Origin of the sequence: Aeromonas sp. JL9, assembly GCF_024436075.1 — a bacterium.
Lineage (GTDB): Bacteria > Pseudomonadota > Gammaproteobacteria > Enterobacterales > Aeromonadaceae > Aeromonas > Aeromonas veronii.
Genome location: NZ_JANFNV010000006.1, coordinates 57,672 through 112,026 on the forward strand (window position 1 = coordinate 57,672; position 54,355 = coordinate 112,026).

General features: G+C 59.3%; 65 protein-coding genes and 1 other RNA gene (2 of these 66 only partly in view). 33 read left to right on the plus strand and 33 right to left on the minus strand.

Annotated features, from left to right (window positions below; all coding sequences use genetic code 11):
* The 6 genes from NOM06_RS06650 to rsmI form a co-directional block, all read right to left on the minus strand.
* Positions 1-761, minus strand: the beginning of a protein-coding gene (locus tag NOM06_RS06650; RefSeq protein WP_005336163.1) for a peptidoglycan glycosyltransferase FtsI. 994 nt of this gene lie to the left of the window's left edge; 761 of the gene's 1,755 nt are visible here — the first part of the coding sequence; its start codon is at positions 759-761; its stop codon lies off the left edge, out of view.
* Positions 758-1,072: a cell division protein FtsL gene (gene ftsL / locus NOM06_RS06655; RefSeq protein ID WP_005336166.1), complete on the minus strand. Its 315-nt coding sequence runs from the start codon at positions 1,070-1,072 to the stop codon at positions 758-760. Before ftsL ends, NOM06_RS06650 begins: the two co-directional genes overlap by 4 nt.
* A 3-nt stretch (positions 1,073-1,075) precedes the next feature.
* On the minus strand, positions 1,076-2,014 hold the full coding sequence (gene rsmH, locus NOM06_RS06660) for a 16S rRNA (cytosine(1402)-N(4))-methyltransferase RsmH (protein WP_219264555.1): 939 nt from the start codon (positions 2,012-2,014) through the stop codon (positions 1,076-1,078).
* Positions 2,015-2,473, minus strand: coding sequence for a division/cell wall cluster transcriptional repressor MraZ (mraZ, locus tag NOM06_RS06665; protein WP_013723406.1), 459 nt, complete (start codon positions 2,471-2,473; stop codon positions 2,015-2,017). It abuts the gene before it with no gap.
* Between the two features lie 443 nt (positions 2,474-2,916).
* An RNA gene (gene rnpB, locus NOM06_RS06670) (RNase P RNA component class A) lies at positions 2,917-3,303 on the minus strand.
* Positions 3,304-3,365: 62 nt separating this feature from the next.
* The gene (gene rsmI / locus NOM06_RS06675; RefSeq protein ID WP_111899819.1) at positions 3,366-4,199 is read right to left on the minus strand and encodes a 16S rRNA (cytidine(1402)-2'-O)-methyltransferase; all 834 of its coding nucleotides are present in this window, start codon (positions 4,197-4,199) and stop codon (positions 3,366-3,368) included.
* 199 nt (positions 4,200-4,398) lie between these two features.
* On the opposite strand from rsmI, the gene NOM06_RS06680 reads away from it, so the two are divergent.
* Genes NOM06_RS06680 through dolP form a run of 4 tightly spaced genes read left to right on the plus strand, consistent with a single transcriptional unit; the run spans position 4,399 to position 7,682 of the window.
* Complete coding sequence (locus NOM06_RS06680) at positions 4,399-6,186, plus strand: penicillin-binding protein activator (protein ID WP_255910594.1); 1,788 nt, start codon at positions 4,399-4,401, stop codon at positions 6,184-6,186.
* Positions 6,107-6,499: a YraN family protein gene (locus tag NOM06_RS06685; protein ID WP_255910596.1), complete on the plus strand. Its 393-nt coding sequence runs from the start codon at positions 6,107-6,109 to the stop codon at positions 6,497-6,499. The genes NOM06_RS06680 and NOM06_RS06685 overlap by 80 nt, the downstream gene beginning before the upstream one ends.
* Positions 6,500-6,508: 9 nt before the next feature.
* On the plus strand, positions 6,509-7,099 hold the full coding sequence (locus NOM06_RS06690; protein WP_005336275.1) for an SIS domain-containing protein: 591 nt from the start codon (positions 6,509-6,511) through the stop codon (positions 7,097-7,099).
* A gap of 4 nt (positions 7,100-7,103) precedes the next feature.
* Positions 7,104-7,682 carry a division/outer membrane stress-associated lipid-binding lipoprotein gene (gene dolP / locus NOM06_RS06695; RefSeq protein WP_005336277.1) on the plus strand — a complete coding sequence of 193 codons (579 nt, stop codon included), beginning with the start codon at positions 7,104-7,106 and terminating at the stop codon, positions 7,680-7,682.
* A gap of 43 nt (positions 7,683-7,725) precedes the next feature.
* Here the strand turns inward: dolP and NOM06_RS06700 are convergent, their stop codons facing one another.
* The 8 genes from NOM06_RS06700 to zapE all read right to left on the minus strand — a co-directional run bounded on the left by NOM06_RS06700 (position 7,726) and on the right by zapE (position 13,899).
* Positions 7,726-8,151, minus strand: coding sequence for a ClpXP protease specificity-enhancing factor (locus tag NOM06_RS06700; RefSeq protein ID WP_005336278.1), 426 nt, complete (start codon positions 8,149-8,151; stop codon positions 7,726-7,728).
* A complete protein-coding gene (sspA, locus tag NOM06_RS06705) occupies positions 8,148-8,777 on the minus strand; it encodes a stringent starvation protein SspA (protein ID WP_005336279.1) in 630 nt (209 codons plus the stop codon). Before sspA ends, NOM06_RS06700 begins: the two co-directional genes overlap by 4 nt.
* 87 nt (positions 8,778-8,864) lie before the next feature.
* Positions 8,865-9,599, minus strand: coding sequence for a cytochrome c1 (locus NOM06_RS06710; RefSeq protein ID WP_255910598.1), 735 nt, complete (start codon positions 9,597-9,599; stop codon positions 8,865-8,867).
* The gene (locus tag NOM06_RS06715) at positions 9,596-10,813 is read right to left on the minus strand and encodes a cytochrome bc complex cytochrome b subunit (protein ID WP_040068842.1); all 1,218 of its coding nucleotides are present in this window, start codon (positions 10,811-10,813) and stop codon (positions 9,596-9,598) included. The genes NOM06_RS06710 and NOM06_RS06715 overlap by 4 nt, the downstream gene beginning before the upstream one ends.
* 2 nt (positions 10,814-10,815) lie before the next feature.
* The gene (gene petA, locus NOM06_RS06720; protein WP_040068840.1) at positions 10,816-11,406 is read right to left on the minus strand and encodes a ubiquinol-cytochrome c reductase iron-sulfur subunit; all 591 of its coding nucleotides are present in this window, start codon (positions 11,404-11,406) and stop codon (positions 10,816-10,818) included.
* A 295-nt stretch (positions 11,407-11,701) separates the two neighbouring features.
* Entirely contained in the window at positions 11,702-12,094 is a 393-nt protein-coding gene (rpsI, locus tag NOM06_RS06725; protein ID WP_005336286.1) for a 30S ribosomal protein S9, read from the minus strand.
* A gap of 15 nt (positions 12,095-12,109) precedes the next feature.
* Positions 12,110-12,538: a 50S ribosomal protein L13 gene (gene rplM, locus NOM06_RS06730; RefSeq protein ID WP_005336289.1), complete on the minus strand. Its 429-nt coding sequence runs from the start codon at positions 12,536-12,538 to the stop codon at positions 12,110-12,112.
* A gap of 266 nt (positions 12,539-12,804) precedes the next feature.
* Positions 12,805-13,899, minus strand: coding sequence for a cell division protein ZapE (zapE, locus tag NOM06_RS06735; protein ID WP_255910599.1), 1,095 nt, complete (start codon positions 13,897-13,899; stop codon positions 12,805-12,807).
* Between the two features lie 140 nt (positions 13,900-14,039).
* On the opposite strand from zapE, the gene NOM06_RS06740 reads away from it, so the two are divergent.
* The 12 genes from NOM06_RS06740 to NOM06_RS06795 all read left to right on the plus strand — a co-directional run bounded on the left by NOM06_RS06740 (position 14,040) and on the right by NOM06_RS06795 (position 24,961).
* Positions 14,040-14,420 (plus strand): YhcB family protein, encoded by a 381-nt coding sequence (locus tag NOM06_RS06740; protein WP_005356646.1) that lies wholly within the window; start codon positions 14,040-14,042, stop codon positions 14,418-14,420.
* Positions 14,421-14,501: 81 nt separating this feature from the next.
* Positions 14,502-15,863 carry a Do family serine endopeptidase gene (locus tag NOM06_RS06745; protein WP_005336295.1) on the plus strand — a complete coding sequence of 454 codons (1,362 nt, stop codon included), beginning with the start codon at positions 14,502-14,504 and terminating at the stop codon, positions 15,861-15,863.
* Between the two features lie 109 nt (positions 15,864-15,972).
* Positions 15,973-17,097: an outer membrane-stress sensor serine endopeptidase DegS gene (degS, locus tag NOM06_RS06750; RefSeq protein ID WP_005336297.1), complete on the plus strand. Its 1,125-nt coding sequence runs from the start codon at positions 15,973-15,975 to the stop codon at positions 17,095-17,097.
* 314 nt (positions 17,098-17,411) lie between these two features.
* Positions 17,412-17,771 carry a transcriptional regulator gene (locus tag NOM06_RS06755; protein WP_005355140.1) on the plus strand — a complete coding sequence of 120 codons (360 nt, stop codon included), beginning with the start codon at positions 17,412-17,414 and terminating at the stop codon, positions 17,769-17,771.
* 17 nt (positions 17,772-17,788) lie between these two features.
* Positions 17,789-18,154 (plus strand): SFCGS family glycine-rich protein, encoded by a 366-nt coding sequence (locus NOM06_RS06760; protein ID WP_058053455.1) that lies wholly within the window; start codon positions 17,789-17,791, stop codon positions 18,152-18,154.
* A complete protein-coding gene (locus NOM06_RS06765) occupies positions 18,154-18,450 on the plus strand; it encodes a DUF4312 family protein (protein WP_058053456.1) in 297 nt (98 codons plus the stop codon). The genes NOM06_RS06760 and NOM06_RS06765 overlap by 1 nt, the downstream gene beginning before the upstream one ends.
* A 39-nt stretch (positions 18,451-18,489) precedes the next feature.
* Complete coding sequence (locus tag NOM06_RS06770) at positions 18,490-19,266, plus strand: DUF4311 domain-containing protein (RefSeq protein WP_005341754.1); 777 nt, start codon at positions 18,490-18,492, stop codon at positions 19,264-19,266.
* Positions 19,267-19,277: 11 nt separating this feature from the next.
* Positions 19,278-19,928 carry a DUF4310 family protein gene (locus tag NOM06_RS06775; RefSeq protein ID WP_005355144.1) on the plus strand — a complete coding sequence of 217 codons (651 nt, stop codon included), beginning with the start codon at positions 19,278-19,280 and terminating at the stop codon, positions 19,926-19,928.
* Positions 19,929-19,970: 42 nt separating this feature from the next.
* Positions 19,971-21,110 (plus strand): amidohydrolase/deacetylase family metallohydrolase, encoded by a 1,140-nt coding sequence (locus NOM06_RS06780; RefSeq protein ID WP_255910600.1) that lies wholly within the window; start codon positions 19,971-19,973, stop codon positions 21,108-21,110.
* Positions 21,094-22,209, plus strand: a complete 1,116-nt coding sequence (locus NOM06_RS06785; RefSeq protein ID WP_255910601.1) for a DgaE family pyridoxal phosphate-dependent ammonia lyase — start codon at positions 21,094-21,096, stop codon at positions 22,207-22,209. Before NOM06_RS06780 ends, NOM06_RS06785 begins: the two co-directional genes overlap by 17 nt.
* The gene (locus NOM06_RS06790) at positions 22,209-22,949 is read left to right on the plus strand and encodes a KDGP aldolase family protein (RefSeq protein ID WP_139411572.1); all 741 of its coding nucleotides are present in this window, start codon (positions 22,209-22,211) and stop codon (positions 22,947-22,949) included. Before NOM06_RS06785 ends, NOM06_RS06790 begins: the two co-directional genes overlap by 1 nt.
* Before the next feature lie 107 nt (positions 22,950-23,056).
* Positions 23,057-24,961 (plus strand): transcription antiterminator, encoded by a 1,905-nt coding sequence (locus tag NOM06_RS06795; RefSeq protein ID WP_255910602.1) that lies wholly within the window; start codon positions 23,057-23,059, stop codon positions 24,959-24,961.
* Between the two features lie 17 nt (positions 24,962-24,978).
* Here NOM06_RS06795 and npr read toward each other — a convergent pair whose 3' ends face one another.
* The 10 genes from npr to NOM06_RS06845 all read right to left on the minus strand — a co-directional run bounded on the left by npr (position 24,979) and on the right by NOM06_RS06845 (position 31,795).
* Complete coding sequence (gene npr, locus NOM06_RS06800) at positions 24,979-25,251, minus strand: PTS phosphocarrier protein NPr (RefSeq protein ID WP_005336318.1); 273 nt, start codon at positions 25,249-25,251, stop codon at positions 24,979-24,981.
* 20 nt (positions 25,252-25,271) lie between these two features.
* Complete coding sequence (rapZ, locus tag NOM06_RS06805; protein WP_005336320.1) at positions 25,272-26,138, minus strand: RNase adapter RapZ; 867 nt, start codon at positions 26,136-26,138, stop codon at positions 25,272-25,274.
* Positions 26,139-26,183: 45 nt separating this feature from the next.
* Entirely contained in the window at positions 26,184-26,630 is a 447-nt protein-coding gene (ptsN, locus tag NOM06_RS06810) for a PTS IIA-like nitrogen regulatory protein PtsN (protein WP_005336322.1), read from the minus strand.
* Between the two features lie 2 nt (positions 26,631-26,632).
* Positions 26,633-26,920 (minus strand): ribosome hibernation promoting factor, encoded by a 288-nt coding sequence (hpf, locus tag NOM06_RS06815; protein ID WP_005336323.1) that lies wholly within the window; start codon positions 26,918-26,920, stop codon positions 26,633-26,635.
* 20 nt (positions 26,921-26,940) lie between these two features.
* Complete coding sequence (locus NOM06_RS06820) at positions 26,941-28,380, minus strand: RNA polymerase factor sigma-54 (protein WP_005336331.1); 1,440 nt, start codon at positions 28,378-28,380, stop codon at positions 26,941-26,943.
* A gap of 65 nt (positions 28,381-28,445) precedes the next feature.
* A complete protein-coding gene (lptB, locus tag NOM06_RS06825; RefSeq protein WP_005336333.1) occupies positions 28,446-29,171 on the minus strand; it encodes an LPS export ABC transporter ATP-binding protein in 726 nt (241 codons plus the stop codon).
* A gap of 3 nt (positions 29,172-29,174) precedes the next feature.
* A complete protein-coding gene (lptA, locus tag NOM06_RS06830; protein WP_040068817.1) occupies positions 29,175-29,702 on the minus strand; it encodes a lipopolysaccharide transport periplasmic protein LptA in 528 nt (175 codons plus the stop codon).
* Entirely contained in the window at positions 29,689-30,249 is a 561-nt protein-coding gene (gene lptC / locus NOM06_RS06835) for an LPS export ABC transporter periplasmic protein LptC (RefSeq protein WP_005336338.1), read from the minus strand. The genes lptA and lptC overlap by 14 nt, the downstream gene beginning before the upstream one ends.
* Positions 30,246-30,800 carry a 3-deoxy-manno-octulosonate-8-phosphatase KdsC gene (gene kdsC / locus NOM06_RS06840; RefSeq protein ID WP_255910603.1) on the minus strand — a complete coding sequence of 185 codons (555 nt, stop codon included), beginning with the start codon at positions 30,798-30,800 and terminating at the stop codon, positions 30,246-30,248. The genes lptC and kdsC overlap by 4 nt, the downstream gene beginning before the upstream one ends.
* Positions 30,800-31,795: a KpsF/GutQ family sugar-phosphate isomerase gene (locus NOM06_RS06845; protein ID WP_058057518.1), complete on the minus strand. Its 996-nt coding sequence runs from the start codon at positions 31,793-31,795 to the stop codon at positions 30,800-30,802. Before NOM06_RS06845 ends, kdsC begins: the two co-directional genes overlap by 1 nt.
* Before the next feature lie 207 nt (positions 31,796-32,002).
* Between NOM06_RS06845 and mlaF the strand changes: the two genes are divergently transcribed.
* Genes mlaF through murA form a run of 7 tightly spaced genes read left to right on the plus strand, consistent with a single transcriptional unit; the run spans position 32,003 to position 36,523 of the window.
* Positions 32,003-32,803, plus strand: a complete 801-nt coding sequence (mlaF, locus tag NOM06_RS06850; protein WP_005336343.1) for a phospholipid ABC transporter ATP-binding protein MlaF — start codon at positions 32,003-32,005, stop codon at positions 32,801-32,803.
* Positions 32,803-33,582 carry a lipid asymmetry maintenance ABC transporter permease subunit MlaE gene (gene mlaE, locus NOM06_RS06855; protein WP_005336345.1) on the plus strand — a complete coding sequence of 260 codons (780 nt, stop codon included), beginning with the start codon at positions 32,803-32,805 and terminating at the stop codon, positions 33,580-33,582. The genes mlaF and mlaE overlap by 1 nt, the downstream gene beginning before the upstream one ends.
* A 7-nt stretch (positions 33,583-33,589) precedes the next feature.
* A complete protein-coding gene (gene mlaD, locus NOM06_RS06860) occupies positions 33,590-34,087 on the plus strand; it encodes an outer membrane lipid asymmetry maintenance protein MlaD (protein ID WP_005336348.1) in 498 nt (165 codons plus the stop codon).
* 2 nt (positions 34,088-34,089) lie between these two features.
* Entirely contained in the window at positions 34,090-34,722 is a 633-nt protein-coding gene (locus NOM06_RS06865; RefSeq protein WP_005336350.1) for a phospholipid-binding protein MlaC, read from the plus strand.
* Positions 34,719-34,991 (plus strand): lipid asymmetry maintenance protein MlaB, encoded by a 273-nt coding sequence (locus NOM06_RS06870; RefSeq protein ID WP_100652493.1) that lies wholly within the window; start codon positions 34,719-34,721, stop codon positions 34,989-34,991. Before NOM06_RS06865 ends, NOM06_RS06870 begins: the two co-directional genes overlap by 4 nt.
* Positions 34,991-35,248, plus strand: coding sequence for a BolA family iron metabolism protein IbaG (ibaG, locus tag NOM06_RS06875; RefSeq protein ID WP_005306001.1), 258 nt, complete (start codon positions 34,991-34,993; stop codon positions 35,246-35,248). Before NOM06_RS06870 ends, ibaG begins: the two co-directional genes overlap by 1 nt.
* Before the next feature lie 18 nt (positions 35,249-35,266).
* Positions 35,267-36,523, plus strand: coding sequence for a UDP-N-acetylglucosamine 1-carboxyvinyltransferase (gene murA / locus NOM06_RS06880; protein ID WP_005336355.1), 1,257 nt, complete (start codon positions 35,267-35,269; stop codon positions 36,521-36,523).
* A gap of 85 nt (positions 36,524-36,608) precedes the next feature.
* On the opposite strand, the gene pmbA is transcribed toward murA, so the two are convergent.
* Complete coding sequence (gene pmbA / locus NOM06_RS06885; RefSeq protein ID WP_040068810.1) at positions 36,609-37,952, minus strand: metalloprotease PmbA; 1,344 nt, start codon at positions 37,950-37,952, stop codon at positions 36,609-36,611.
* A 113-nt stretch (positions 37,953-38,065) separates the two neighbouring features.
* On the opposite strand from pmbA, the gene yjgA reads away from it, so the two are divergent.
* Complete coding sequence (gene yjgA, locus NOM06_RS06890) at positions 38,066-38,590, plus strand: ribosome biogenesis factor YjgA (RefSeq protein ID WP_005336359.1); 525 nt, start codon at positions 38,066-38,068, stop codon at positions 38,588-38,590.
* A gap of 395 nt (positions 38,591-38,985) precedes the next feature.
* Complete coding sequence (locus NOM06_RS06895; RefSeq protein ID WP_255910604.1) at positions 38,986-39,768, plus strand: gamma-glutamyl-gamma-aminobutyrate hydrolase family protein; 783 nt, start codon at positions 38,986-38,988, stop codon at positions 39,766-39,768.
* A gap of 12 nt (positions 39,769-39,780) precedes the next feature.
* Here the strand turns inward: NOM06_RS06895 and NOM06_RS06900 are convergent, their stop codons facing one another.
* Entirely contained in the window at positions 39,781-40,164 is a 384-nt protein-coding gene (locus NOM06_RS06900) for a hypothetical protein (RefSeq protein ID WP_040069030.1), read from the minus strand.
* A gap of 145 nt (positions 40,165-40,309) precedes the next feature.
* Here NOM06_RS06900 and NOM06_RS06905 point away from each other — a divergent pair, with 145 nt between their 5' ends.
* The gene (locus tag NOM06_RS06905; RefSeq protein ID WP_043821866.1) at positions 40,310-41,836 is read left to right on the plus strand and encodes a cyclic nucleotide-binding domain-containing protein; all 1,527 of its coding nucleotides are present in this window, start codon (positions 40,310-40,312) and stop codon (positions 41,834-41,836) included.
* Between the two features lie 45 nt (positions 41,837-41,881).
* Complete coding sequence (locus NOM06_RS06910; protein WP_255910605.1) at positions 41,882-42,280, plus strand: STY0301 family protein; 399 nt, start codon at positions 41,882-41,884, stop codon at positions 42,278-42,280.
* A 76-nt stretch (positions 42,281-42,356) separates the two neighbouring features.
* Here the strand turns inward: NOM06_RS06910 and NOM06_RS06915 are convergent, their stop codons facing one another.
* From NOM06_RS06915 to NOM06_RS06940, 6 genes are all read right to left on the minus strand, one after another.
* Positions 42,357-43,067, minus strand: coding sequence for an HAD-IA family hydrolase (locus NOM06_RS06915; protein ID WP_255910611.1), 711 nt, complete (start codon positions 43,065-43,067; stop codon positions 42,357-42,359).
* Positions 43,068-43,099: 32 nt separating this feature from the next.
* Positions 43,100-44,077, minus strand: a complete 978-nt coding sequence (gene xerC / locus NOM06_RS06920; RefSeq protein WP_111899803.1) for a tyrosine recombinase XerC — start codon at positions 44,075-44,077, stop codon at positions 43,100-43,102.
* Positions 44,070-44,750: a DUF484 family protein gene (locus tag NOM06_RS06925; protein WP_255910613.1), complete on the minus strand. Its 681-nt coding sequence runs from the start codon at positions 44,748-44,750 to the stop codon at positions 44,070-44,072. Before NOM06_RS06925 ends, xerC begins: the two co-directional genes overlap by 8 nt.
* 91 nt (positions 44,751-44,841) lie before the next feature.
* Positions 44,842-45,672: a diaminopimelate epimerase gene (gene dapF / locus NOM06_RS06930; protein WP_005336371.1), complete on the minus strand. Its 831-nt coding sequence runs from the start codon at positions 45,670-45,672 to the stop codon at positions 44,842-44,844.
* A gap of 262 nt (positions 45,673-45,934) precedes the next feature.
* On the minus strand, positions 45,935-47,185 hold the full coding sequence (gene lysA / locus NOM06_RS06935; RefSeq protein ID WP_088868282.1) for a diaminopimelate decarboxylase: 1,251 nt from the start codon (positions 47,183-47,185) through the stop codon (positions 45,935-45,937).
* A gap of 32 nt (positions 47,186-47,217) precedes the next feature.
* Entirely contained in the window at positions 47,218-47,394 is a 177-nt protein-coding gene (locus NOM06_RS06940; protein WP_019444858.1) for a lipoprotein, read from the minus strand.
* Positions 47,395-47,467: 73 nt separating this feature from the next.
* Here NOM06_RS06940 and cyaY point away from each other — a divergent pair, with 73 nt between their 5' ends.
* Both cyaY and NOM06_RS06950 read left to right on the plus strand, forming a co-directional pair.
* Positions 47,468-47,782: an iron donor protein CyaY gene (gene cyaY / locus NOM06_RS06945; protein WP_069554181.1), complete on the plus strand. Its 315-nt coding sequence runs from the start codon at positions 47,468-47,470 to the stop codon at positions 47,780-47,782.
* Complete coding sequence (locus tag NOM06_RS06950; RefSeq protein WP_255910615.1) at positions 47,779-48,432, plus strand: alpha/beta hydrolase; 654 nt, start codon at positions 47,779-47,781, stop codon at positions 48,430-48,432. Before cyaY ends, NOM06_RS06950 begins: the two co-directional genes overlap by 4 nt.
* 64 nt (positions 48,433-48,496) lie before the next feature.
* Here NOM06_RS06950 and NOM06_RS06955 read toward each other — a convergent pair whose 3' ends face one another.
* Positions 48,497-51,016, minus strand: a complete 2,520-nt coding sequence (locus NOM06_RS06955; RefSeq protein WP_255910624.1) for a class I adenylate cyclase — start codon at positions 51,014-51,016, stop codon at positions 48,497-48,499.
* 323 nt (positions 51,017-51,339) lie between these two features.
* Here NOM06_RS06955 and hemC point away from each other — a divergent pair, with 323 nt between their 5' ends.
* The 4 genes in view from hemC to NOM06_RS06975 are tightly spaced (at most 10 nt apart) and all read left to right on the plus strand, a layout consistent with a single transcriptional unit that may run on beyond the window.
* Positions 51,340-52,269 (plus strand): hydroxymethylbilane synthase, encoded by a 930-nt coding sequence (gene hemC / locus NOM06_RS06960; protein ID WP_255910798.1) that lies wholly within the window; start codon positions 51,340-51,342, stop codon positions 52,267-52,269.
* Positions 52,266-53,000, plus strand: coding sequence for a uroporphyrinogen-III synthase (locus tag NOM06_RS06965; RefSeq protein ID WP_255910626.1), 735 nt, complete (start codon positions 52,266-52,268; stop codon positions 52,998-53,000). The genes hemC and NOM06_RS06965 overlap by 4 nt, the downstream gene beginning before the upstream one ends.
* Complete coding sequence (locus tag NOM06_RS06970; protein ID WP_255910638.1) at positions 52,997-54,046, plus strand: uroporphyrinogen-III C-methyltransferase; 1,050 nt, start codon at positions 52,997-52,999, stop codon at positions 54,044-54,046. The genes NOM06_RS06965 and NOM06_RS06970 overlap by 4 nt, the downstream gene beginning before the upstream one ends.
* Positions 54,047-54,056: 10 nt before the next feature.
* Positions 54,057-54,355, plus strand: the beginning of a protein-coding gene (locus NOM06_RS06975) for a heme biosynthesis HemY N-terminal domain-containing protein (RefSeq protein ID WP_255910640.1). It continues 865 nt past the right edge of the window; the window shows 299 of its 1,164 coding nt (coding positions 1-299); its start codon is at positions 54,057-54,059; its stop codon lies beyond the right edge, outside the window.

Here is a 54,355-nt window from a genome sequence, read left to right on the forward strand (position 1 = left end):
TCGTCGGTTGCCCGCTTGAGGGCACGGTAGGCCAGAGCCTGCACCCGCTGATCGATACTGAGCTGCAGATCGTTGGCGTTCTTGCCCTCTTTGACGATGCCAAGCCGCTCGATGACGCGCCCCTGACGATCCTTGCGCACCCGCATTTCGCCGGGGGTCGCCGTCAGCCATTCGTTGTAGCTGCGCTCGATCCCTTCAATACCGCTGCCATCGATGTTGGTCACCCCCACCAGATGGGCGCTGATCTCGCCGGTCGGATAGAAGCGGCGCGCTTCGGGGCGCAGGTAGACGCCACCCAGCTTGAGCCCCTTGATATATTCCGCCACCGCAGGAGTAACCTGACGCTGCAGATAGACGAAGCGCTTGCTGGGGTTGGCGATGCGGTGTTTGAGGGTATTGATATCGAGCTTGAGCACGGCGGAGAGCGCCAGCCAAGCGCGCTCATTATTGATGGCCCCGGATTCGTGTACGGTCTTGGGATCGGCCCAGACCGCCTCGACCGGTACCGAAACCGCCAGCTGCTCGCCGTTGCGATCGGTGATCATGCCGCGCACCGCCTGGGTAGAGGTGGTACGCAGGGAACGCATGTCCCCTTCCTGACGCAGGCGATCCGGATTGATCACCTGGATCCAGGCCAGACGCAGGATCAGACCCACAAACGCGATGCCGATAAACACCGCAAGCGTGCGAAAGCGCCACGGATAGATCGATGGCGCTTTGACATTCGCTTTGGCAGCTTTGGCTGTAGCCTTGCGTTTCATGGTTGGGTAATTACCTTCTCAGTGGTCACCAGCGGACGACCCATCTGCAACTTGTCCATCGCCAGACTCGCCACCCGGGAGTGTTCAGCAAGGGTGCCCTGCTCCAGCAGCAGGTGGCGCCATTCGATATTGAGGCGATCCTCTTCTGCCATCAGATCGTTCTGCTTAGCCGTCAGACCACGGGTCATGTTGGTCACCAGGATCACGGCAAACGCGGTCACCAGCACGGCGACCGACAGAAAAATCTGCAGCTTGTGCCGCCAGAGATCGGCAACGATCTCCTTGGCCAGATGAACACGCACTTCGCTCATCGCTTACTCCGCCAGCCGTTCGGCAACCCGCAGCACCGAGCTGCGTGACCGGCTGTTTTCAGATACTTCATGATCAGAAGGCTTGAGCGCCTTGCCGACCGACTTCAATTTGCGACCGCCAGCCAGCTGGGCCTCGGTCAACGGAATGCCGTAAGGCACTTCCGGCCCCTTCTCGTACTTGCGGATGAAATGCTTCACCAAGCGGTCTTCCAGCGAATGGAAGCTGATAACCGACAGACGGCCATGTGGTGCCAACACTTCCAATGCACCGTTGAGCGCGGTTTCGATCTCGTCCAGCTCGCTGTTGATATAGATGCGAATGGCCTGGAAACTGCGGGTTGCCGCATGCTTGCCCTTCTCCTTGCTCGGATTGACCCGGGCAATCATCTCCGCCAGTTGGCGAGTGCGCACATAAGGCTCGGTCACCCGGTCGTGCACAATGGCACGGGCGATCTTCTTGGCAAAACGTTCCTCACCGAAGGTCTTCAGCACCCAGGCGATGTCATCTACATCGGCCTTGGCCAGCCACTCGGCGGCGCTCTGGCCGGAGGTGGGGTCCATCCGCATATCGAGCGGACCATCTTTCATAAAGCTGAAACCGCGCTCGGCATCATCCAGCTGGGGTGAAGAGACCCCCAGATCCAGCAGGAAGCCATCCACCTTGCCCAGCAAACCGCGCTCATCCAGATAGGAGGCGATGCCGGAGAAGGGGCCGTGCACGATTTCGAAACGGGGATCCTGGATCTTGGCCGCTTCGGCGATAGCCTGGGGATCGCGGTCGATGGCGATCAGGCGGCCATTGGGGCCAAGGTGCTGCAGGATCAGACGAGAATGACCACCACGGCCAAAAGTACCATCGACGTAGACACCGTCCGGCTTGATGGCCAGACCTTCAACGGCTTCGTGCAGCAGCACTGTGATGTGTTCAGCGGCTTGGGTCATTTATAAAGAGAAATCCTGTAGTCGTGGTGAGCTTGCCCAATCGTCCCCGGGCAGACCCAAGATGTCGTCATTGACCTGTTGTTGCCAGCGGGCTTCATCCCACAACTCAAACTTGTTGAGCTGGCCCACCAGCATGATTTTCTTGTCCAGCCCCGCATGGTTGCGCAGTGGCTGACTGAGCAGCAGACGGCCATTGCCATCCAGCTCGCATTCGGTTGCATGTCCCAGCAGCAGGCGCTGCAAACGGCGCTCTTGCGGATTCATGCTGGAGAGAGTCTTGAGCTTGCGCTCGACCTCTTCCCATTCATTCAGGGGATAAAGCAGCAGACAGGGATGGGCAATATCGATGGTGCAGACCAGCTGGCCGTCGCTTTCATCGCGCAGCCAATCACGAAATTTGGTCGGAATTGCCAGCCGCCCTTTACTGTCCAGGCTGATGGCATGAGCGCCACGCAACAAATTGCAGTCCCTGAAGGTGAGTGAGCAGGCAGATTGCCCCTCTAAAAACCACTTTGATCCACTTTTCCCCACCTTGAAGTTTAAGGACGTGCAGGGGGCTTTTCAAGCAAGGAGATGGGGCAGAGGGAACATATTGACGCAGCAATTGCATGCTGCGGATTGAGTAGGTTGATTTTCCACAAGTTATGTGGCGTTAAACTCTGGTGATTAATTGAAATAAGTGAATGAACTGAGAACATACACAATATGTGGGTGCGAACAACCATCCTCGGTTCTATCACCATCTATCGCTGCCATCGTGCCAAATACAAAACTATTCAATTGATTTAAAACATATAATTTCATTCAAAATGACAAGGTCGAAAATATCCTGCCAACGAAGCCATATTTTCTCATGCATAAAAAAAGAGCCCCGCGATAAATCGCGGGGCTCTTCGGAATGAGGTCGGAGTCGGCCTGTAAGCCGGGTTCTGTACCGGGTTGCCCCGGGTAGCAATCATTCCTCTAGGCCAGCAATCGCTCGCTGGCTCAAGCAACCTACCCGCCCCCAACGCGGGCCGCGCCAATAGGGGCCTATTTGGTCTTGCTTCGGGTGGAGTTTACCGTGCCACGAACTGTTACCAGTCGCGCGGTGCGCTCTTACCGCACCCTTTCACCCTTACCTGATCCCTTGCGGGCCATCGGCGGTCTGCTCTCTGTTGCACTGGTCGTAGGCTCGCGCCCCCCAGGCGTTACCTGGCACCCTGCCCTATGAAGCCCGGACTTTCCTCCCCTCCGCCCGTCTGTCCCGAGGGACACAACGACGAAGCAGCGATTGCCCAGCCAACTCCGAGGCGCGGATTATAGCCTCGTGATGCGGGCGGGGTAAACCGGCAATTCCCGTTTACGGCAATTAATAGTGCTCGAGACCGTACTTGTAGAGGGCATTCTTCTTCACGCCGTGGATCTCGGCGGTCAGTGCGGCTGCTTTTTTGAGCGGCAGCTCGGCAACCAGCAGACCCAGAGTACGGATCGCCTCGGCCGGCAGCTCCTCTTCCTCTTTACTGGCACCGGCAACCACCAACACGATTTCGCCGCGGCAGCGGTTGTCATCCTCGCCAAGCCAGGTCAGCATTTCAGAGGCTGGCAGACCGTGGATCGACTCAAAGGTCTTGGTCAGCTCACGGCACACCACCACCTGACGCTCACCAAGAATGCGAGCAATCGCTTCCACTGTATCCTGCACACGCCGCGGGGATTCGTAAAACACCAGTGAGCGGGTGTCTTCGATAACGGCTTGCAGACGATCATCCCGACCCTTGCTCTTGGCGGGCAGGAAGCCTTCAAAGGCAAAGCGATCGGTGGGCAGACCGGCCGCGCTCAGGGCGGTGATGGCGGCACAGGGGCCGGGCAGCGGCACCACCTTGACCCCGGCTTCACGACAGCGGGTGACCAAGTGATAACCGGGGTCGCTGATGAGCGGGGTGCCAGCATCGGAGACCAGTGCGACACTCTTGCCCTCTTTGATCCGGCCGATCAGCACATCGGCCTTCTGCTGCTCGTTGTGATCGTGCAGGGCGAAGGTCGGCACCGAGATTTGGTAGTGGCTGAGCAGGATACCGGTATGACGGGTATCTTCGGCTGCCACCAGATCGACACTGCGTAAAATGTCCAATGCACGCTGGGTGATGTCCGCCAGATTGCCGATCGGAGTGGGGACTATATACAGGGTTGGGATGTCACTCATGGGATCTCCGAGTGCCCCGACAATTGTGTCGCCATATTGGCCCGTTTACACTATGGGGAACTTCAACACTGGTCGGGGAATGAACTTGAACCGGGTTACAAAGCAGCTAAGTGTATCACGACTCTTCGGCATCATACTCGCGGCAGTACTGCTCGCCGCCTGTGCGTCGGAGCCCAATCAACCGTCAGGGCCATCAGGCATGCCCTCTGCGTTCTCCAATCTGACCAAGAATGCCCAGTGGTATCTTGAGCAGGTGGACCCCGCCAAGCCGGCCGAGGCCTTTACCTGGCAGATGCTGGCGGCACGCAGCTATCTGGCGCTGGGCCAGGCCAAACCGGCCTCGGCACTGTTCCAGCAATTGCAGAAGCAGGCCAAGGATCCCGCTCAGAAGGCGCAGTTGCAACTGCTGCAAGCCCATCTGTTGCTGGCGCAAGGCCACGCCAATCAGGCGCTGATCCTGCTGGAAGGCAAACCTGAGGTGGTGCTGGATGCCGATACCCAGAAGGATTGGTATCGCCAGCGCGTGGTGCTGCAGCTCGACATCAACAACAAGTTTGGCGCTGCCAAGTCGTTGATTGCACTGGAGCCCTACCTCAATCAGAGCGAGCAGGCGACCAACCATCAGCAGATCTGGTCGTTGCTCAAAAGCATGACCCCCTCCACCCTGCAAGCGCTGGAAGAGGCTCCGGCCCCTGATGTGACCACCGGCTGGCTACGACTGGCGGCACTGGTCAACGAGTTTGGCGCCCAGCCGAACCTGCTGGCCCGCCAACTGGCAGGCTGGAAGCGCGACTTCCCCAACCATCCAGCCCAGAAGGATATGCCAGCAGGATTGGGCGATCTGGCGGCCACTGCCAGCACCTCGGTGCAACAGATCGCTGTGCTGCTGCCCCTCTCCGGCAATCTGGAGCCGCAGGGCGCCGCCATCCGTAATGGTATGCTGATGTCTTATAAGGAAAATCAGGGGCAATTCACCCTGAACTTCTACGACACCCAGAGCAAGTCGACCGGCGACCTTTATAAGCAGGCGATTCAGGAAGGGGCAGACATGATCATCGGCCCGCTGCTGAAAGACAGGGTCGAGGAGCTGCTCAAGGCCAATCCGACCGTGCCGGTACTGGCGCTCAACGAGCTGGACAAGCCGGTCGTCAACGACACCACCTACTACTTCTCCCTCTCTGCCGCCGCAGATGCCGCGCAGGCAGCCCAGTACCTTTACACCCAGGGCTACCGTAAACCGCTGCTGATCGCCGCCCAGGGGCGGATCGGTTACAGCAGTATCAAGGCGTTCGAGCAGAGCTGGGCTACCCTGAGCCAGGATAAGCCGGTCGTTGCCACCTTCGGTACCCGCAACGAAGTGCAGGGGATGGTCAAGAATGCCCTGAGCGGCCGCTCTACCGCCCGAGCTGGTGAAGTGGTGCAACTCTCTGATGCCGCACCACGCAGCATCGATGCCGTTTACGTGGTGGCCAACAGCCTGGAAACCCGGATGATCAAGCCCTACGTGGATGTCTCGGTCAATCCGATGGGCAGCCTGCCCATCTACACCAGCTCCCGTGGTTACGACAGCGCCGCCACCGAGGTCGCCTCCGAGCTCAACGGCATGCATATCGCCGATATGCCGCTGCTGCTGGGCGGCTACGAGAAACAGCGCGAGCAGATCGCCCTGCTCTGGCCGCAGACCCAAGGCGACCTGCTGCGTCTGTTTGCCATGGGCTACGATGCCGTCAGTCTGGCAGAGAACCTACAGCAGATGCGCAAGGTAGGCGGCATGCAGCAGGCTGGCATGAGCGGTCAGCTGAGCGTGGATGCCCAGGGCAATATCGTGCGGATGCTGAGCTGGGGTACTTACCAGAACGGCAAACTGGTCGATGAGAACGCCGTTCAGCAACTGGAGGAGCCCTCCAATGAAGGAACTATGGAAACGGATACGCCAGCAGTTGCCGAGCCTGTTTCCCTCACCAACGAGCAAGGGACAGCACTTTGAACAAGTCGCTGAACGCTGGTTGCAGGCCCGGGGCCTGCAACCGGTAGCTCGCAACTACCGCTGTCGTGGCGGTGAAATAGATCTCATCATGCACCAGGGCCAGACCCTGGTGTTTGTTGAGGTGCGCTACCGGGCCACCGGCAGCCATGGCGGGGCCGCCAGCTCGGTCACCCGCAGCAAACAGCACAAGATCATGCTGGCAGCGCGCCACTATTTGAAGCAACATGCCATCAACGAGGCCAATCAGGCCTGCCGATTCGATGTGATTGCGTTCGAGGACGACCAGCCAGCCTGGATCCAGAACGCATTTTAAGAGGACCCTATGACTGACCGCATCAAAGAGAACTACACCGAAAGCATCCAGACCAAGATAGCCGCCGCCGAGGCGCTGCCGGATGCCATCCATACTGCAGCCCAGATGATCACCATCTGCCTGCTCAATGGCCACAAGGTGCTGGCATGCGGTAACGGTCCTTCTGCCGCACTGGCGCAACTGTTCATCTCCGAGCTGGTCAACTGCTACGAGACCCAGCGCCCCTCCCTGCCCGGCATGGCCCTGACCCCGGACATGGCGACCATCAGCGCCATCGCCACCGATCACGGTTTTGAAGAGGTCTACGCCAAGCAGATCCGCGCGCTGGGCCAGCCTGGCGACATTCTGGTGGTCATCACCACCTCCGGCCACAGCCGCAGCCTGATCAAGGCCGCCGAAGCCGCCCTCTCCCGCGACATGACCATAGTGGTGCTGAGCGGGGGTGACGGTGGCGAAATGGCAGGCCTGCTCGGCCCGAACGATGTGGAGATCCGTGTTCCCTCCGCCCGTCGCCCTCGCATTCTGGAAGTGAACCTGTTGACCCTGCACTGCCTGTGTGATCTCATCGACCAGACACTTTTCCCGCAACAGGAAGATTGAAACCATGAAAAAGCACACTATCCTGCTCGGTCTGCTGGTTAGCACCCTGCTGCTGCAAGGCTGCGCAGCCCTGGTTGTTGGCGGCGCCGCAGGGACTGCCAAGGCCTCTGGCGATCGCCGAACCCTGGGCGCGCAGTGGGATGACCAGACCATAGAGCTGAAAGCGGCCAATCTGCTGGCCGACAACAAACCGCTCAGCGCAGCCAGCAAGATCAGCGTCTACAGCAACAATGGCCGCGTCCTGCTGGTCGGCCAGACACCTTCTGACGTTTACAAGATTGAGGCGGGCAAAATTGTCAGTCGCATCGAAGGGGTTCGCCACGTCTACAACGAATTGCGCATCGGCCAACCTGCCAGTTTCACCACCCGCAGCAATGACTCCTGGATCACCTCCAAGGTGAAAGCCGATATGTTCGGTACCAAGAACTTCGACAGCACCAAGGTCAAGGTGGTCACCGAGAACGGCGAGGTGTTCCTGATTGGTCTGGTGACTCGCCAAGAGGGAGAGCAGGCAGTCAACATCGCCCGCCATGTCACCGGCGTGAAGCGCGTGATCAAGGCCTTCGAGTTCGCCCAGAACTAAGCTCGACCGCACATAAAAAAACGCAGCCAATCGGCTGCGTTTTTTATTTGATCACCTTCAGGGTCGGACGACCGCTTGGACGCGGCGGTTCCGGCTCAGGCTCCACCGGCGCTTCAGCCTGCTCCAGCCAGATATCGTAACCCGGCTCGGGCGGGAACATGGTGCCCACGCCGTTCTCCCGGGCATGAATAGCCAGTACGGCCGCCATCGGGATGTAAACCTGCTGGGAGACCCCGCCAAAGCGGGCACTGAAGCTGATGGCTTCATTATCCATATGAAATTGCATCACGGCTCGGGGCGCGATATTCAGTACAATTTGCCCGTCCTGAGCAAACTGCATCGGCACCATCACATGGGGAATGTTGACGTTGACCACCAGATGAGGGGTCAGATCGTTGTCCAGCAACCAGTCAAAGAACGCCCGTAACAAGTACGGGCGGCTCGGTGTCATTGTCGGTTCCATGCTCATACGCCAGCACGGATCTCGCGTTCGGCTTCGGTCAGGGAAGCCTGGAAGGACTCACGCTCGAACAGACGAACCATGTAGGCCTTCAGCTCTTTGGCGCCACGACCGGTCAGGTCGATGCCAAGGCTCGGCAGACGCCACAGCAGCGGTGCCATGTAGCAATCCACCAGACCGAACTCTTCGCTCATGAAATAGGGCATTTCACCGAAGATCGGCGCGATGGCCAGCAGGTTGTCACGCAGTTCGTTGCGTGCCGCTTCAGCATCGGTACCGGCCATGATCTTGTCGGCCAGGGAGTACCAGTCCAGCTCGATGCGGTGCATCATCAGACGGCTGTTACCACGGGCAACCGGGTAAACAGGCATCAGGGGCGGATGCGGGAAGCGCTCGTCCAGATACTCCATGATGATGCGCGAGGTGTAGAGTGCCAGCTCACGATCAACCAGGGTCGGTACAGAGTTGTACGGGTTCAGCTCGGCCAGCTCATCCGGCAGATTGGCTGGATCAACCTGGCAGATATCCACGCTAACACCCTTCTCCGCCAGGACAATACGCACCTGATGGCTGAACATATCGTTGGCACCGGAAAACAGCGTCATTACCGAACGCTTATTGGCAGCTACAGCCATTGAACCCTCCCGTCATTAAAAAGCAGAAACGGCAATGAAGCATCTTGGTCTTCATTGCCGTGCATTATATTACCCGTATCTGGTCGCTTAGTGAACGTCGCGCCAGAATTCCTTCTTCAACAGCACAGTGAAGATGAAGAAGATCACGATGAAACCAAGCACCCAGAAGCCCATGCGTTCACGCTCCTGTTGTACCGGTTCAGCCGAGTAGACCAAGAAGTTTACCAGATCCAGTACCGTCTGATCATACTCTTCGTCATCCATTTCACCATTACCGTCAGATTTGATGCTGACAACCTGCTGGGTCTCGACTCCATCGACCGTGTGAGTGACGAACTCGGCACGGGGGGTTCCCTGCAACGGTTCCAACACATGAGGCATGCCCACAGACGGGAACACCACATTATTCACCCCAAACGGACGAGTCGGATCCACGTAAAAAGAACGCAGATAGGTGTAAATCCAGTCCGCACCACGTACCCGGGCAACCAGAGTCAGATCCGGAGGGGGAGCACCAAACCACTTGGCGGCATCCTTCTCGGACATGGCGCTCTTCATCAGATCACCCACTTTGGCGCCGGTGAAGATGAGGTTCTCCTTCATCAGCTCCTCGGGGATCTCCAGATCGGCAGCAACCCGGTTGTAGCGTTGATACTGGGTAGAGTGGCAGCCTGCACAATAGTTCATGAAGGTGGCAGCTCCACGTTGCAGGGATGCCTTGTCGCTCAGATCGTAATTGGCTTTGTCCAGATGAACAGCTCCGCCACTTGCAAATACCAGAGATGGCAGCAGGGTCAGCACTGCAAATATTATTCTTTTCATTTAAATGTCACCCTCTCCGGCAGCGGCTTGGTGCGTTCGTTTTTGCTGTAGAAGAACAACAGCACGAAGAAACCGAAATAACCCAAGGTACAAATCTGGGCAACCAGCGTCAGGGTCGGCGTCGACGGCAGTACACCCAGCACCCCCAGGATGATAAAGCAGACCACAAACTGGGCGATGTTAAGCTTGTGCAACTTGCTGCGATAGCGAACAGAACGCACCTTGCAGCGATCCAGCCAAGGCAGCAGGAACAACACCACAATAGAGAGGCCCATCATGATGACGCCAAGCAGCTTGTCAGGTACCGCACGCAGAATCGCGTAGAAGGGGGTGAAGTACCACACAGGCGCGATGTGAGCAGGAGTCTTCAGGCCGTTGGCCACTTCAAAGTTCGGCTTCTCGAGGAAGTAACCCCACATATCCGGCTTGAAGAAAATGATGGCGCAGAAGAAGAACAGGAAGCCAGCGACACCGATCATATCCTTGACAGTGAAGTAAGGGTGGAACGCCACCGCATCCAGCGGCCAGCCGTTTTCGTCCTTGTGCTTCTTGATGTCGATACCATCCGGGTTGTTGGAGCCCACTTCGTGCAACGCCAGAATGTGCATGGCAACCAGCATCACCAACACCAGCGGTAACGCGATGACATGCAGCGCGAAGAAGCGGTTCAGGGTCGCACCGGAGATGACATAGTCACCGCGGATCCACAGAGTCAGATCGTCACCGATGACCGGAATGGCGCCAAACAGCGAGATGATGACCTGGGCACCCCAGAATGACATCTGGCCCCAGGGCAGCAAGTAGCCCATAAAGGCTTCCGCCATCAGCACCAGGAAGATCAGCATGCCGAAGATCCACAGCAGTTCACGAGGCTTCTGATAAGAGCCATAGATCATGCCGCGGAACATGTGCATGTAGACCACGATGAAGAATGCAGACGCGCCGGTTGAGTGCATGTAACGCAGCAGCCAGCCGTACTCCACATCGCGCATGATGTACTCCACGGAGGCAAACGCACCTTCCGCGGAGGGGTTGTAGTTCATGGTCAGCCAGATACCGGTGATGATCTGGTTGACCAGCACCAGCATGGCCAGCGAGCCGAAGAAGTACCAGAAGTTCAGGTTCTTCGGTGCCGGATACTTGGCCATGTGGTCGTTGTACATGGCCGTGAGCGGGAATCGATAATCGATCCAGCCCATCAGTTTACTCAACATGGTCAGGCCTCCTTGCCATCGGCACCGACCAGGATGGTGGTGTCATTAATGAATTGATAGGGCGGAATGACCAGGTTCAGCGGTGCAGGCACCCCCTGGAACACACGGCCGGCCATGTCGAACTTGGAGCCATGGCACGGGCAGAAGAAGCCGGACGTAACGCCCTGCACCTGCTCGCCAAAGCTGTCAGGCAGATAGGAAGGTGAACACCCCAAGTGGGTGCAAATACCGACCGCGACAAAAATTTCTGGCTTGATCGATCTGTACCCGTTATGGGCATAGTCAGGCTGCTGCGGCTCTTCAGATGAGGGATCCCGCAGCTTGTCATCATGTGCGGCCAAGGCATCCAGCGTCTGTTTGGTGCGTTTCACCACCCAGACAGGCTTGCCTCGCCACTCGACACGGATGAGCTGACCCGGTTCCAACTTGCTGATATCGACTTCAACCGGCGCACCGGCTGCTTTGGCCTTGGCGCTCGGATTCCATGACTTTATAAACGGCACTGCGGTAAACGCAGCTCCTACCCCACCAACGGCAACCGTTGACCAGGTAAGAAATCTGCGGCGACCGGTATCAACTGGCGCATTGCTCATCCAAAAACTCTCCCATGTGGACTCCGCACATTCTTATAGTGTCCCTGTTCCCCATTTTTCCCGTGACAACAGCGGCGGAAGCTGGATTTACAATTGCCACAGAAAACAGGGGAAATTTTAAAGAAAAGATAACAACTTGACAAGAAAGAGCGGTGAGCAATGAAAACAATAAAGAAACAATTTTTTGTCTTTTGTGACGCGTGGTTAGCATTGATGTCGGTAATATTACCAATAAAAAAAGCCTGGCAGTTGCCAGGCTTTTTTGACACTCGAAAGAGTGAGTACCAAAAGCGAATTAACGCTTGGAGTACTGCGGACGCTTACGAGCTTTGTGCAGACCAACTTTCTTACGCTCAACCTTACGGGCATCACGAGTAACAAAGCCAGCTTTACGCAGTTCGGAACGCAGGGTTTCGTCGTACTGCATCAGAGCACGAGTGATACCGTGGCGGATCGCACCAGCTTGACCGGAGATGCCACCACCGTTAACGGTGATGTACAGGTCCAGTTTCTCGGTCATCTCAACCAGTTCCAGCGGCTGACGAACTACCATGCGGGCAGTCGGACGGCCGAAGTACTGCTCCAGGGAGCGCTGGTTGATTACGATCTTGCCGCTACCCGCTTTGATAAATACGCGAGCAGTGGAGCTTTTGCGACGGCCGGTACCGTAGTATTGATTTTCTGCCATGTTGCCAGTTCCCGATTAGATATCCAGTACTTGAGGTTGCTGAGCAGCATGAGCATGCTCGGCGCCTGCGTAAACTTTCAGTTTACGGAACATGGCACGGCCCAGAGGACCTTTCGGCAGCATGCCTTTGACGGCTGCTTCGATTACCATTTCCGGTTTACGCTGAATCAGCTTGTCGAAGCTGATTGACTTGATACCACCCGGGAAACCGGAGTGAGCGTGGTACATTTTGTCGGTAAATTTCTTACCGGTTACGTGTACCTTCTCAGCGTTTACAACGATGATGTAATCACCGGTGTCAACGTGCGGAGTGTACTCAGCTTTGTGCTTACCACGCAGACGAGCAGCGATCTCGGTTGCGATACGACCCAGAGTTTTACCTTCTGCGTCCACAATGTACCAGTCACGTTTTACGGTTTCTGGCTTGGCAACGAAAGTTTTCATTAAGTTAAACCCAATTACCTGTTACAGACCCAATTGCTTATGGGGGCTCTCCCACAAACAACAAACGATGGCCTACCTGTACCCCTTCGAATACAAGTAAAGCTTAAAGTGTTGCTGTCTTATCGACAGCTGTAACGTGGGCCGGGCGATTATAAGTGAAGTTGCCTTAAATATCACCTGCTAATTTCACTGCCATGAAACCAGCAAATGTCGCCCGGCCCTACCTGCCGCAGATGCCCATCCGACTGGCAGGCGCGGTATTGTGACTAAGGAAGGTGCACTCTGGCAAGGTATTCGTGCGATTGCATTTCCTGAAGCCGCGAAAGACAGCGTTTGAATTCAAAATTCAGCAGCCCTTCGCCGTAGAGTTCTGTCATGGGAACCGCCGCCGACATGATGAGTTTGACGTGCCGTTCGTAGAACTCATCGACCATGGCAATGAAGCGGCGAGCCGCGTCATCCGTGCCTGTGCCCATTGGCTGAACATTGGCCAGCAGAACGGTATGGAACAGCCTGGCCAGCTCGATATAGTCGTTCTGGGAGCGGGGAGTACAGCAAAGTTGCTCAAATTCCATGTAGAGCACCCCTTCCCCCATCCCGAGCGACGCCAGCTGACGATGATTGACCTCGAACGTCCCCTCGCAAGCCGTGTGTCCGCCGCTTAATTGCTGAAAATAGTGGTCAAGATTGGCTTTTGCCTGCAAGTCCAGCGGGCAGTGATAAATCTCCGCTTGTTCCAGCGTACGCAGGCGATAGTCGATACCGCCATCCACGTTAAGTACCTCGCAATGACGCTCGATCAGCTCGATAGCTGGCAGAAAACGGGCTCGCTGCAGCCCGTTGCGATAAAGATCCTGCGGCGGAATATTTGAAGTGGCGACCAGCACAACACCGTGACCAAACAGCTCCTGGAACAGCGTGCCCAGCAGCATGGCGTCGGTGATGTCGGAGACGAAAAATTCATCGAAACAGATGATATCTGTTTCACTGGCAAGCTTGCTGGCCACCAGCTTGAGGGGATCGGACTGCCCGCTCAGCCCCTGCAGTTCATCGTGAATGCGGTGCATGAAGCGGTGGAAATGGCTGCGCATCTTGCGCGTCCCCGGCAGGCTGTCGAAAAAAGTATCCATCAGCCAGGTCTTGCCGCGGCCCACTCCGCCCCACATATAGATACCGAGGACGGGCTCCGGCGACTTGGGCTTTTGCAGCCAACCCAGCAGCCCTCGAGATCTGGTCGGAGTCGGGCGCCGTAGCAAATCCTGATACAGTCGCTCCAGCCTGCTAATGGCCATCCCCTGCGCGGGGTCGGCCACAAAGCCGGGGCGCAGCAGATCCTGCTGGTATTTTTGCTGCGGTGTCATCCTTGAGCGCCTCTCCAAGTCCCTGAATCGAGGACAAAATGGTATCACGGCCTCAGGACGCACGGTATAGTGCCATCAAGGCATGGCGGTTGTGACGACCGCATAAACCCACTCTGTTTTAGCTGTAACAAGGAGCATCTATGAGTCTGTTAACTGGGATCCTGCTGGCTGTCGCGGCCTTGATTATCGGTATCGTTCTCGGCCGTTTTTCGGTGCGTAGCCGCGATGCTGGCCGTCTCGAACAGGAACTGAAGAAGGCCCACAAGGAGCTCGAGAGTTATCAGGGCCAGATCAACACCCACTTCGCCGACAGCGCCGCCCTGATGGAGCAACTGGCCGAGCAGTATCAGACCCTCTATCGCCACATGGCCGAGCAGAGCAAATTCCTGGCCAAGGCGCAGGAACCGCTGTTCCGCGAGTCATTGGTAGAAGAAGCCCCTGCCAATGTGGCAGAAGAGCCGGGCGTTCCGCCTCGCGACTATGCTGGCGCCTCTTCCGGACTGCTCAAGCAACCAAACTAGTTCCTCGCGGAACTAATTGGCCAGTCCCGTGGTCTGACCTTGACGATTGCAATGCAACTTTTTCTGGGAGCTGTTTTTCATATGCGTAAACCTCTTTCCATGCTCAGTGTGCTAGCCCTCAGTGTCGGTATCGCCATGTCTGCGGCCCCTGCTCAGGCTGCACTGCCTTCCCTGTTAGGTTCAAATCAGGAGATGCCAAGCCTGGCGCCTGTTCTCGAACAGGTCACCCCGGCGGTGGTCAATATCTCGGTTTCTGGCAAAAAAATTACCCGTCAGCGTCTGCCGGAACAGTTCAAGTTCTTCTTCGGCCCCAACATGCCCGATGAACAGGTGAGCGAGCAGCCGTTCCAGGCGCTCGGCTCCGGTGTCATCGTCGATGCCAAGAAGGGTTACGTGATCACCAACGCCCACGTGGTGCACGAGGCGGACGAGATCAAGGTCAATCTGAAGGATGGTCGTGAGTACGCGGCCAAGAAGATCGGTGAAGACAAGCAGTCCGACATCGCTCTGCTGCAAATCAAGGCCGAGGATCTGGTGCAGATCAAGTTTGCCGACTCCGACGAGCTGCGGGTGGGTGACTATGCGCTGGCCATCGGCAACCCGTTTGGTCTGGGTCAGACCGTCACGTCAGGTATCGTCAGCGCGCTGGGTCGCAGCGGCCTCAACATCGAGAATCTGGAGAACTTCATCCAGACCGATGCGGCCATCAACTCCGGTAACTCCGGCGGTGCCCTGCTCAACCTGCGTGGCGAGCTGATCGGTATCAACACCGCGATTCTGGGCCCGAACGGCGGCAACATTGGCATCGGCTTTGCCATCCCCTCCAACATGGTGCGGGATCTGACCGAGCAGATCGTCAAGTACGGTGAAGTGCGTCGCGGCCAGCTGGGTATTACCGGCACCGAGCTCACCTCCGACATCGCCAAAACCTTCGGTTACAACAAGAAGGATGGTGCCTTCGTCAATCAGGTCATGCCTGATTCGGCGGCCGACAAGGCGGGCATCAAGGCCGGCGATATCATCGTCAGCATCGATGGCAAACCGGTTCGCTCCTTCGGCGAGCTACGCGCCAAGATCGCCACCATGGGCGCTGGCAAGCAGGTCGAACTGGGGCTGATCCGCGATGGCAAGTCACAAACAGCCAAGGTGACCCTGAAACAGGCCGATGACAGCGAAGTACGCGCCAGTGCGCTGCATCCGGCACTGGAAGGGGCCAAGCTGAGCACCACTACCGACCCGGTCTCCGGTGTTGCGGTGGCCGACATTGATCCTCGCTCTCCGGCAGCCGCTTCCGGCCTGCAGAAGGGCGACATCATCATCGGGGTCAACCGCCTGCGCATCAACACCTTGGGCGAGCTGACCAAGGCGCTCAAGAACAAGCCTGACGTGCTGGCACTCAACATCCAGCGCGGCGACTCCTCGCTCTATCTGGTGATCCGCTAACGCTCAAGTTGTTCGCCAACCCCTCCATCACCCGCGGCCTTCACCGCGGGTGATTTTTATCCATCGATAGTGTTATTCTCTGCGCGCAGCCTGTACGGATGAGAATGACATGAAAATCCCCCCTTTAGTCAGTTACTTGGGCAAGTCTGTCGGTTTTGGATTGACCGTCGCGGCGCTGCTGTTGCTGCTGTTTCCCCATTTTCGCGGTGGTGCCCAACTGCCCGGCATCATCACGAATGCCCGTGAACTGAGTTTCTCCTATGCCGCCCATCGGGCAGGCCCTGCCGTCGTCAACATCTACACCCGCAGCTTTGCCCCCAATCAGGGCAATCAGGGGGAACTGCGCCCGCAAGGGCTGGGTTCTGGCGTCATCATGAATCAGCGCGGCTATGTACTGACCAACTACCACGTCATCGCCGATGCCGACCAGATCATCGTCGCGTTGCAGGATGGTCGGGTCTTCAGTGCCGAGCTGGTCGGAACCGATCAGCTCACCGACCTCGCCGTGCTCTATATCGAGTCAGACAACCTGCCGGTGATCCCGCAGGATCCCGAGCGACTGCCAGAAGTGGGGGATGTGGTGCTCGCCATCGGCAACCCCTACAACGTCGGCCAGACCATCACCCAGGGCATCATCAGTGCGACCGGCCGTACCGGCCTCTCCAGCATGGGGCCCGACAGCAATGGCCGCCAGGATCTGCTGCAGACCGATGCCGCCATCAACGAGGGCAACTCGGGTGGCGCGCTGGTCAACGGCCGTGGCGATCTGGTGGGTATCAACACCGCCACCTATCACCTCAACGGCAATCAGGAGAGCTACGGCATCAGCTTCGCCATCCCCTACCGGCTGGCAAAACGGATCATGGATGAGCTGATCGCCAACGGACGGGTGATCCGCGGCTACCTCGGGATCTCCAGTGTCGAGATCAACCCCATAGTCGCGCGGATGATGAACCTCGGCGACCTTCGTGGTCTGGTGGTGGAAAGTCTGGATCCCAACGGACCGGCAGCCAAAGGCGGCCTGCAGCGAGGGGATGTGCTGCTCAAGATCAACGGAGAGGCCATCAGTGGCGTACGCAGCGCCATGGACAAGATTGTCGAGAGCCGCCCCGGCACCAAGCTGACCATCTCGGTATTCCGCTCCGGCAAGCCGCTGGAAGTGGTGGTCACCATAGAGGAAGACCTGCGCTATCAGCAGAGAACGGCCAGCTCGAGCGCCGCATCGGCCAGCTAGTGTCACTCCTTGTTATGAGAAGGGCGGGAAACCGCCCTTTTCCATATCTGTCCCCTCGGCTACGTCTCTTATCGTGAGATGACTCACAGTTTCCCGCAACGTTTGCCCTGCCCCCGCCCCCCGATTAGTGCGCTACCGATCACACAAAACCAGCTTCAATAAGCACTCTTTTTGCCTTTTCAGTATCCAAACGCTCACTTTGGGGCCATTTCCTCAGGAATTTCCGCTTCGAATCGGAAAAACACTGCCTCCTCCACATCGACGCGCAGGCTTAGGGTAACGCCATACCTTCTGCCAGCCTTGGAGAGCAGACATTGCAAACAGAGACTCACGACCAGACCCTGACCCCCAACAGCCCGGAGTTGCTGCGCCAGACCGATCATATTCTCGCGCGCATTTATCCCCTGCTGGCCGAACAGGGCATCATCCCCAACGAGGTGCAACGGCAGATGCTGGCCTCCCATGTCAAAGCCATGGTGTGGCGCTCCCACAGCGGCGAGCCCCTGCCAGAAGTTGACCTCAGCCTGTTTGAAGAGATCTCCCCCCTCTCACTGCGTCTCGCCGAACAGGTCGTCAGCTGGCTGGATCAACTTGCTTATGAAGAAGCACACCTCTTGTCCGTCCATTTTGAAGTCGCCAAAGAAAACGAACTCAGCTCGGTGCAGAACCCGTAACTCAAGGAGAAATCGATATGACAGCCATCAAACTCGTGATTGGAGACCGTCTCGGCAAGGGTCAGAAAGTGGGCGCAGGCGCGGAAGCCGCCGGGGCCAACGTGACCATCATCCCAGGCATGGCCGCTGACATGAAGCTCGGCGATGTGATGAACAAGGAGCAGGCGGATCTCGGCATCTCCTTCTGCGGCAGCGGCGGCGCCGGTGCCATCACAGCCCAGACCAAATACGGCTATAAGTGCCGCTACGGCATGCGCTCTGTTGAAGAGGGCGTCACCGCCATCAACGAAGGATGTGTAGTGCTGGGCTTCGGTTTCATGGACAAGGAAGAGCTGGGCCAGAAGCTGGTCGAAGCCTTCGCCAAGAAGCACGGACTCGCCTGATGAAAGAGAACTTCACCACCCAGGTCATCGTCAACGGCAAGGGGACGACACGCCAGCAGGCGTTTGCCTCCGCCCTCAGCCAGGTGCAACCCACACTGCTCAAGGACAACCAGCAGGTACTGCTGCGTATTGAGCCGGTCGATGTACAGGTGCTCAAAGCCGAGGAGTTGGTCCGGGTGGAGAAGTTCCTGTTCTTCTTCCTGCCGCGCCAGCGCCACGAATACCGCGTCCAGCTGGAGATCAAGGTTCAGGTCACCAGTCTGGATGTCGCCAAAGTGACGTTCACCCAGGTGTGATGTCTGCGCAGGCACAACCCCACAAGAAGGATACGTTGGATGTTTCTAATCATTTTTATCAAGTCACTCATCATTGGCGGCCTGGTTGGCGTCGGGGTGGGGGCCGGCGCGGCGCGGATGTTCCACGCCCCGACCGTGCAGGGCATGGGCGCCTTCCGCACCCTGGGCGAACTCAACTCCTGCGAAGGGGATCCCGCTTCCCACTTCTCGTTTGGTCTCGGCTTCTTCTTCAACGCCTGGGCCTCCACCGTGGCGGCAGGCGCCTTCACTCAGGATGTGGATCACCGCATCATCCCGCACTGGGCCACGGCAGCACTGCTGTTCAAAAATCGGGATCTCGCCACCACACTGCACGACCCGAAAAAGATGGCCATCGCCGGCGGCATCATAGGCGCCATCGTGGTCGCCTTCCTCAACAGCACGGCAGCTGCCGTCCCGGCCGCCCTGCAGGTCACTGCGGTCAAGGTGCTGGTACCGGCTGCCAACCTGCTGGTCAACACCGTCATGCCGGTGATCTTCTGGCTCGCAGCCATTGAGGCGGGCAAAAAATCCGGTTTCTGGGCAACCATCTTCGGCGGTCTGGCCCAGCTCATCATGGGCAACGCGGTACCGGGTCTGGTGCTCGGCATCCTGATCGGCAAGGGCGTGGAAGAGAGCGGCTGGAACCACGTCACCAAGGTGATGATGGCGGCCATCGTCCTGCTGTTTGTGCTGAGCGGCTTCTTCCGCGGCTTCGACATGAAACTGATTGAATCCTTCCATATGGGTGTCCCCCTGTGGCTGGAAAACGTCCATAACCTGCTGAGCGGCAAATAAGGGGCCACACCATGGATGAGAAATTGAAAAACAACTTCTGGTATGCCGACTGGTCATTCCCCATCTTCGTCGGCCTGCTCTCGGCCGGGGTCTTTGCCGGTACCCACATGTTCTATCTGTACGGGGTCGGTGCCTTCAACGAGGTAGCCTTCGTCGCCATGCTGAAAGCCGGAATGGACACGGGTGCCTACGGCGCGGTAGCCGCGTTCGGTGCCAGCTTCCTGTTCGCCCGCATCATCGAGGGATCCCTGGTGGGGATCTTGGATATCGGCGGTGCCATCCAGACCGGGGTCGGACTGGGCGTTCCCGCCCTGCTGTTGGGGGCCGGCATCGTCTATCCGGTGGAGAACTTCGGTGCCTCGCTGGCAACAGGCATGGGGATTGGTCTGGCCATCGGCTACGTCATCATTCTGGCGCGCAAGTTCACCATCAACCAGAGCAACTCCACTTATGGTGCTGACGTGATGATGGGTGCTGGCAACAGCTCTGGCCGCTTCCTCGGCCCCCTCATCATCCTCTCCGCCATGGGTGCCTCCATCCCCATCGGTATCGGTTCCCTGCTGGGTGCGCTGCTGTTCTACGTGTGGGGCAAGCCCATCACCGGCGGTGCCATTCTGGGAGCCATGCTGCTCGGCACCTTCTTCCCGGTCGCCCTTGTGTAAGTACCAGCCGCCCAGCAGGGCGGCTCGCCAGAGGTTATCAGCATGTACGACATCATCATCAGAGCGGGGCGGCTGGGAGATGGCCAGCTCGTCGATATCGCCATCAGGGAGGGCAAAATCGCAGCCATCGGCTCCCTGCCGGGGATGGCAACGGCGCGGCAGCTCCTGGAGCTCGGCGGCCGGGTGCATGTGAGCGCTGGCTGGATCGATGGCCACACCCACTGCTACCCCGCCTCCCCCATCTATCACGATGAGCCGGACAAGGTGGGCGTAGAGTCCGGCGTCACCACCGTCATCGACGCCGGCAGTACAGGGGCCGACGACGTGGATGACTTCCAGCGTCTCGCCGCCGGCTGCAAGACCCGGGTGCACGCCCTGCTCAACATCTCCCGCATCGGCCTGCTGCGCCAGAACGAGCTGGCCGACAGCCGGGATCTGGACATGGATCTCGCCTCGGCGGCCATTCGCCGCCACCCCGATTTTATTGTCGGCATCAAGGCGCGGATGAGCGGCAGCGTGGTGGGTGAGAACGGCCTGCAGCCGCTGCGCATGGCCAAGGTACTGCAACAGGCCCACGGTCGGCTGCCGCTGATGGTACACGTGGGCAACACGCCGCCGGATCTGGACGAGATAGTCGCTCTGCTGGGGGATGGCGATCTGCTGACCCACTGCTTCAACGGCAAGCCCAACCGCATCCTGACCCCGGCTGGCGAGCTGCGTCAGGCGGTGCGCGAGGCGATGCAGCGGGGTCTCTTGCTCGACATCGGCCACGGCGGCGCCAGCTTCAGCTTCGAGGTGGCGGAGCTGGCTATCCGACAGGGGATCCTGCCCCGCACCATCAGCTCCGACATCTACTGCAAGAACCGCATCAAGGGGCCGGTCTACAGTCTGGCTCACGTGATGTCGAAGTTTCTCGCCATCGGCATGACGCTGGAGCAAGTGCTCGCCTGCGTCACCCATCAGGCCGCCGATGCCCTGCGCCTTTCCGGCAAGGGGCGGCTTGAGGTGGGCGCCGATGCCGATCTGACCCTGTTCGAGGTCGCCAGCGGCCCGACCCTGTTTATGGATACCGAAGCCCAGTCCCGCAGCGGTGACCAACAACTGCAGCCTCTCGCCGTCCTGGTCGGTGGCGAACTGGTTCTGACTCACTATGGGAAATCACACCATGCCTTCTGTTTATGAGAAATATCAGCTCAAACCGGTGATCAACGCCTCCGGGCGCATGACCATTCTCGGCGTCTCCACCCCCGAGCAGGAGGTGATCGATGCGGTCAATTTTGGCCTGGGCCACTACTTCGAGGTCAAGGATCTGGTCAACAAGACCGGCACCTATCTGGCTGGTTTACTGGATGTGGAAGATGCGGTGGTGGTCTCCTGTGCCAGCGCCGGCATCGCCCAGTCAGTCGCCGCCATGATAGTACGCGGCGATCCCTATCGCCTCGAGCACCTGCATACCCACCCCCATGAGGTGCCGAGTGAAATCGTGCTGCCCAAGGGGCATAACGTCAACTTCGGCGCCCCGGTCGGTACCATGGTCAATCTGGGTGGCGGCAAAGTAGTGGAAGCCGGTTACGCCAACGAGTGCTCCCCTTCCCAGCTGGCAGCAGCCATCAATGCCAACACAGCAGCCATCCTCTACATCAAATCCCATCACTGCGTGCAGAAGAGCATTCTGTCGGTGGCAGAGGCCGCCGAGGTCGCCAAGACCCACGGGCTCCCGCTCATCGTCGATGCGGCTGCCGAAGAGGATCTGCGCCTCTACTACAACCAGGGTGCTGACTTGGTCATCTACAGCGGCGCCAAGGCCATTGAAGGGCCCACCAGCGGGCTGGTGCTCGGCAAGCGTCAGTACGTGGAGTGGGTCAAACAGCAGGCCAATGGTATCGGTCGTGCCATGAAGGTGGGCAAGGAGGGGATCCTCGGCCTCACCCATGCCATCGAGCGCTACCTGGCCAAAGAGAAGGAGAGCGGCGCCGCCATGGTCGCCAAGATGACCCCCTTCATCGAACGTCTCAACCAGCTGCCCGGCGTCACCGCCAAGGTGGTGTGGGACAGCGCCGGGCGCGACATCGCCCGCACCGATATCGCCTTCGACCACCAGCAGATCGGCATGACCACAGTGCAGGTTGTCACCCATCTGCAGCAGGGCACGCCAGCCATCTACTGTCGTGGCTACAAGGCCAACGAGGGGCATATCGAGATCGATGTGCGCAGCGTCACCGTGCCCCAGCTCGACCAAATCCACTCCGCCATTGCCAACCTCGTTCAGGAGAATCGCTGATGTCCCTTACCCCCAACTACTACCGTGATCGGGTCTGTCTCAACGTGCTGGCAGGTTCCAAAGAGAATGCCGTCGAGGTGTACGACGCAGCCGAAGGCCACGTGCTGGTCGGTGTGCTCTCCAAAAACTACCCGGATATTCCCTCCGCAGTTGCTGATATGAAGGAGTACGCCAAGCTGATCGATAACGCCCTCTCCATCGGACTGGGCGCCGGCGATCCACGCCAATCCGCCATGGTGGCCGAACTGGCCTGCCAGCTGCAGCCCCAGCACGTCAATCAGGTGTTCACTGGCGTTGGCGCCAGTAGGGCGCTGCTCGGCCAGTCAGAGACTCTGGTCAACGGCCTGATCTCCCCCACCGGCATGCCGGGCATGGTGAAGATCTCCACCGGCCCGCTCAGCGCCGGACAGCCGGACGGGATTGTCCCCATCGATACCGCCATCGCCCTGCTCAAGGATATGGGCGGCAGCTCGGTCAAATTCTTCCCCATGGGCGGGCTGGCCTGCCGCGACGAGTATCAGGCAGTGGCCGAGGCTTGTGCTCGCCATGGCTTCTGGCTGGAGCCCACCGGCGGCATCGATCTGGAGAACTTCGAGGAGATAGTGCGGATTGCGCTGGACGCCGGAGTCGAGAAGGTTATCCCTCACGTCTACAGCTCCATCATCGACAGCGCGAGCGGGCACACTCGCCCCGAGGATGTGCGGACTCTGCTGGCCATAGTGAAACGACTGTTGGCCTGATGGCAGTCACGGGCGCCGGTTTAATCACTGACCGGTGCCTGGCTTGTTGATGACCCACTTGTTAACATCGACCCTTTATCTCGCAACAGGAGTCTTGCATACCCCCTATGATCAAGCTGCCACACCCCAGGCTCCATCAACTGCTGATCCAGCTCCATGCCGAACCACTGCCACAGGAGGAGCTGGCTCGTCGCCTCAATGTCTCTTCCCGAACGGTGCGCACCGATGTGGCGACCCTCAATGAACTGATTGCCACGCACGGCGCTCACCTGATCCACCAGCGTGGCAGCGGCTACCAGCTGAAAATCTACAATCAGGGACTGTTTGACGCTCTGCTGGCGGCCCAGGGTCAGGATAGCGGCCTACCACGCACCAGCCGGGAGCGGGTGCTGCACCTGCAGATCCTGCTATTGACGGCAGAGCAGGGGATCAAGCTCGATGAGCTGGCTGATACCTGGTATCTGAGCCGGGCGGCACTGCAGGGGGATATGGCGGAAGTCCGTGAGCAACTCAGCCACTTCAGGCTCAGCGTTGAGAGCAAACCCCGCCTGGGGATGCGCATTCAGGGGGAGGAGACGGCGATCCGTGCCTGTTTGACCCAGCTGCTCTATCAGGAGTTGCTGCACAACAACCAGTTGCAAACCCTGTTGCCCAACCTTTGCCCCAGCAAGACGATGGAGGTAGTGGGCAATCATATCCATGCCCAGCTTGCCCGACATCAGCTGCGTCTCGCTGACGAGAGCCTGCAGCAGCTCGCCATCTACTGCGCCGTTGCCCTGCTTCGTCAGGCATCCGGTCACGAGTTGCGCCACTTCGCCAGCGAAGATCTGACTCTGCCGCTGCTGGCAGTATCTCGCGATATATATGCGGTATTGCCAACCCTGACGCCCCCCGTAGAGGACGAGATCGCCGGGCTCGCCATCCAGATCCAGGCGCGCCTGATTGCCGATACTCCCCAGCTCAGCCCGGCAATGGCCGCCGAGAGCGAACAGCTGGTGGAGCATCTGCTGGCCTACATTCATCAACACTACCCTTACGACCTGCGAGGCGACCAACAGCTGCGGGCCGACCTGCAAACCCATATCAGCGCCATGCTGCTGCGGGTCAAATACCAGATTGGCAACCACAACCCGCTGGCCGATCACATCAAGCAGTACTACCCCCTCGCCTACGACATCACGTTGGCAGCCATCTCGGAGTGGATCAAGCAGACCCCCTACCGACTGACCCACCACGAGATCGGCTATCTGGTGATCCATATCGGGGTCGGTCTGGAGCGCCATTACGATATCGGCTATACCCGCCGCCCGCAGGCGCTATTGCTTTGCGATGCGGGCAACGCCACCTTCCGGGTGCTGGAAGCACGTATCAAGCGGGAGTATCCCCAGTTGCAGCTAACCACGCTTGAATCGGTGCGGGATTACGAAGGACTGGCGCAGATCGCGCAGGACTTTGTCATCAGTACCGTCAAGGTGAACGAAAAAAACGCCCCCGTGGTACTCGTTGCCCCCTTCCCGACCCAATACCAACTGGAGCAGCTTGGCAAGCTGGTGCTGATCGACCGCACCCGCCCCTACATGCTCGACAAATATTTCGATGCCGACCACTTCATGGTGGTCAAAGAACCCCTTACCCAGGCCGAACTGTTTGCCCGTATCTGTGAGCAGCTGGAGGCGGAAGATCTGGTGGAAAGCGGCTTCAGAGCCTCACTGCAGGAGCGGGAGCGGATCGTCTCCACCATGCTGGGAGAAGGGATCGCCCTGCCCCACTCTCTCGGTCTGCTGGCGCGCCGCACTCTGGTGTACACCGTACTGGCCCCGCAGGGGATCGACTGGGGCAACGGAGAAATCGCGACGCTCATCTTCGTGCTGGCCATCAGCAAGGCCGACTACGAGGAGGCGATGGGTCTCTACGACCTGTTTCTGGCACTGATGAACGAAAAAGCCAGCAGGAATCTGCTGGCTTGTCGCGATTTTGCCAGCTTCAAAACGCTGGCGCGTACCGGTTCATAACATAAAACGAGGAGTGACTACTCCTCATTGAAGCCGGAGGTGAACAGCTCCACCACGGCTGCCAGGGCCTCGACCTCTTCGGGGCCCTCAACCTGTACTTCCACCTGCCGCCCTTGCGCGGAATCCAGCATCAGCAGGCCGATGATGCTGTCAGCATCGGCCTCCACACCATCTTCATTGCGCAGCAGCACGTGGGCATCGAAACCCTGCACCAGCTCGAACAGCATCATGGCTGGTCTGGCATGAATACCCAGCTTGTTTTTCACTTCAACCGAGGCGGAAACAGTCATCGGGTCGTCCTATTGGTCCGTCAGGATTGGGGGGCACTCTTGTCGAGAGTGCGGTGGCGGATCTGCACGTTCTTGCCAAGCAAACGGAATGCACTGGCCAGCCGTTCTGCAATAAAGACCGAGCGGTGCTGACCGCCGGTGCAACCGATGCCGACCGTGAGGTAGCTGCGATTGTTGCGCTCCAGATGAGGCAACCAGGTCGCCAGCATGTTCTCGATCTGCTGGGTAAACAGCATCACGTCAGCCTGCGCCGAGAGGTAGTTGGCGACCGGCTCATCCTTGCCAGTGAACGGCTTGAGCTCGGGGATCCAGTGCGGATTGGGCAGGAAGCGAGCATCGAACACGAAGTCGGCATCCTTGGGAATGCCGTACTTGAAGCCGAACGACTCGAACACCAGCACCAGCTCGTTCTCTTTCTTGCCGAGTACCCTGGTCTTGATGAGCTCGCTCAGGTCGTGAATGCTGAGGGTGGTGGTGTCGATGCGCAGGTCAGCGGTCGAGGAGATGGGCGCCAGCAGGTGGGTCTCCTCCCGAATCGCCTCATCCAGCGACAGCTTGTTGCGTGAGAGGGGGTGCAGGCGGCGGCTCTCGCCATAGCGCTTGAGCAGGGTGCCGTTGTCGGCATCGAAGAAAAAGCTGGAGAACTCTACCCGCCCCTCATTGCGCACCTGAGCCAGCAGATTTTCCAGTTTCTCCGGATCGCTCGGCAGGTTGCGCACATCGATACTGACCGCCAGCTTGTCATACTGGCTCTCCACCGACACAATCAGCTGGGGCAGCAGATTGACCGGCAGGTTGTCCACACAGTAGTAACCCAGATCTTCCAGCACTCGCAGGGCTACCGTTTTACCGGAGCCCGAACGTCCACTTACCACGATTAACTGCATCTTGTTCCCTCACGCCAAAACGGGTGTCTCATCCTTGGCCTGCTGTCAGGCCGAGGTCATGATCTGATAGAGCTCTTCGTCGCTGGTTGCCTGACGCAACTGGCGGCAAACCGCCTTGTCACCCAGCTTGGAAGCCATCAGAGAAAGGGTCTTGAGATGCTGCTTGCACTCGCTTTCCGGCACCAGCAAGGCAAACAGCAGGTCAACCGGTTGATTGTCGATGGAATCGAAAGGAATAGGGTCGGCAAAGGTCATCAGGATCGCAGTTGGCGGGAATTCATCGTCAATGCGACCGTGGGGGATCGCAATACCGGCACCGATCCCGGTACTACCCATTTTTTCGCGGGCCAGCAAGCATTCGAACAGTGCCTGACGGGAGGTGCCAAGGCGTTCGGCGGCCAGCTCGCTGATGATTTCGAGGGCGCGTTTCTTGCTGGTACAAGGGACTGCACTCTTGGTGCAGTCCCGACTCAGTATGTGTTCAAGTTGCATGGTTATTTTTTATTTAACTTATCTTTGTGCTTGATGATCTGCCTGTCCAGCTTGTCGAGCAAGGTGTCTATCGCAGCATACATATCGGCATGTTCAGAGTTGGCAAACACTTCGCCCCCGCTGACGTGCAATTTGGCTTCCGCTATCTGGTTCAGTTTTTCCACGCTAAGCACCACATGAACATTGTTGATGTGGTCGAAGTGACGCTCGAGTTTGGCAAATTTGTTATTCACATAATCACGCAGAGCTTCGGTGATCTCGACATGGTGTCCGGTCAGGTTAATTTGCATAACATCATCCTTTTGTTTGCCTAAACCAGGCGTTTGCGCTGATTGGAAGGTGGGATAAACAAGGATTCGCGATACTTAGCGATCGTGCGTCTCGCCACCATAATACCCTGTTCGGCCAGCAAATCCGCGATCTTGCTATCACTTAACGGCTTGGCAGGATTCTCTGCCGTGACCAGCTTCTTGATGAGCGCGCGAATTGCGGTCGATGAGCACTCTCCTCCTCCTTCGGTGTTCACATGGCTGGAGAAAAAAAACTTCAATTCGAAGATACCACGGGGGGTATGCATGTACTTCTGGGTCGTCACCCGGGAGATGGTCGACTCATGCATCTCCACCGCTTCGGCGATGTCATTGAGCACCATCGGCTTCATCGCCTCTTCACCATACTCGAAAAAGCCCTGTTGCTGCTCGACAATGCAACTGGCCACTTTCAGCAGGGTGTCATTGCGACTTTCCAGGCTCTTGATGAACCACTTGGCTTCCTGCAAATGGGAGCGGATAAACTGGGTGTCGGTGCTGCTGCGGGCGTTGCGGGCCATGGCGGCATAGGTCTCGTTTACCCGGATGCGGGGGGCAGAGTCGGGATTGAGCTCGACCACCCACTTGCTGCCCTTCTTGACCACGGAGACGTCGGGGATCACGTACTGGGAGTCGCTCTGGATGATGCCGTTGCCGGGGCGCGGCTCCAGCAGCTGGATCAGATCCAGCACCTCCTTGAGGTCACTCTCCTTGAGTTTGGTCTTGCGTGCTAAGGTGCGGTAATCCCGGTTGCCGAGCAGCTCCATGTGCTCGAGGATCACCTCCTTGGCCTCGTTAAGCCAGGGGGTCTGCGGGTCATACTGATCCAGCTGGATCAGCAAACACTCCTGCACAGAACGGGCAGCAATGCCGACCGGATCGAAGTGCTGCACCCGCTTGAGTACCGCCTCGACCTCATCGAGTTCCACCTCTACGTCATCGCTGGTAACGGCAGCCTGGATATCCTCCAGCGCAACGGTCAGATAACCGGATTCGTCGATGGCATCGATGATGGCAAGCGCGATGGCGGCATCCACATCGCTGAACGGTGTGAGCCGCATCTGCCACAGCAGATAATCCTGCAGGTTTTCGGTGGTTTCACCCTGATAGACGCTATCTTCCCCATCGTGGATGGGGCCCGCGCTCTGGGCGGTGCCGGCAGAGTAAACCTCGTCCCAGGTGGTATCCACCGGCAACTCGTCCGGCATCTGCTCCTGAGCCATGGCATCGCTGGAATCCAGCTGGCTGGCATCGACCGGCGCTTCCGGACTGGTCTCTTGCGCCTCGCTCTCTTCCTGCTCCAGCAGAGGGTTGTTTTCGAGCGCTTGCTGAATTTCCTGCTGAAGTTCCAGAGTGGAGAGCTGGAGCAGACGAATCGCTTGTTGTAATTGCGGCGTCATGGTCAGGGACTGACCGAGACGCAACTGTAATGTCGGCTTCATCTACGTCGGGATATCCTTATGTTCAGCGAGGCACTCGTCAAAGGAAATGAAGGCATGCCCCCTTACTATAGACTGAATTGATCGCCCAAATAGACGCGCTTGACCTGCTCATCGGCAAGGATGTCAGCCGGTGCACCTTCGGCAATCATCTTGCCGTGGCTGACGATATAGGCCTTCTCACATACGTCCAGAGTCTCTCTGACGTTGTGGTCGGTAATCAAGACGCCAAGGCCTCTATCTTTCAGATGCTGAATGATCTTCTTGATGTCTATCACAGAAATCGGGTCAACCCCTGCAAAGGGTTCATCCAGCAGAATAAAACGCGGCTCGGCCGCCAGCGCACGGGCGATCTCGACCCGACGGCGCTCACCGCCGGAGAGGCTCTGACCCAGGTTGTCGCGAATGTGGGTGATGTTGAACTCTTCCAGCAGTTGCTGAACCTTGTCCTCACGCTCCTCACGGCTCAACCCCTTGCGGGTCTGCATCACGCCCATCAGGTTGTCGAACACCGACAGGCGACGGAAGATGGAGGCCTCCTGCGGCAGGTAACCGATGCCGTTACGCGCCCGCACATGCATGGGCTGCAAGCTGATGTCCTGATCGTCGATGGTGATGAGACCGGCATCGCGCTGCACCAGCCCCACGATCATGTAGAAGGAGGTGGTCTTGCCCGCCCCGTTGGGGCCGAGCAGGCCGACAATCTGGCCGGTGCCCACTTCAAGACTGACGTCACTCACCACCATGCGGCGCTTGTAGCTCTTCTGCAGGCCCACTGCTTTTAACACTGCCATGGCTTATTTTCCCTGCTTCTTCTGGTCGGCGGGCTTGTCGAAATTCTCTACCTGATCCGGCAGGAACACGGTTTTGACCCGCTGGCTCGGGCTCTTGCTCTCGGCAATCATCTTCTGTTTGACGATGTCGTAGCGGATCAGATCACCATTGACCTGGCTATCTTCCTGCTTGAGCTGACCGTTGCCGGTGATGGTCACCAGCCGATTCTTCAGCTCGTAGCGGATGGTATTGCCGTGGGCATTGACCGGCTTGCCGTTATCCAGGATCTGGAAGAAGGTGGCGGGCTTGCCGTAGGCAGTCATCACCTCGGCCCCTTTCTCGCCGGAGCGGGTCACTACCACCTTGTCAGCCTTGATCCGGATGGTGCCCTGATTGATGGTCACATCCTCTTCGAAGGTGATGCGGTTGTCCTGCATCTCAGCCACCTGTTTGACGGCATCGACGTAGACCTTCTCGGCAAAGTCGGACTCTTTGGCGGTCACCGCACCACACAACAACAGGGCTGCGAGGGCCAGATTAGCGTTTTTCATTGAAATAGATGGCATGGCCTTGATCCAGTAACTCAAAATATTTGCGGTCCAGATGGCCCTTGAGGCCAACTCCTTGGGTCTGGAAATCCCGACCCAGAATGTTCACTTCCCGGTTGCTGCGCACATCCTGTGTCACCAGATCCAGCTCCAGATAGGGGGTATCCAGTGTGGAGATGAAAGAGGTAGGTAGCAGACCATCCAGATGCACCTTGTCCCGCAGGATGACGTTGTCGCCGGTGTTGAGCACGCCGGTTTCAGCGGTCACCTTCCACTCTGCGGCACCCTGATCGTCATACATGTAGACCACCGGCTTGTCGAAGGTGGCCTGCTCGAGGATTTGATAATACTCGGCGTAGGTCGACTCCAGCCGCTCGGTGCGCTTGCCGTTGATATCAAAACGGGTGGTCACCAGATCTTTGGCGACAAAATCCGGCTGATAGTTTTCGATTTTGACGGCGCTCTCAGGCACCAGCTCAACCTTGCCCAACTGCCAGGCAACCAGCGCGACCAGAAACAGCAGGGCAAACAACAGGGTCTGTCTGCTCATACCGAGGCCTCGGGCTGATAATCGCCGTGGCCCTGCGCCTGCAAAATGAGGTCACACACCTCGCGCACCGCGCCCATGCCACCGCCAAGCCGGGTCACCATATCGGCACGACTCAGCACCAGCGGATGGGCATCGGCCACCGCGATACCCAGGCCGCAAGCGACCATCACCGGCAGATCGATGGTGTCATCGCCCATATAGGCGGCCTGTTCAGCAGTCAGCCCCAGCTTGGCCAGCAGCGCTTCGAAGTGAGGCAGCTTTTTATCAGCCCCCTGCACCACATGAGCCACCCCTAGGCTTTTCATCCGATCGCTGACGATACGGGAATTGCGCCCGGTGATGATGGCGATCTCGATCCCGGCATTGAGCAACGCTCGCATGCCCGCACCATCGCGGGTACAGAAGGTTTTCAGCTCTTCGCCGTTGTTTCCCATGTAGATGAGGCCGTTGGAGAGCACCCCGTCCACATCGCACACCAGCAGGCGGATTTGCGCCGCCTTCTCAAACTGGCTGCGCGTCACCGGACCATAGAGGGTCGGTACGTTTTGCATCAAATTACTCCGGCTTTCAGCAGGTCGTGCATGTTGAAGGCGCCGAGCGGGCGTTTCTCTTCATCCACGACCAGTAATCCGTTGATTTTTCTCGTTTCCATCAGCTTGACGGCTTCTGCAGCCATCATCTCTGGACCTACGGTAACACAGTTGGCCGTCATCACACGGCTGATGGGGGTGTGATGGATATCGATCTGCTGGTCAAGAATGCGGCGCAGGTCGCCATCGGTAAAGAGCCCTGCCAGCAGGCCATTGCCATCGACCACCGCCGTCATACCGAGCCCCTTGCGGCTCACTTCCAGCAGCGCTTGGCTGATGGTGGCATCTATCCCCACCCGGGGCAACAGCTCGCCGCTGTGCATCAGGTCGCCGACCCGCAGCAACAGACGCTTACCGAGCGACCCGCCCGGGTGAGAGAGGGCGAAGTCATCGGCGGTAAAACCGCGTGCTTCCAGCAGGGCGACCGCCAGGGCATCGCCCATCACCAGGGTTGCAGTGGTACTGGAAGTGGGTGCCAGACCCAGCGGGCAGGCCTCTTTCTCCACCTTGATGCACAGGTGCACATTGGCCTCTTTGGCCATGGTGGAGGCGGGATTGCCAGTCATGCAGATGAGCGGAATGCCGCGGCGCTTGAGTACCGGCAGCAGAGCCAGGATTTCGTCGCTCTCACCGGAGTTGGAGATGGCGATGATAAGGTCGCCACTGGAGATCATCCCCAGATCGCCGTGACTCGCTTCTCCCGGGTGAAGGAAGAAGGCCGGTGTGCCGGTGCTGGCGAGGGTGGCGGCGATCTTGCTGCCGATATGGCCCGATTTGCCCATGCCGGTGACCACTATCTTGCCACCGCAGCGCAGCACCATTTCGCACGCCTTGTCGAAGGCGTCGTTCAGATACTGATAGAGTCCATCAATGGCTTGCTTTTCTGTGTCCAGCACCGCGCGGGCACTGCGACGAAAATCGAACAGTTCAGACACTTTCTCAGGCTTTACAGACATAAAGACACAGCTCCGGGCCGAAATTAGCTGCGGGATTATAAAAAAGTCTGTCCGGATAAGCGAATCGGATGGCAAGTCCCGCTCTCAATGACGCACTTTGTTACAGAAAACTGTCGTGCAAATGGGCTTGCAGCCTGTTCAATAGTTGTTCCTTGCTGTTGCTTAGACCTAGACTACCCCATAAAATTCGCACCTCATTTACACCGGATGGACAATTGTTTGAACAATGACCTGATCACCATCTCCGACCTGACCTTCAGTCACGGAGATCGGCTGTTGTATGACGGGATCAACCTGACCATTCCTCGTGGCAAGGTAACCGCCGTCATGGGCCCGAGCGGCATCGGTAAAACCACCCTGCTGCGGCTGATCGGTGGCCAGCTCAAGCCGGAGTCCGGTCACATTCTGTTTGACGGGGAAGATATCCCCACCCTCTCCCGTTCGCGCCTCTATGAAGTGCGCAAACGGATGAGCATGCTGTTCCAGAGCGGTGCCCTGTTTACCGGCATGACGGTCTACGACAACGTAGCCTTCCCGCTGCGGGAGCACTCCGGCCTGCCGGAGGAGCTGATCCACACCATCGTCATGATGAAGCTGCAGGCGGTGGGCTTGCGCGGCGCAGCGAAACTGATGCCCTCCGAGCTCTCCGGCGGCATGGCGCGCCGGGCAGCGCTGGCTCGGGCAATTGCGCTCGATCCTGACCTCATCATGTATGACGAGCCGTTCGTCGGGCAGGACCCCATCACCATGGCGGTGCTGGTCAAGCTGATCAAGGAGCTGAACGATGCCCTAGGTATCACCTCCGTCATCGTCACCCACGATGTGAAAGAGGTGCTGAGCATCGCCGATTACGCCTACATCATTGCCAATCGCAAGGTGGTGGCGCACGGTACGCCAGATCAGCTGCGCGAGGAGCACAATCCCGAAGTCGAGCAGTTCCTCAAAGGATTGCCCGATGGTCCTGTTCCGTTTCATTTTCCGGCAGGCGATCTGCTACAGGATCTCTGATGTTGATAAGTCAAATAAGCAAGCTGGGGCGGGTCGGAGTGCGGTTTATCAGCTCCGTCGGTCGCGCCACCATCATGTTGTTCCATGCGCTGGCGGGCAAACCCGAGCCGCGCAAGCACTTCCCGCTGCTTGTCCAGCAGTTGTATGTGGTGGGCGTACAGTCGGTAGCCATCATTCTGGTCTCCGGCCTGTTCATCGGCATGGTGCTCTCGCTGCAGGGTTACAACGTATTGAAGGATTTCGGCGCCGAGCAGAGTCTGGGGCCGCTGGTCTCCCTCTCCCTGCTGCGGGAGCTGGGGCCTGTGGTCACGGCGCTGCTGTTTGCCGGCCGTGCCGGTTCGGCCCTGACCGCTGAAATTGGCCTGATGAAGGCCACCGAGCAGCTTTCAAGCCTCGAAATGATGGCGGTCGACCCGCTGCGCCGGGTGGTCGCCCCCCGCTTCTGGGCTGGCGTCATCAGCATGCCGCTGCTGGCCTTTATGTTCAGCCTGATCGGTATCTTCGGCGGCAAGCTGGTCGGCGTGGACTGGCTCGGCGTGGACGAAGGGGGCTTCTGGTCTGCCATGCAGGCCTCCGTCGACTGGCATGAAGACATCATGCAGGGCGCCATCAAGAGCCTGATTTTCGCCCTGGTGGTCACCTGGATTGCGCTCTTTAACGGCTATGATGCCAAGCCGACCTCGGCCGGGATCAGTCAGGCCACGACCCGAACTGTGGTCCACTCATCCCTCGCCGTGCTCGGCCTGGATTTTATACTCACTGCAGTCATGTTTGGATAAGGTAAAGATGAAGTTCAGCAAAGTAGAATTCCTGGTCGGCACCTTCATGCTGGCTGGCATCGGTGCCATTCTGGCACTGGCCCTACAAGTGGCCGGTTTGAGCTTCAAACCGGAAGGAGAAACCTATACCCTGCGCGCGCATTTCGATAATATCGGCGGCCTGAAAGTCCGGTCGCCGGTCAAGGTTGGCGGCGTGGTAGTTGGTCGGGTCAGCGACATCGTACTGGACCCGAAAACCCAGGTGCCCGAAGTCACCCTGATGATGCAAAAGAGCGCTGGCGAGTTTGCCGATACCAGCTCCCTCTCCATCCTCACCTCCGGTCTGCTCGGCGAGCAGTATATCGGTCTGGCCCCCGGTTTCAGCGATGAGGAGATGGGCACCGAGATGCTCAAGGATGGCGACCTGATTGAAGACACCAAATCCGCCATCGTGCTGGAAGATCTGATTGGCAAGTTCCTCTACAGCCAATCCTCCGACAGCAAATCAGACAGCAAGAAGGAGTAACCATGTTCAAGAAAATCGCCCTGCTGCTGGGTCTGATGACCAGCATGCTCTTTTCCCTGTCTGCCCAAGCCGCAGTCGATGCCACCGACCCCAATGCGCTGGTGGATCAGGCTGCCAAGCAGACCTTTGCCCGCCTGAAAGCCGATCAGGCCCAGGTGAAAAGCAATCCGGATCACCTGCGGGTGATCATCCGCGAAGAGCTGCTGCCCTATGTGGACAACCGCTTCGCCGCCTACAAGGTGCTTGGCAACCAGATTAAAGAGACTACCGAAGCGCAGCGCAATGCCTTCGTCGAGGTGTTCACCGAGTACATGGTGAGCTCCTACGCCGATGCGCTGGCCCATTTTGACAAGCAGACCGTCAAGGTCGAGCCGGGCAAAGCCCCCAGCGGCAACATCACCGCCGTCAACGTCAGCGTGAAAGAGGCCGGCAAGCCGGACATCTTCCTCGAGTTCAAACTGCGCAAGAACAACAAGACCGGCGAATGGAAAGCCTTCGACATGGTGGCCGAGGGGATCAGCCTACTCTCCGCCAAGCAGAGCGAGCTCGGCGGCCTCATTCGCCAGAATGGCATCGATGCGGTGATCGCCCAGTTGCGCGAGCACAACGCCAAACCGCTGGTACTCAAACCATGACCCTCAGCGGTGAGCTGCAGGCGCCACAGGTCAATGACCTGTGGCAACGCCGCGCCGAATGGTGGCAGGACGACCGGCTCGAGCTCGGCGGCGTCACCACCCTCGACTCCGCCGGACTGGCCCTGCTGGTCAAATGGGCCAAAGCCGTATTAGCGCGAGGCGCCACACCGCAACTGGTGGGCGCCTCCAGTGATTTCTATACCCTGGCCAACCTCTACGGGGTGGCCGGGCTGTTTCAGTCAACCCCGCTCACAACTGAGGACGCATAATGCAAGTCTCTGAAATTGAAGCGATACTCCTTGAGGCTCTGCCATTGTCCGAAGTCCATGTCAAAGGGGACGGTAGTCACTACCAAGTGATCGCCGTCGGTGACATGTTTGACGGCATGAGTCGGGTCAAGAAGCAGCAGGCCATCTATGCCCCGCTGATGGACAAGATCGCCAGCAACGCCATTCACGCCCTCTCCATCAAAGCGTTCACCGACGCCGAGTGGAAACGCGAACGTAAATTCCTATTGCCCTCCTGATTTGGTAACGAAGTAAAAATGGACAAATTCAAAATCGATGGTCGTTGTACTCTCAACGGCGAAGTGACCATCTCCGGCGCCAAAAACGCCGCGCTGCCGATCCTGTTCGCGACCCTTCTCTGTGATGAAGAGGTACACCTCTCCAACGTGCCGCGCCTGAAAGATGTGGGTACCACCATCAAGCTGCTGGAGATGCTGGGCGCGACCACCAAGGTCAACGGCAACGTCACCGTGCTGACCGGTGCGGTGAACAACCACGTCGCCCCCTACGAGCTGGTGAAGACCATGCGCGCCTCCATTCTGGCGCTGGGCCCGCTGGCTGCCCGTTTCGGCGCGGCTGACGTCTCCCTGCCCGGCGGCTGCGCCATCGGTGCCCGTCCGGTCAACCTGCACGTCCACGGCCTGGAGCTGATGGGTGCCAAGATCACCATCGAAGATGGTTACATCAAGGCCCGTGTCGATGGCCGCCTGAAAGGCGCTCACATCCTGATGGATATGGTCTCCGTGACCGGTACCGAAAACCTGATGATGGCCGCCACCCTGGCTGATGGCCGCACCGTGATCGAAAACGCCGCGCGCGAGCCGGAAGTAGTCGATCTGGCCAACTTCCTCAATACCCTGGGTGCCAAGATTCAGGGTGCGGGCACCGACACCCTGACCATCGACGGTGTCGAGCGTCTGCACGGCGGCAACTACAGCGTGCAGCCTGACCGCATCGAAACCGGAACCTTCCTGGTGGGCGCAGCGGTCACCGGCGGCAAGATCACCTGCCGCAAGACCGACCCGACCCTGCTGGAAGCGGTACTGGTCAAGCTGGAAGAGGCTGGCGCCCTGATTGAGAAGGGTGAAGACTGGATCACCCTCGACATGACTGGCCGCACCCTCAAGCCGGTCACCATCAAGACTGCCCCCTACCCGGCCTTCCCGACCGACATGCAGGCACAGTTCACCGTGCTGAACGCCGTCGCCAAAGGTACCGGCATGGTCACCGAGACCATCTTCGAGAACCGCTTCATGCACGTTCCCGAACTGGTACGGATGGGCGCAGACATCGAACTGCAGGGCAACGTGGCCATCTGCCGTGACACCGAGCAACTCAAGGGTGCCCAGGTAATGGCGACCGATCTGCGCGCCTCCGCCAGTCTGGTGCTGGCCGGCTTCGTCGCCGAAGGCTCCACTATCGTCGACCGTATCTATCACATCGACCGTGGCTACGAAGACATCGAGCAGAAGCTGCAGGGTCTGGGTGGCCGCATCGAGCGCATCAAGGGCTGATAACCCTGATCGCAGGCCGATAAAAAGGCCCCCTCGCGTTGGCGAGGGGGCCTTTTTCATGGTTTCGGTTCTGTTGAAACCGGGATCAGTGACCCGCCAGCTTCATATTCTCTACCAGCACCGAGCCGGTCTTGAGACTGGATCGTTCATCCTCGTCACGGCCCACCGCCACGATATGGCTGAACATCTCGGCCAGATTGCCGGCGATGGTGATCTCCTCGACCGGATAGGCTATCTCGCCATTCTCGACCCAGAAACCGGCAGCGCCGCGGGAGTAGTCACCATTGACGATATTGACCCCCTGCCCCATCAACTCGGTCACCAGCAGACCGGTGCCCATCTCTTTCAGCATGCCCTGAAAATCCTGGCCGGTATTGGAGACCTGCCAGTTGTGGATGCCACCGGCGTGCCCCGTGGTGGTCAGCCCCAGCTTGCGCGCAGAGTAGGAAGTCAGCAGCCAACTCATCAGCTCGCCGTTACGGATGATATCCATGTCACGGGTACGCACCCCTTCCCCATCGAACGGGGTACTGGCGAGCCCGCCCAGCAGGTGGGGGAACTCCTGAATAGTGAGCCACTCGGGCAGGATCTGCTTGCCCAACTTGTCGAGCAGGAAGCTCGACTTGCGATAGAGGTTGCCGCCGCTGATGGCCATCACCAGATGGCCCCACAGGCCGGAGGCAGTGTCCGGGTGGAACAGCACAGGGGCATGGCGGGTAGAGATCTTGCGGGCGCCGAGACGGGAGACGGTACGCTCAACGGCTTCGTCGGCAATGCGCTGCGGGCTCCAGAGTCCATCGAGGGTACGGCTGGAGGAGTAGCCGTAATCACGCTGCATGTCGCCATCCTGCTCGCCGATCAGCACACAGCTCAGAGAGTTGCGCGACGCCGCGTAGCCTTTGACGAAGCCATGGCTGTTGCCATAGACCTTGATGCCAAGATGGCTGGAGAAACCGGCACCGTCGGAGTGTTTGATGCGGGCATCGCGGCCCAGAGCGAGTCGCTCGCACTCGATGGCCAGTTCGATCCCGCGCTGGGGATCCAGTTCGATTTGGTGGCACAGTTGTAGATCGGGGGCATCCCAGGCCAGCAGCTCGGCGTCCGCCAGACCGGCGCAATCATCCGCCGAGGTGTGGCGGGCAATCTCGATGGCCGCTTCAACGGCGGCACGAATGGCGGGTTTGCTCAGATCGGTGGTCGAGGAAGATCCCTTGCAACCATCGCGATAGACGGCGATGCCGAGGGCGCCATCTTTATTGAATTCAATGCTTTCCAGTTCACAACCCCGGGTGTTCACCGACAACCCGGTCTGCTTGCTGATGGAGACTTCGGCCAGCGAGGCGCCCAGTCCTTTGGCTATCTCCAGGGCTTCGGCAACCACGGCCTCGAGATGGGCTTGATCCTGGCGGATTTGGTCTTGCTGATCCATAACTCACATCTGTATGAAAGAAGGAAAGGGGGTAAGCATATCAGACCCCTGCGCCCAGCGGGAGAAGCTGGTAACATATCCGCCAAACGTGAATGACAGGAATCAAGAGACCGATGAGTCAATATCAAGACGACAACGAGTTCGAAGACTGGGGCCCCAGCAAGAGCCAGCTCAAGCGCGATGCCGAAGCATTGCAGAAAATGGGGGAAGAGATCGTCTCCCTCAGCCACAGCGAGCTGGAAAAAATCCCGTTGGATGAAGAGCTTGCAGAAGCTGTCGAGCTGGGTCGCAAACTCAAGCCGAAGAAGGATGAGTCCTTCCGTCGCCATCTGCAGTTCATCGGCCGCCTGATGCGCAGCCGCGATATCGAGCCGATTGCCGAAGCGCTCTCCATCATCAAGAACCGTCACTCCACCGTGAATGCACGCCTGCATCGGCTGGAGCAGTGGCGCGAGCGCCTGATCACCGAAGGTGACAGCGCCCTCAACGAGCTGATGTCCCAGTTTCACGAGCTGGATCGCCAGAAACTGCGCCAGCTGATCCGTTCCGCCAACAAGGAGCGGGAGCTGAACAAGCCGCCGGTCGCCTACCGCGAGATGTACCAGTATCTGCGCGGCGAGATCGAAGACCTGCTGTGATCCCCGAAACACGCCTCCCCTCGGGGAGGCGTGTTTCTATTGATGCCTTTTCCTCTCAACATCCCCGCCAGCCCTGCGCGTTTAATATATCCACCATTTTACTACCCCAGCCATAACGGCTCATCTCAATAGCCCCGTTAAATCGCCGCTTAAGAGCAGTTCAAGACAAATCTGTTAACAACTTGGCATCATTTTGTTTGACATATTGAACGGCCTTGGCAGACTGAAGAGAGGATCCATGCCGTCGCTGCCCAGGCTGACCAACGATTCTGCCACCCGGCCCGACGCGGGATCCCATGACCATGCCTTGAGGCATGCCCTTGCCCTGCCGGTTTGCAAGGGCCTGCCCAAGGCGCAGGATGAGACTTCAACGCCAAGGATAATCAAGGTGCCCTATGCCAAATCCCCTGCCTCCCGCTCCCCGTAAACCTGTCGTACTGATGACCATGGGTGCCCAGCCCCGCAACGGCCACCCCTATCAGGTGATGACCCACAAATACATCATGCCGCTGGTGGAGATAAGCGGCTGCGTCCCGCTGCTGGTACCCACCTGCTGCGGCACCGCCGATCTGGAGCAGTATCTGGATCTCGCCGATGGGATCTATCTGAGCGGTGCCGGTTCCAACATCGATCCGGCCCTCTACGGTCAGGAGAACCTCACGCCAGAAAAACAGCAAGACAGGGATCGCGACCTGTTCGATCTGCCCCTCATCAAGGGGGCGCTCGCCCGTGGCTTGCCGATCCTCGGTATCTGCCGCGGAATGCAGGAGATCAACGTGGCGCTGGGGGGAGATATCCATCAGAAGGTCTATAACGAGCCGGGTTATGACGATCACCGGGAGGATGCCGACGATCCGGTCGACGAGCAGTATGGGCCGAGCCATCAGATCAAACTGCTGCCCGGCAGCTGGTTTGCCGAACTGATGGGGGAAGAACAGATTCCGGTCAACTCCCTGCATGGGCAGGGCATCAACCGGTTGGGGAAGGGTCTGGAGCCGTTGGCCCACGCCGAAGATGGGCTGATCGAAGCACTTCATGCTCCCGCACTGTCACCCTTTTTGCTGGCCGTGCAGTGGCATCCGGAGTGGAAAGCCAATGAAAACCCCCACTCCATCAAGATCTTTCAAGCCTTTGGCGATGCCTGCCGCCAACGCAGTGCATTGATGGCTGCGAGTTAACCCCTCATCGATTCAGTCGCCAAACCCGCGCGCCTTGAGCTTGGGCAGTCCGCCCCGCTCGGGGCGCAAGGTGCGGCAGATATCCATCCCCTTGAGCCCGCGCTGGATATGGTCAGGCGAATGGCCAAACACCATGCCGTTGCTGCGGTAGAGGTTGTTGTCATCCAGCTCGAACTTCTCGCCGCCGATCAGCAGCTGCTCGCGGCCATTAACCGTGTCACCCCGCTTGATGGGCACCTTCATGTCACTCAACACCTCGCCGGTGGCACACCCCTCACGCCAGCGTGCCTCGCTGGAGAAGGGGGTAATGGCTATTTCACGCCAGGAGCCATCCCGGAATTCGACCCGATACTTCTCGGCCAGCAGATCGCAGCCAGCCAATGGCAACAGGGCCATCAAACAGATGATTTTCTTTGAAAATTTCACTCAATCGCACTCCTTTGCCCGGTTCTGCACAGGATAAATAAATTGCCGCCCCAACGCACCATTTCCCCGCGCAGCAGCAGCTATGCTGGAAATAAAACCACAATAAGGTGCTGCTATGGCTGGCGAAAACCTCACCGCACTACCGACGCTGATCTGGATTGGCGAACACCCGTTCTGGACCCTGCTCACCCTCTCCCTGATGCTGATCCACTTCTGGCGCCGTCCGGGACAGCGACGGGAGCTGCTCTCCGAGCTCAGTTTCGTGATGATTAGCGCGGTTGTGATCCTGCTGATCCAGCTGGAAGGGGGCTGGTTCAAACTGCCGCTGCCCCATCAATTGCTGATCGAGATCTCCACCCTGCTGGCTGGCCTGATACTGGTCAAGATATGGGGGATCCTGCTGTTCGAATTCCTGCTCCCCCTCTGCCATGTGCGGATCCCGCGGATCATCGCCGATATCGTCATCACCATCGGCTATATCGGCTGGGGTCTGTTTCGCCTCTACGCCTCCGGCATGGCGCTCGGGGAGATAGTCACCACCTCGGCGGTGATCACCGCGGTCATCGCCTTCGCCATGCAGGACACCCTTGGCAACCTGCTGGCCGGGGTCTCCATTCAGCTCGACAACTCCATCGCCATCGGTGACTGGCTGCAAGTGGATACCACCCAGGGCCGGGTGGTGGAGATCAACTGGCGTGCCACCACCATCGAGACCCGCAACTGGGAGACAGTCGTCATCCCCAACAGCCACCTGCTCAAACAGCGCTTCACCGTGCTCGGGCGCCGCCGTGGCGAACCCTTGCAGTGGCGGCGCTGGGTCTGGTTCGATCTGACCCTGGATACCCTGCCGACCCAGATCATCGCGCTGATCGAGAAATCCCTGCGAGAGACCAAACTGCCCTGCGTCGCCAAGCACCCGCAACCGGACTGTCTGCTGATGAACGTCGAAGGAGGGATTGCCCGCTATGCGGTGCGCTACTGGCTGACCGATCTGGCTCGCGACGATCCGACCGACTCCATGGTGCGCAGCCTGATCGATGCCGCCCTGCGCCGCAACGATCGCCGCCTCACCCCGCCGATCTTCAACGTCTTTATGGCCAAGGAGAAGCAGCATCTGGATGCCCGCCACAAGCGCCACACCGCCGAACGAACCGATACCCTGCGCAAGCTGCCGCTGTTTGCCATGTTGCAGGAGAACGAGCTGCTTCAGCTGGCCGATCAGGTGAAGTTCGCCCCCTTCGTCAGCGGCGACATCATGCTGGAGCAGGGAGATGTCTCCAGCTGGCTGTTCGTGCTGGTCAAAGGGGAAGCCGAGATGGTGGTCAATGTCGAGGGGCGAGAGCTGAAGCTTGGTACGCTCAACGCAGGAGACTTTTTTGGCGAACTGAGCCTGCTCACCGGCGAGCCCAGCTCCTTCACGGTACGGGCGGTGGCCACCGTCGAAACCTATCGCATCAATCAGGCAATGTTTCAGGAACTGGTGATGCAGCGTGAGGCGCTGGTCGAGCCCCTCTACCGGGTGCTGAGCGACCGCCAGCAGGAGCAGCAGGCACTGCTGGAGCGTGAAGCGGAAGCCATGAAACAGCCACCACAACAGCTTGATCTGCTTGATAAGCTGATGAAGCTGTTCGGCGGAAGATGACGTAGCATGGCATCGTATTGAGGACGTGAAGAGAGAACCGCAGCCATGTTACTGACCACCCTGGCCCTTGCCGCCAGCCTGCAATTTGATTGTCCCGCCACCATCGAGACTCGCCAGCAGCTGCTGACCCCGCAGCAGGGCTGGCAGGCGTTTACCCGCAATGACGATGGCAAACAAGACGAAACCCTCAGCCACCGGCTCGATAATCTGGCCCTGTTCGACGGAGATCCTGCCGAGCTGGCCCAACTCAAACCGGATAATGGCGACAGCGACGAAATCCACTACTGGAGCCAGCTCGATAGCAGCCTGCGCCCGCTCTATCTGGTCTGCCGCTATCAGAACAGCGCCATCACCCTGCAGCACGCGCTGCCAGTCGGCATCAGTTACTGCCGCATCAACCAGCGCGATCGCTACACCCTGCTCGGGCTGATTTGCCGCAAATAGCGGTCGTGACCCCTTGCCATACATCGCTATTCGCTGACAGCCATTACCGCCTGAGCCGGGCCACCCGCCAGCGCCATCAGAGCAGCAGCTCGGCCAGCTCCTCCAGTGCTGTCAGCTCCACGTCCGGCAACAGTTGCAGCTGTTGCCACGGTTGCTGCCGCTCGTTGAGCCAGGCGGCGCGAAAGCCGTGCAAGCGGGCACCCAGCACATCGGTCTCGGGATGATCCCCGACATGTAAGATCCGCCCCGCTGGCAGCTTGAGGGCGCTGCGGGTCTGCTCAAACATATCCGGTGCCGGTTTCATCCTGGCACCCACCCCCGCCTTGCAGACCAGCGTGAAGTAGTGATCCAGCCCTGCCTGAGCCAGATCCAGATTGCCGTTGGTGATGACCACCAGCGGATAGCGTTCGGCCAGTCTGACCAGCAGCTGATGAGTGGACTCGCTCACCTCGATCTTCGAGCGCTCTGCCAGAAACGCAGCAAAGACCTGCTCCGCCTCGCGGCTGGCCTGCTGGTCAGCCATCCCCCCCTCGACCATGGCGGCGTGGATGGTCTGCTGGCGCGCCAGGCTGACATCGTGGCGCAGCTCGGGCCTGGCCAGCAACACGGCGCGTTTTAACTCCAGCCAGCGCGGCTTGTCGAGCATGGCGGTAGCCAGATATTCGCTGCGCAGATGGCTCAGCATCCACTGCTCGGCCCGTACGATGGCGGGGCCGTTGTCATAGAGGGTGTCATCGAGGTCAAACGAGATGGCAGCAACCGGCTGCCAGCGGCGATAGAAGTGCATGGACTCTCCTCTGCAACGGGGCTCAGGGCCCGTTATTCATCGTCCTGCGCATCCGGGTCACGCTTGGCCCTGGGGTGGGCGCTGTCGTAAACCTTGGCCAGATGCTGGAAGTCGAGGTGGGTATAGATCTGGGTGGTGGAGAGGTCGGCATGTCCCAGCAGCTCCTGTACCGCCCGCAGATCGCCGGAGGACTCCAGCATATGGGTGGCGAAGCTGTGGCGCAGCTTGTGGGGATGGACATGGGCGTTGAGCGCCTGCTTGTTGCCCCAGCCATCGAGGCGGGCCTGCACCGAGCGCGCCGACAGCCGCTGCTTGCGGCTGGAGACAAACAGCGCCTCGCTCTCGTCCCCAGCCAGCAGCGGGCGCACCTTGAGCCACTTCTGCAACCACTCGACCGCCATCCGGCCGATGGGCAGCACCCGCTCCCGCGAGCCCTTGCCGGTCACCTTGAGCTGGCGGTCGTCGAGCTTCAGATCCACCAGATTGATCCCCACCAGCTCGGCCAGACGCAGCCCTGAAGAGTACATCAGCTCCATGATGGCGCGATCCCGCACCGCCAGCGGATCCTGCTCGTCGGTGATGTTGAGCAGCTGGTGCATCTCGTCCACATCGAGGTTTTTCGGCAGCGGCCGCCCCTGTTTGGGGGTGACGATGCCACGGGCCGGATTGGCTGTCAGCCGCCCCTGCCGCACCTGCCAGTCGCAAAAGCTGCGCAGGGCAGAGACCTTGGTGGAAAGAGAGCGAGGAGCAAGGCCCCCCTTGTGCATCCGGGTCACCAGAGTGCGCACCTGACTCGCCTCGAGCCGACCCCAGTCAGTGAGCCCCAGGGCCACCAGCTCGGCGGTCATCGCCTCCAGATGGGCTTGATAGTTATTGCGGGTATGAGGGCTGAGCTGACGCTCGACCCTCAGGTATTCGATAAAGGCCGCCAGCTCGTCCGCCAGTTCCGCAGGCAGTGGCGGTGCGACGACGGGAGCTTTGGCGGGCGCCCTGGCCGGTGTTCTAGCCATGAATCAACTCGGGCAGACGCAGTTGCAGCAGGCGCCCCAGTTGGCCCAGCAGCAGGGTGTCGTTGTGGGGAGTAAAGTGGCCGGGATCCGAGCTGGCGAAGGCCAGCACACCGAGCTCGCCGAGCCGCATCAGGGCCACCGAGTTGACCAGCACATCGTGGCCAAACAGCGCTTGCTTCTCGCTCTGGCTCAGGCGGCCAAAGTAGTAATCCTGCCCCGGCAGACGCTGACCCAGCAGGGATTCGAGCTGCTTGCCCTGTGCCAGAAAACGCTGCTCTGGCCCGCTCAGGGCAAACTTCTTGGGATTGAGCCAGAGCCGCAGCCCGGTCAGGCGCAGCCGCTGGACAAAAGCCTTGCCCATCACGGCACTCACCTCGAACAGGGTCTGGCAACCGTACAGCTCGCCGTAGAGATCGGCATAGACCCGGAAGATCCGCTCGTTCTCGCTGGCGATCCCCATCAATTCGGTGATCTCCTGCTCCAGCTGTTCGATCCGCTCGCGCTGACGCTCCAGCTGGCGCTCGACCAGCGAGACCGACCCTTTGCGTTCATGGGGAATGCGGATCCGGTCCAGCACGGCGGCATGGCGTTGGAAAAACTCGGGATAACGGGCCAGGTACTCCAGCACAGTGGCTTCATCCACCGATTGCTCCTGCCGTTTGAGTTCGCTCATAAATTGGTTGATCCATCAGAGAAATGGGGCTCGCTGCCCCGACATCATGGGCAAAGGGGGCCAACGCCCCCCGTACCTGAACCTTTATCGGCTAAACCTCTATCTGGCCGTCAAACACATGCTCGGCGGGACCTGTCATATAGACCGGCTGGCCCGGCCCCTTCCAGGCGATGGTCAGCTTGCCGCCCGGCAGACTGACGGTGACCCGCTCCTTGAGCTTGCCCTGACTGATGCCAATCACCGCCGCAGCACAGGCACCGGTGCCGCAGGCCAGGGTCTCGCCACAGCCCCGCTCGAACACCCGCAGCTTGATCTCGGTGGCGTTGACCATCTCCATGAAACCGACGTTGACCCGCTCAGGGAAACGCTCGTGGCGCTCCATGATGGCACCGAGCGTCTCGACCGGCGCATCGGCGACCGAAGGCACCTCGATGACGCAGTGGGGATTGCCCATGGAGACCACGCCACACATCACGGTATGCTCCTGCGCCCGCAACAGATAGGTTTTCTCTGCCTTCTGGGCCCGGAACGGGATCTTGCCCGGCTCAAACTGGGGAACACCCATGTTGACCGTGACCTGGTTCTCCCCCTCCAGCTGCAACACGATGCGACCCCGGGCTGTGCTGACCGCGATGCGATCCCGGTTGATCAGCCCCTTGAGACGCACGAAACGGGCAAAACAGCGGGCACCGTTGCCACACTGCTCCACCTCGCTGCCATCGGCATTGAAAATGCGATAGTGAAAGTCGAGTTCAGGGTCATAGGGCGGCTCCACCAGCAGCAGCTGGTCAAAGCCGATCCCGAAGTGGCGATCTGCCAGCTTCTTGATGACGTCATTGCTGAAAAATACCTTCTGGGTGACGCCATCCACCACCATGAAGTCGTTGCCCAAGCCATGCATCTTGGAAAAATCTATCAACATCGTGCATTCCTGTGCTGTTAGGGCTGTAAAAATTCACCGAACCAAGGGTCGCCAAGCGCCATGAAGTCGTTGTCCAAAGCCCCATGCATCCTGGAACAATCTATCCACATCGTGCATTCCTGTGCTGTTAGGGCTGTAAATACTCACCATCAACCACTATGAAGTCATTGGCCACAGCCCCATGCATCCTGGAACAATCTGTACACATCGCGCACTCCTGTGCTGTCAGGGCTGTAAAATTCTGTCATCTCTATCTACTGCATCAGGGCAGCAGGTGCTCACCGCGCCAGAGATCGGCCAACTGCTCACGCTCGCGGATCAGGTGTGCTTCGGCACCATCCACCAGCACTTCGGCTGCGCGCGGACGGGTGTTGTAGTTGGATGACATGGTAAAGCCGTAGGCTCCGGCCGAACGCACTGCCAGTAGGGAACCCTCGGCAATCGCCAGGGTGCGCTCCTTGCCGAGGAAGTCGCCGGTCTCGCACACCGGGCCCACCACGTCATAGATCGCGGGAGCATGGCCGGCACGGCTATCCACCTCGATGATGTTCATCCAGGCGCCGTATAGCGAGGGGCGCAGCATGTCGTTCATGCCGGCATCGATCAGCGCGAAGTTGCGGGTCTCGCCCGGTTTCAGATACTCAACCCGGGTCAGCAGCACGCCGGCATTGGCGACGATGGCGCGGCCCGGCTCGAACAGCAGGGTCAGATCCCGGCCCGCCAGCTTCTGCTTGAGCGCTTCGGCATACTCGGTCGGATGGGGTGGCTGCTCGGAACCATAGTTGACCCCAAGGCCACCCCCCACGTCCAGATGATGGATATGAATGCCTTCCGCCGCCAGACCATCGATCAGCCGCAGCAACTTGTCAGCCGCTTCCATAAAGGGATTCAATTCAGTGAGTTGCGAGCCGATATGGCAATCCACCCCGACGATCTCGATGTTCGCCATCGCGGCCGCCTTGCGATAGATGGCTGGCGCCAGCTCGATGGGGATGCCGAACTTGTTCTGTTTGAGGCCAGTGGAAATATAGGGGTGAGTACCGGCATCGATATCCGGATTGACCCGCACCGAGACGCGAGCCTTCTTGCCCATGCTGCCCGCCACCCGATTGAGGCGCTCCAGCTCTGCTTCCGACTCCAGATTGAAGCAGAGGATCTCTTTATCCAGCGCGAGGCGCATCTCCGCTTCACTCTTGGCGACCCCGGAGAAGACCACCTTGGCCGGATCACCGCCCGCCGCCAGTACCCGCGACAGTTCGCCACCGGAGACGATGTCAAACCCCGAGCCCAGTCGGGCCAGCAGGTTGAGCAGCGCCAGGTTGGAGTTGGCCTTCACCGCATAGCAGATCAGATGGGGAATATCGCCAGCGGCCTTGTCGAAGGCGTGCCAGTGGCGCTCTAGGGTCGCACGGGAGTAGACGTAAAGCGGGGTACCGTACTGCTCGGCAAGCTGTTGCAGCGAGGTTTGCTCGGCCTGAAGCTGGCCGTCGGCGTCGTAGTTAAAGTGATCCAAGGGGGCGGTTCCTTCCTAGAATGGGTGCGGCATTAGTGCGGCGCGGCCTCGGTGGCAGCCTCAGTGGTCGCAGGCGGTGCTGCTTGCGGTGTACTCTGGCTCTGTGGCTGCTCGGGGGGCGGCATATAGAGCGGCCCCTTCAGACCGCACGCGGCCAACCCGAGGGACAGAAGAGTGGCAAGCAGACACTTGGTGAACTGAGTGATCATAATGGTTCGCTGCGAAAAAATTTTTGGCCCTCTATAATCGCACTCACATTGTTAAAAGCAACAGGATAAACCGATGAAGGATCACGAGTATCACGCCCTGACCGACGCCTTTTTCCAATATGTGGAAGACACGCTCGACGAGGGGTATCCGGATATCGACTGCGAACGCAACGGCGGCGTATTGACCCTCTCTTTCGAGAACAAGACCAAGGTCATCATCAACAAGCAGGAGCCACTGCACCAGATTTGGGTCGCCACCCGCGAGAACGGCTTCCACTTCGAACTGCAGGGTGACACCTGGATCGACAACCGCTTCGGCCACGAGCTCAAGGCGCTGCTGAGCCAATCCTGCACCGCCCAGGCGGGCGAAGAGGTGGTGTTCCCATGATTGACCTGCACCCGCAGGGCGCCCGTCACGCGGTGATCTGGCTGCACGGGCTGGGTGATTCCGGCGCCGGTCTCGCCCCGCTGCTGGATGCGCTGGATCTGCCCGCCGACTTGCCAGTGCGTCACCTGCTGCCGGATGCCCCCGAGCGCCCCATCACCATCAACATGGGCTACAAGATGCGCGGCTGGTACGACATCAAGAGCTTCGAGGATCCCGCCGAGCGGGCCGTGGAGTCCCATGTCCGTGACTCGGCCGACCAGATTGCCGCATTGCTCGATCAGCTGGTGGCCGACGGGTTTGCCCCCGAGCATATCGTGCTGGCAGGTTTCTCTCAGGGCGGGGTGATTGCCTCCTTCACCGCGCTGCGCTATCAGGCAACGCTGGCTGGCCTGCTCTGCATGTCCACCTATCTGGCCGCCCCCGACAAATTGCTCGGCGAGATGAGCGAGGCTGCTCGCGCCCTGCCCATCTGCTACATGCACGGCATCTACGACGATGTGGTGAGCCTGTCGCTCGGTTGGGATGCCAAGAACCGGCTGGAAAGCGCCGGACTCGCCCCCGAGTGGCACGAGTACCCGATGCGCCACGAGATCTGCCGTCCGCAGCTCGGCGACATTCGCAGCTGGCTGCTGGCTCGTCTCGGCGCCTGAACAACCGCAAAAGCAAACGGCCTGCATCTGCAGGCCGTTTTTTATGGCGATTCCAACTGACGGGTCAGCCCACTTCCCGAGTGGGCGGCACCTGTTCACGCAGAGTGCCCTGACTGCGATAGGGGATCACATCCAGCTCGCCATTCACCTGTACTATCTCGTAGTACTGAGGCAGGTTGAAGTTGATGAACTGACCATCATCGCTGAACCGCTCGTGATTGGAGGTGTAGAAGCGGTTGACCCCCGACACCAGCTCATCCTTGTTGCCGGCAAAGTGCTGGTAGATCTCCACCCGGTTCGCCTCATCGAGGATGTAGATATTGGTGCCCGCATCACGGGTATCGAAGAAAAACTGCACCAACCCTTCGCTGGCGTAGGCATCGACGATGCTCGGCAGATGCTGGCTGTGGGTCTTGTCGAGCCGCAGCGGCAGGTGATCCAGCTTGTTGTGGGAGATGTGGCGGTAAAAATCGATGGCGTTTTCCAGCTTCTTCACCGACACCCCGCGCCGCTCGAAGAAGATGCCGTACTTCTCGCGGCCAAGGGCCATGGTCTTGACCAGCTGCTGCTTGTCGCGGGCAAGGCGCAGGTCGATACACTCCGCCACCAGGGTCTGGAAGCGGGAGCGCACCAGAGAGCGGAAGTGCTGGCTGTAGCAGAACACCTCGATCATCTCGGGGGCGGCGGCATCCTGATGCATCTTGCCGAGGATGGTGGTGAGGGCATCGACCACGGCTTCATCCCCCTGGAAGTGCAGGGTACGGATCTCGCTCCAGGAGTTGCGGTAGACCAGATCCACAGATCCCACCAGACACTCCTGATTGCGGCCGAACGAGAAGACATCCACGGTGTTGGCGTCAAATTCGATCACCTGACCGACCCAATGGCTGGTCGGGTCCATCTCCAGATTGAGGAAGATGGAGAGCTGGCGGATCTCGCACGGCCGGCTGAGGGCCAGGTTGGTGGCCAGCGGGTACTTCTCGGGGAAGCAACCGGATAGATCGCGGCAGAACTGGTGCAGATTGTCGATGTGCAGATCCGAGCCCTGATTGAACAGGTGCACCCGCGACTGGGGGGTCAGCAGATCGTTGAAGTAGGCCCAGGAGACCAGCTTGCTGATGTAGCCGTTGAACTCCAGCGGCGCGCGGCCAATGATGTCCACCGGCTCCAGCGAATGTTTGTAGAGATACCAGCCGGCGCGATTGAGGCGACCGTGGGGCACCTGCACGAAGCTGAGATCCGGCTCGCTCAGATCCGGCGCGATCTTGAGGTTGATGCGCTGCACCTTGCCCGGCAGGCTCTCGAACGCGGCGTAGAGTTTGCGCGACAGAATGCCGATATCTTCCGGGTTGATCGACTCGCTGATGTTGTTGCGGCGAGCGAACTGGATCAGGTTGCGGTAGCTCTGCATCAGGGCTTCCAGCAGCTCGGCATGAGCGATCTTCACCTCTTCGATCTTCCACTCGTGGCGATGATCGAGCTGATAGAGCTTGTCCTGACTCCAGCCCCAGTAGGAGACCAGCTGGCTCATCTGCTCGCGACGCCATTCGGGGGAGTGATCATCCTTGGGATGGCTGAGACCGTCGCACACCTTGAGGTAGAAGCAGCGGCGCACCAGATCGAGCCGCGCCATGTCGCCGATGGACTTGAGGTAGTTGGTCACCTTGTCCAGCATCAGACAGTAGTTGTCGAGCCGGTAGTGCATCCCCTCGTTGTGCTGGAACCAGTCGCGACCAATCATCGACAGCAGGCGGGTATTGGGATACTCGTGGGAGTAGGCCTCCATCAGCACCGACTTGAGCACCGCCTTGTAGGGGGAGTCGATCCCCTTGTAGAGCTGCCACAGGGCGGAGCCGAAATACTCTTCGGCCGGAATACGGTCAAAACTGCCGAGATCGAGCCAGTCGTCCTGCTTGAGCTTGCCGCTCTCGAACAGCTCGTTCACATACGCATCGTAGTGATCATCACATTCGGTGGGCACCAGATACCAGATCAAGCGTTTGCCCGCGATACGCATGGCACTGCGGTAGAACTCGTCGAGCAGCAGCAGGTGCTGGGCACTGCCGCAGCTCTCCCCCTGCATCTGGGCATCGTTGGTCTGGCGGAACTTGTCTTCCGGGATCAGGAAGAAGTTGAGATCGACTCCGCGCTGTTCGGCCCACTTGGAGAGTTGCTGGCACTTCAGCTCCAGCAGATCGAGCCGCTCCTGCGACAAACCGGCCACGTGGCAGACCCAGATATCGAGATCGGAGTGACAGCATTGGCCGATGGAGGAGGTGCTGCCCATGGAGTAGAGCCCCTGAATGGCCCGATCATGGGTGGCAAGACCGCTCTGGCAGTTGGCGTTGCGACAGAGGTCATCGATAAAGGCTTGCTGCTCGGCAGTGGCGCTGAAGCTCCAGATACCATGAGGGACATCACCGGAGACATAACCGGGCAGCAGGGGATGATTGAAGTGCAGCATGACAGGCAGCAGTTGGAATACCTGCTGCCCATAGCGACTCATGAGGCCTAACGCCCGTTGCGTCTTGAGACGGGTAATGTCGTCATAACGCGCAACCAGCGTATCGATGTGTTCCTGCAATGCCCTGCCTATCACCTAAGTGAAAATGACGCACCAAAAGGGGGATACGTCAAAAAAGTGTGATCATGTTAACAATGCAAACAGCGGTGGTAAACAAGCCTTCAGCTAAACACCAGATTATTTCTGGTATGACCACATCAAGTATCAGGGGAAATCATTAAATTCCAATATATTCAATGAATTAATCAACTGCGCTTGCTTAATGAAAATCATTTTCAGCATGCATTTTTGAGCTCGACCCCGCTTTTGCCGGCTCCGCCATGAAAGCCCGGGCAAAGGGTGGTAATATCGATTTCCTTCTAAAAATGAAACAACTGATTGATATGGCAGCCCGAACCCTGAAAATTGCCACTCGCAAGAGCCCGCTGGCCCTGTGGCAGGCCAACTTTGTCAAAGACCGGCTCGAAGCCCTGCACCCGCAGTTGCAGGTCGAACTGGTGCCCATGAGCACTCAGGGTGACAAGATCCTCGATACCCCGCTGGCCAAGGTCGGTGGCAAGGGGTTGTTCGTCAAGGAGCTGGAGACCGCCATGCTGGAAGGACGGGCCGATATCGCCGTTCACTCCATGAAAGACGTGCCGGTGGAGTTCCCCGAGGGGCTCGGTCTGCACACCATCTGCGAGCGGGAAGATCCCCGCGACGCCTTCGTCTCCAATCGTTTCAAGGCCATTGCCGAACTGCCGCAAGGGGCCGTGGTCGGCACCTCCAGCCTGCGTCGCCAGTGCCAGCTGCGCGCCGCCCGCCCGGATCTGGTGATCCGCGACCTGCGTGGCAACGTCAACACTCGCCTCGCCAAGCTGGATGCGGGTGAGTACGACGCCATCCTCCTCGCTGCCGCCGGTCTGAAACGACTGGAGATGGCGCACCGCATCACCGCCTTTATCGAGCCGGAGCAGAGTCTGCCTGCCAACGGCCAGGGTGCGGTCGGCATCGAATGCCGCCTCGACGATCACGAGCTGCACGCCCTGCTGGCGCCGCTGGAGCACGCCGAGACCCGCGCCCGGGTGCTGACCGAGCGCGCCATGAACCGCGCCCTGCAAGGGGGATGTCAGGTCCCCATCGGTGCTTACGCACTGGTCGAAGGCGAGCAGATCTGGCTGCGCGGTCTGGTGGGTAGCCCGGACGGCACCCAAGTAATCCGCGACGAGATCCGCGGTCCGCTGGCCGATGGTGAGGCCCTCGGCGAGCAGTTGGCCCAGCGCCTGCTGGCCGCCGGTGCCGACGAGATCCTGGCCGAGGTCTACCGCACATGACCCCGCTGGTGGTGCGTCCGGCCGCCCAGGCCGCCGAGCTGGTGCAGTTGCTGCGCCAGCACGGCCATGCACCACTCTGCTGCCCGCTGCTGGAAACCGTGGCGGGCAGCGAACTCCCTCTCCTGCCCGACCTGTTGCGCAGTGCCGACGTGGTGATCGCCGTCAGCATCCATGCCGTTCATTTTGCACACGCTTTTCTGTTGCAAACTGGTCAGACCTGGCCACATATTGAGTACTTTGCGGTGGGTCAGGCCAGCGCAGATGCGTTTGCAGCCATAGGCATCACGGCAAGTTGCCCGGATGACCCGCGCAGCGAAGGGCTGCTGGCCCTGCCCGCCCTGCAGCAGGTAGCTGGCAAACGGGTACTGATCCTGCGCGGCAATGGCGGGCGGGATCTCATCGCCAGCACGCTGGCCTCACGCGGTGCTCTGGTGCACTATTGTGCGGCCTATGAGCGCCACTACCCCGAGCTAGACGGGGACAGATTGACCCACCACTGGCAGGCAGCGGGGCTGGACAGCCTGCTCATTACCAGTGGTGAACTGTTGCAACGCCTGCTGGAGCTGGTTCCCACCAGCCAGCAGCCCTGGCTTTTTGACCGCCTGCTGGTGGTCCCCAGCCCGCGCGTGGCCGAGATGGCCAGTACAGCGGGCTTTATCCATATCACGATTGCCCAAGGTGCATCCAACCAGGCCCTGACGGCCGCACTGGAACTGAGGAAGATGGAATGACAGAACAACAAGAATCCCAGGTCAAACCCCAGCCGACCGCTGCGGTCAATGGCAGCAAGAGCCGCTCCGGTGCCGTACTGGGAGGGGTCGCCATCCTGCTGGCCCTTGGCCTGACCGGCGGTCTCTATCTGCACGGTCACAAGAACGCTGTGGCCCAGCAGGCCGAACTGGCCCAGCTCAAGCAGCAGCTGGCGAGCGCCCTGAGCAAGATCGACCAGACCAGCAGCAAGGATGCCGAGCAGCTGGCCGCACTGGAGCAAACCCAGCAGCGGCTGCAAGGGGAGATGCAGGGTCTGCAGAACCGGGTACTAGACCTGAATGACAAGCGCCCCAACGACTGGATGCTGGCCGAATCCGAATATCTGGTACGGATGGCGGGCCGCAAACTGTGGCTGGAACATGACCTCGTCTCCGCCATCACCCTGCTCGGCAATGCCGACGAGCGCATCGCCGCCCTCAACGACCCCAGCCTGATGCCGATCCGCAAGGCGCTGGCCGAGGATATCGCCAAGCTCAAGGGGATGCCGCGCATCGACCGCGAGGGGCTGACCCTCAAGCTGGCTGCGCTGTCCGACCAGATCGAGCTGCTGCCCCTCTCCACCGTCAGCATGCCGGAAGCCAAGGCCGAGCCGGATCAGGCGGTCAGCGCCAATCCCGACGAGTGGGAGAGCAACCTGAAGAAAAATTGGGTCAAGTTCACCGAGAACTTCGTCACCATCCGTCGCCGCGATGGCGCGGTCGAGGCGCTGCTCTCGCCGCAGCAGGAGATCTTCCTGCGTGAAAACCTCAAAACCAAGCTGTTGCAGGCCCAGCTCTCCGTCTATCGCGAGCAGCAGGCGCTCTACGAAGACAGCCTGGACAAGGCCCAGCGCTGGCTGACCCAATATTTCGACACCGACAACAGCGCCACCCGCTACATGCAGGGCGAGATCGACAAGCTCAAGGGTGAGCAGATCCAGATCGACTATCCGGCCCAGTTCAAGACCCAGGCCATGCTGGAGCAGGTGCTGACCGAACGCCTGCAACGCATTCTGGCCAGCAGCTGAGGAGGGCACCATGATCCGTATAATCATTCTGGTTGCCGTGATGGTCGCAGGGCTGATCTTTGGCCCGCAAGCCTCCGGTAACAAGGGCTATGTGCTGATTGCCCTTGGCAATTACACCATCGAATCCTCCGTCACCAGCGCGGTGATCCTGGCCGTGCTGTTCTACGGCGCCCTGCTGATCGTCGAGTGGCTGCTGGGTCGGGTATTCGGCCTGCGCCGCAAGACCCTCGGCTGGTACGGCTCGCGCCGCCGCCGCAAGGCCAATCAACAGACCGTCGCCGCCACCCTGGCAATGGCCGAAGGGCACTA

Bases quoted from the DNA above. Each gene is read 5' to 3' on its own strand.
- ftsL (WP_005336166.1), bottom strand. From the start codon at position 1,072: ATGAGCGAAGTGCGTGTTCATCTGGCCAAGGAGATCGTTGCCGATCTC.
- rsmH (WP_219264555.1), bottom strand. From the start codon at position 2,014: ATGACCCAAGCCGCTGAACACATCACAGTGCTGCTGCACGAAGCCGTT.
- rsmI (WP_111899819.1), bottom strand. From the start codon at position 4,199: ATGAGTGACATCCCAACCCTGTATATAGTCCCCACTCCGATCGGCAAT.
- NOM06_RS06680 (WP_255910594.1), top strand. From the start codon at position 4,399: ATGCCCTCTGCGTTCTCCAATCTGACCAAGAATGCCCAGTGGTATCTT.
- NOM06_RS06685 (WP_255910596.1), top strand. From the start codon at position 6,107: ATGAAGGAACTATGGAAACGGATACGCCAGCAGTTGCCGAGCCTGTTT.
- NOM06_RS06690 (WP_005336275.1), top strand. From the start codon at position 6,509: ATGACTGACCGCATCAAAGAGAACTACACCGAAAGCATCCAGACCAAG.
- dolP (WP_005336277.1), top strand. From the start codon at position 7,104: ATGAAAAAGCACACTATCCTGCTCGGTCTGCTGGTTAGCACCCTGCTG.
- NOM06_RS06700 (WP_005336278.1), bottom strand. From the start codon at position 8,151: ATGAGCATGGAACCGACAATGACACCGAGCCGCCCGTACTTGTTACGG.
- sspA (WP_005336279.1), bottom strand. From the start codon at position 8,777: ATGGCTGTAGCTGCCAATAAGCGTTCGGTAATGACGCTGTTTTCCGGT.
- NOM06_RS06710 (WP_255910598.1), bottom strand. From the start codon at position 9,599: ATGAAAAGAATAATATTTGCAGTGCTGACCCTGCTGCCATCTCTGGTA.
- NOM06_RS06715 (WP_040068842.1), bottom strand. From the start codon at position 10,813: ATGTTGAGTAAACTGATGGGCTGGATCGATTATCGATTCCCGCTCACG.
- petA (WP_040068840.1), bottom strand. From the start codon at position 11,406: ATGAGCAATGCGCCAGTTGATACCGGTCGCCGCAGATTTCTTACCTGG.
- rpsI (WP_005336286.1), bottom strand. From the start codon at position 12,094: ATGGCAGAAAATCAATACTACGGTACCGGCCGTCGCAAAAGCTCCACT.
- rplM (WP_005336289.1), bottom strand. From the start codon at position 12,538: ATGAAAACTTTCGTTGCCAAGCCAGAAACCGTAAAACGTGACTGGTAC.
- zapE (WP_255910599.1), bottom strand. From the start codon at position 13,899: ATGACACCGCAGCAAAAATACCAGCAGGATCTGCTGCGCCCCGGCTTT.
- NOM06_RS06740 (WP_005356646.1), top strand. From the start codon at position 14,040: ATGAGTCTGTTAACTGGGATCCTGCTGGCTGTCGCGGCCTTGATTATC.
- NOM06_RS06745 (WP_005336295.1), top strand. From the start codon at position 14,502: ATGCGTAAACCTCTTTCCATGCTCAGTGTGCTAGCCCTCAGTGTCGGT.
- degS (WP_005336297.1), top strand. From the start codon at position 15,973: ATGAAAATCCCCCCTTTAGTCAGTTACTTGGGCAAGTCTGTCGGTTTT.
- NOM06_RS06760 (WP_058053455.1), top strand. From the start codon at position 17,789: ATGACAGCCATCAAACTCGTGATTGGAGACCGTCTCGGCAAGGGTCAG.
- NOM06_RS06765 (WP_058053456.1), top strand. From the start codon at position 18,154: ATGAAAGAGAACTTCACCACCCAGGTCATCGTCAACGGCAAGGGGACG.
- NOM06_RS06770 (WP_005341754.1), top strand. From the start codon at position 18,490: ATGTTTCTAATCATTTTTATCAAGTCACTCATCATTGGCGGCCTGGTT.
- NOM06_RS06775 (WP_005355144.1), top strand. From the start codon at position 19,278: ATGGATGAGAAATTGAAAAACAACTTCTGGTATGCCGACTGGTCATTC.
- NOM06_RS06780 (WP_255910600.1), top strand. From the start codon at position 19,971: ATGTACGACATCATCATCAGAGCGGGGCGGCTGGGAGATGGCCAGCTC.
- NOM06_RS06785 (WP_255910601.1), top strand. From the start codon at position 21,094: ATGCCTTCTGTTTATGAGAAATATCAGCTCAAACCGGTGATCAACGCC.
- NOM06_RS06790 (WP_139411572.1), top strand. From the start codon at position 22,209: ATGTCCCTTACCCCCAACTACTACCGTGATCGGGTCTGTCTCAACGTG.
- NOM06_RS06795 (WP_255910602.1), top strand. From the start codon at position 23,057: ATGATCAAGCTGCCACACCCCAGGCTCCATCAACTGCTGATCCAGCTC.
- npr (WP_005336318.1), bottom strand. From the start codon at position 25,251: ATGACTGTTTCCGCCTCGGTTGAAGTGAAAAACAAGCTGGGTATTCAT.
- rapZ (WP_005336320.1), bottom strand. From the start codon at position 26,138: ATGCAGTTAATCGTGGTAAGTGGACGTTCGGGCTCCGGTAAAACGGTA.
- ptsN (WP_005336322.1), bottom strand. From the start codon at position 26,630: ATGCAACTTGAACACATACTGAGTCGGGACTGCACCAAGAGTGCAGTC.
- hpf (WP_005336323.1), bottom strand. From the start codon at position 26,920: ATGCAAATTAACCTGACCGGACACCATGTCGAGATCACCGAAGCTCTG.
- NOM06_RS06820 (WP_005336331.1), bottom strand. From the start codon at position 28,380: ATGAAGCCGACATTACAGTTGCGTCTCGGTCAGTCCCTGACCATGACG.
- lptB (WP_005336333.1), bottom strand. From the start codon at position 29,171: ATGGCAGTGTTAAAAGCAGTGGGCCTGCAGAAGAGCTACAAGCGCCGC.
- lptA (WP_040068817.1), bottom strand. From the start codon at position 29,702: ATGAAAAACGCTAATCTGGCCCTCGCAGCCCTGTTGTTGTGTGGTGCG.
- lptC (WP_005336338.1), bottom strand. From the start codon at position 30,249: ATGAGCAGACAGACCCTGTTGTTTGCCCTGCTGTTTCTGGTCGCGCTG.
- kdsC (WP_255910603.1), bottom strand. From the start codon at position 30,800: ATGCAAAACGTACCGACCCTCTATGGTCCGGTGACGCGCAGCCAGTTT.
- NOM06_RS06845 (WP_058057518.1), bottom strand. From the start codon at position 31,795: ATGTCTGTAAAGCCTGAGAAAGTGTCTGAACTGTTCGATTTTCGTCGC.
- mlaF (WP_005336343.1), top strand. From the start codon at position 32,003: ATGGACAATTGTTTGAACAATGACCTGATCACCATCTCCGACCTGACC.
- mlaE (WP_005336345.1), top strand. From the start codon at position 32,803: ATGTTGATAAGTCAAATAAGCAAGCTGGGGCGGGTCGGAGTGCGGTTT.
- mlaD (WP_005336348.1), top strand. From the start codon at position 33,590: ATGAAGTTCAGCAAAGTAGAATTCCTGGTCGGCACCTTCATGCTGGCT.
- NOM06_RS06865 (WP_005336350.1), top strand. From the start codon at position 34,090: ATGTTCAAGAAAATCGCCCTGCTGCTGGGTCTGATGACCAGCATGCTC.
- NOM06_RS06870 (WP_100652493.1), top strand. From the start codon at position 34,719: ATGACCCTCAGCGGTGAGCTGCAGGCGCCACAGGTCAATGACCTGTGG.
- ibaG (WP_005306001.1), top strand. From the start codon at position 34,991: ATGCAAGTCTCTGAAATTGAAGCGATACTCCTTGAGGCTCTGCCATTG.
- murA (WP_005336355.1), top strand. From the start codon at position 35,267: ATGGACAAATTCAAAATCGATGGTCGTTGTACTCTCAACGGCGAAGTG.
- pmbA (WP_040068810.1), bottom strand. From the start codon at position 37,952: ATGGATCAGCAAGACCAAATCCGCCAGGATCAAGCCCATCTCGAGGCC.
- yjgA (WP_005336359.1), top strand. From the start codon at position 38,066: ATGAGTCAATATCAAGACGACAACGAGTTCGAAGACTGGGGCCCCAGC.
- NOM06_RS06895 (WP_255910604.1), top strand. From the start codon at position 38,986: ATGCCAAATCCCCTGCCTCCCGCTCCCCGTAAACCTGTCGTACTGATG.
- NOM06_RS06900 (WP_040069030.1), bottom strand. From the start codon at position 40,164: ATGGCCCTGTTGCCATTGGCTGGCTGCGATCTGCTGGCCGAGAAGTAT.
- NOM06_RS06905 (WP_043821866.1), top strand. From the start codon at position 40,310: ATGGCTGGCGAAAACCTCACCGCACTACCGACGCTGATCTGGATTGGC.
- NOM06_RS06910 (WP_255910605.1), top strand. From the start codon at position 41,882: ATGTTACTGACCACCCTGGCCCTTGCCGCCAGCCTGCAATTTGATTGT.
- NOM06_RS06915 (WP_255910611.1), bottom strand. From the start codon at position 43,067: ATGCACTTCTATCGCCGCTGGCAGCCGGTTGCTGCCATCTCGTTTGAC.
- xerC (WP_111899803.1), bottom strand. From the start codon at position 44,077: ATGGCTAGAACACCGGCCAGGGCGCCCGCCAAAGCTCCCGTCGTCGCA.
- NOM06_RS06925 (WP_255910613.1), bottom strand. From the start codon at position 44,750: ATGAGCGAACTCAAACGGCAGGAGCAATCGGTGGATGAAGCCACTGTG.
- dapF (WP_005336371.1), bottom strand. From the start codon at position 45,672: ATGTTGATAGATTTTTCCAAGATGCATGGCTTGGGCAACGACTTCATG.
- NOM06_RS06940 (WP_019444858.1), bottom strand. From the start codon at position 47,394: ATGATCACTCAGTTCACCAAGTGTCTGCTTGCCACTCTTCTGTCCCTC.
- cyaY (WP_069554181.1), top strand. From the start codon at position 47,468: ATGAAGGATCACGAGTATCACGCCCTGACCGACGCCTTTTTCCAATAT.
- NOM06_RS06950 (WP_255910615.1), top strand. From the start codon at position 47,779: ATGATTGACCTGCACCCGCAGGGCGCCCGTCACGCGGTGATCTGGCTG.
- hemC (WP_255910798.1), top strand. From the start codon at position 51,340: ATGGCAGCCCGAACCCTGAAAATTGCCACTCGCAAGAGCCCGCTGGCC.
- NOM06_RS06965 (WP_255910626.1), top strand. From the start codon at position 52,266: ATGACCCCGCTGGTGGTGCGTCCGGCCGCCCAGGCCGCCGAGCTGGTG.
- NOM06_RS06970 (WP_255910638.1), top strand. From the start codon at position 52,997: ATGACAGAACAACAAGAATCCCAGGTCAAACCCCAGCCGACCGCTGCG.